The organism is Paenibacillus sp. PL91, assembly GCF_012935325.2.
Classification (GTDB): Bacteria; Bacillota; Bacilli; order Paenibacillales; family Paenibacillaceae; genus Pristimantibacillus.
Map to the genome: position 1 here is coordinate 1 of NZ_JABBYG020000019.1, position 57,671 is coordinate 57,671.

Below are 57,671 nucleotides of genomic sequence, written 5' to 3' on the forward strand. Positions count from 1 at the left end.
CCCGTTAGCGTAATGAAGCAGCCGATCATTGTGGTCGGCTGCTTCCGTGTTTTTATTGAACTATCGTGTCCCGTTAGCTTAATGACTTATGCCGTGTCCCGGTCCGAAACCTTGTTTAATCAAGCCAATGAATCTTTACATTTGTAATTTCAAATAACTCAAACCCAGGTCTCTCTTCTTCATAATTCCATTCTGGCAATGCATCGTGAACACCTTTAACAAAATCATATTCTTGACAGTCGCTCCCATTTGTAAATGTGATATTGTAGTGACGAACTTTCCCCGAAACAAATGCAATTTGATATGTTGTAAATGTATTGGTTATCCCTCCGCCTCCAATAATCTCTTCCTCTAACTCGTTAATAGAATTAAATTGTTTAATGAACATATCTTCATTGTGACCACAATAATCAAAAATTAAATATTCTCCTGTAATCATTTCTTGTCCCGTTAACGGAATTTCTCTTTCTCTAAAAATAAATACGGATTCATCAAGATTTAGAGGATTTCGCAACTCACTATTATCAATACCAACTATATCTATTTTCTTATATATATCTGCGAGTTCTTGCTTCATATGTTTATCTGATTGTTTTTTCCCTTTTAGAAATGAGTGAATTACAATTTGCATCGCAATATCACTCAATTTATATTGATTCATTTATTCTATATCCTTCATGGGAGATTATAACTTTCATACCATTATCATCTCAGAAAACCGCTTAATTGTTTAGTGGAAAGATTTCCATATAACTACACTATACTGCCCGTTAGCGTAATGAAGCAGCCGATTATTGTGGTCGGCTGCTTCCGTGTTTTTATTGAACTATCGTTACCCGTTAGTTGAATGATATCGTAATGACTGTCTTGTATTTTATCTGACCTTAGCTCCTCAACTTCGGACAGTTCGTGCAGTATTCTTCAACACTGGAGACCTCATAGTAGAAGCAGCAGGTTTTGCGAACCCGCATAGGTGCATTATAATCAGATGTGAATGACGGTTTGCCATAAAAGCGGCCCAGCGGGTTTTGTTTTTCCCCGAACATAGCACCTGGAGCTTGATGAATCAGATACTGAAAGTCTGCTCGGCTGCGTAATTGCTCCTGCTGTTCACCCGTTACCCCGATTCTTTTCTCGTATAGTGAGAACACACGAACCGCAACATTTTCCCATAATATCGTTTTTGGCACGTTAGCCACTCTAGACATGACCGCTATTAATTCCCCTATATTCCCAGCAAAATGAGTTTGAATAACCGTATCGCGCCAAACATGCCGTTCGCTAGCTTCGGGCATTTCAATATCAATATCGGCTAGACTGACATGCTCCAGCCAGGAGTGACCCGGTGAAGATTCAAGGAAGCAATTTTCGGCAGATAAATCCAGTCCCTTGTTGTACACTGTCATGGCGTACAGCAGCGGAACAGTGGTTAAGAAGGCATACCTTTTAAAAACCTGCGAAGCCGTGATCATCCTCGATGGGGACTGTAGAAGCACTGTCAGCCTATCCAGATAATCAGAGCATATCTCCACGTCGAGCAAGTCCAAAGCTCTCACCGAATTAACAGGACGGGTTGCACCATTTTCAAATAAGCCAAATTGTCGGTTCAAGTAATCCCATTCATCCTGCGCGAGCCGTGACTGCTTGTTCATACCCAAAACCCCCTTGGACTCTCTGCTCAAAATGACTTAATTGAGCGCATCAGCGATCTGATCGACAATCAAATTGATCGCAATAGGTCCATAATAACCGATCCACTGCGCCGTGTTTTCCACATATACTTGGTTTGCCTTAACCGCGTTCAGATTTTTCCAGATCGAAGTGTTCTGAAATTCAGTCGTTAGCTCCAAATTCGTATCGTCCTGGAGTAGAAACATATGATCGGCAGCCAGTTCTGGGGTAACTTCAAGAGATATCATCATACTTGAATCCGTACTGTTGACTGCCATTTTGGGTGGAGTCAAGCCTAGATCGTCGTACAGAATCTGTGAAGTTCGATGTGAAGTCGTTTGGAGACGAATCATTTCATCTCTAGGCCGGATCAAGGCAACCGTTTGGCCCTTCATTTTATCTGTCAATGCCGTTTTTAGATCGCTTATTTTTTGTTTGTAACCATCAACCAGTTCTTGCGCCTCTTGCGGCTTATTCAAGATTCCCCCAAACTTCAACAGTACTGACTGCCAATCCTCATTGCGCTCTAGTAAAATCGTCGGTGCGATTTTGAGTAAATCTTCATAGATCTCATCATGGAATTCCGTAGCGATGATGAGATCCGGTTCTATTGCAATGATTCCTTCCAGATTTGGTTCTACATACGTTCCGAGCAACGGGATATTTCCCATCTTATCGCCTAAATATGGAGGAAGACCGTTGTCGGTTTCGGCTACTACGCTGCCAGCCGGCTGAAAGCCCAGTGCCAGCATTTGATCCGCGTACTGGACATCCAACACGACAATTTTCTTTGGTACGTTCTCAAACGTCATTTCACCCTTCAGATGCTGGATGGTGAAAGGTGCTGCGAGCACGGGCTCCACTACGGAGTTGCTGTTTACGGACTCATCATTATTGACTTGAGATTGATTCGTCGTTCCTACCCCAGCATTATCGCTGCCTTGATTTGAGCTGTCTGAGCATGCGCCCAGAAACATTACTAAACTAACTAACAAGCTAAAGATCCATAAAAATCTGATTTTCGGATACATATATGTAATCCCTCCACATTTCTTTTATTGAGAATGACACTCATCTTCACTTACAACACTATAACGACTCGCTCTGTTATCTTCAATGGATATTTGCGCCAATATCAATGGATTATGGCGACAAAAAAACACCGCTGCTCGAATCGGTGGATCCGGATACAACAGTGTTTGCATAAGAAATGGATCATCGAAGCGCTTGTCATTCCTTGCACTTTACGATAAAACGTTATTTCGCATCCAAGAAAACTTCCGCCACTTGATCAACCACCTGGTTCATCGCGATAGGGCCGTAATAAGCAATCCAAATGCTCGCTTTGGCGTGGTAAACATGATGCTGCTGCACGGCGCGCAGACTTTTCCATTTAGTCGTGGTCTGGATCTCATTCATCCAATCTTTAAATTTATGGTCGGTCAATACAAAATAATGGTCGGCATCCAGCTCCGGAAGCCTCTCCAAAGATATGATAGAGCTGGTCCTTTTGCGGTCAACCGCTAGCTTCGGAGGATACAGCCCCAGATCGCTGTATAAAATCGCCGCCGTACGATGAGCGCATGTATGCAGCCTAATGATATTGTCCTTCGGCCGGATCATCGTTACCGACTGCCCATGCAGCTTGGCTGCCAGTGCCGATTTCAGCCCACTGATTTTGTGTTTATACTGCTGTAAGACCTGTTCCGCCTCACGTTTCTTGCCCATAATCCGCCCGATGATTCGTAATGTTTCTCTCCAGTCACGGTTTCGCTCTAGCATGATGGTCGGCGCTATATGCGTGAGGCTTCTATAAATGTTCTTCTGGAACTCGGTGCATATGATCAGATCGGGCGCCAAAGCACGAAGTGCTTCGAGATCGGGTTCATCCAACGTTCCCAAGGGCTGGACCTCATGCAGCTTGCCGATCAGATACTCAGGAAAGCTACTAAGATCTCCGGTTACCATGACGCTGCCGGCTGGCTGCTCACCTAGAGCCAGCATATGGTCCATAAACTGGGGATCCAGCACAGCAATTTTCTCAGGCTGCCGCTGGAGCAGCAGCTCGCCTTTAAGATGAATGATCGTCCGCAGTGAGCGACGGAATGCAGCATCCAGTGGATCTGACGGTGCCACTTTTTCATTGCCGACTGTTTCCAGATTAGGCGCGTCCGGTTCATCACCTCTGGCTTGATGCATCGATTCTCGATACGTGCTTGGTGAAACGCCCGTGTACCGCTTAAATAATCGGCTGAAATAGTAGCTGTCCACATAACCGACTGCTTCGGCGATATCCTTGAGCCCTGCATTTGTACGACATAGTAATTCCTTGGCTTTGTCTATACGGATCTGCATCAAGTAGTCAATCGGCCCAAGAGCCAGCCGCTTGTTGAACATCCGCTGCATTGTCCGAGCGCTGCAATTCAATTGCGCTGCAAGTGTATCTGCTGTGATCGGTTCGGCATAGTGTTCATCCATATATCTAGCAGCCTGCAGCACTATATCCGGTGAAGCTTGCTCCAATCGATGGTGCTGCAGCTGTCCCATCAGCTCGCAAATGAACTGATAAAATAACGATTTCACCTGTAGCTTTGCCATCGCTTCCGGCTGGCCCCATTCCTGCTCCATACGGGACAAGGATACGAGCAGCGAAGCAGCATGACTGACTACAAAACCATATTGGATCTCAAACGGTTCCGTGCTAGTTAGCATTTGAAGCAGATCTTGGCTGCACGGCAGCGGTAGAGATGCCTTATATTGAATCATATAATATTCTAAATGGTCGGTGATGTCCGTGATCGTAAGAACGGTGCCTTCTCCGGCGTGACAAACATATCCATTCTCCACATCATGCTCATCCCCGTCCAGCAGGAGCCGAGCACGACCTTGTATCGTGTATAACAGTGTACTCGACGAAAGCTGGTGTGTGTGCAATTGCTCGCCAATCGGCCGCTTGACCCGCTGCACATCAATTATTTTCAGCGATACATGGTTCCAAAGTATAAGGTGATTCTCCACAATCATCGTATGTTGTCAACTCCTAAAAAGGGTCTGTGGACCGTTAGCTTAACAAACTATAGGAATTAGTGCTGGAATCTTAAACGTTTAATAGCTTTTTCTTAAATCTTTATTTCATTAAAAAGAAATGGTGCCCCTGCTAAATAATTTTTTATTATAGCTTGTGCATAGAGCTGTTCTTCTTTTAGCCCCTCGGTTTCCCTTGGATCAGGGGCATGGTGGCAATAATTCTCTATCATTACCATCACAGTAAAACTTTCTAATGCTGGAAGCCATTCACCTTCTAGTCTCCTCTTGCTTTCATAACCTTTAATTAATAACTCCCTTTGCCAAGGATAAAGCCCCAAAATGGTATGTGCTATATCATATAGGAAGTATCCAAATCCACATCTCCCAAAATCAATTGGATGAGGTTCTCCATTATGAAATACAATGTTCCCTTGGTGCAAATCACCATGAATTAATCCGTAGCTTTCATCATCTTTGCTAAGTTTGTTAATCCAGGAGAGTATCCTTTCAGCCGCTAATTGATACAACTGGAATTCGGTATCTGCCAGGAACCGATCATAATGTTGCGCTAAACGAGTCATAGCTTTCCTAAAACTCTCCTCACCCCAAAAAGGGCGTATGAAGTTAGGACTCAATTCGAAATTTTGTGATGCCTGATGGAGCTTTGCCAAGAGGATTCCCTCTCTAAAGATTTGATCTTCAGTAAGACCGCCACTCACTTGCACGCCCTCTACCCAACGCATCAATGAAGCGTAACCGAAGTACCCATTCTCCAAGTTAATTTTTATGGTTTTGGCTCCATCGCGGTCTAATATCCCCTTAGGAAGGGAAATATCCATCTTTTCATTCAAAGCATCAAGCCAAACGAGTTCAGAATCTATTTCTTCTCTACTCATTCCTACACAAAAAATTCGGAGTAAAAAAATCCCTTCATTGCTTGTTTCAATTATAAATGTAGATGTATCGGAGAATTGGTTGAAACGTATTTGTTCCCAATCCAAATCATAATTTTGAAGCGCCATTATAGCCGCTTGCTTTGACTGTGTAATAATCCGCTTAATTTCTTTTTCAGAATCTATCTTAAACACCTCAGTCATGACATCCTCCTAATCCCTAAATTCCCACGGTACAGGATCAATGTGTAATTGTTACTTTTAAGCAATATGACACCAGTCCTTGAGTTCCTTCAAGTAGACGATTACCAACCTCAGGTCAGTCTATTGAATTTTAGACTTTGCGATTATACAGAATATCTTAACACAGCAAATAACGGAAGATTAGGCGACTTTGATTATAACTAAATTTACAATACAATATTCATCTATCTTTCCTTTACTTCAATGAAAAAAGCAGTCTGTAATCTGTAAATTGTCTAATGCCCATCTTATCCTCCTGTTTACAAAGTCAACGGCCTGTTTTGCCAGTTTTGTGTGTCCATCTACGGCTGAAAAATAATTTTCAACCCATTTTTTAAAATGTAAAATTCACCAGTTGGGTCGTACACAGGAACAGTCTCTAGAGCCGCTATTGATTTTATTGCACTAATCTGCCCGTTAGCGCGGAAAAGGCAGCCATATCGAATCGGCTGCCTTTCGTTCTGGTATTGAGTTATCGTGGTCTTTTAACGCAGTGCTACATATATCTATCTATGATACGGTTCTCCGCGCAGTATGTGAAAAAAGGGTTAAGGTTTTGTTAGTGTTTCGGCTGCTATCGCTGATTTGGTGACTATAAATAGCCATCCTTAATATATTTTTTCAAGAAGGCATTGCAGAACTTTCCTTGGGGGTCGCATTGAAGGAGCAATTGCTGAAAGTAGGGCAACTTCTCGTATAATGATTGTAAATGGATAGGCGGCATGGCAAACAACTTCCCCCAATGTGGACGGGCACGGAAAGGTGCAATCTGTTCCTCAATTAGTGGTAATATTTTTCGAACTGCAATCCAATCCGCTTTCCACGTAAAGTGAATAGCCACCGAGTCCTGCTTGTAACAAGGGCTCATCCACAGATTGTCTTCCGCAATCGTGCGAATCTCGGACACATAAAGGTGTGGCGATATGTAGTCCCGTATTCGGTCAATCGCACAAAGTGCTTGATAGGCATAGTGGCGCGGCACGAAATATTCACTTTGTAGTTCCTCACCGGCGCTTGGCGTGAAATCCATGCGGAAGTGCGGCAGCCGTTCATGCCATGGCCCGGGAATGCCAAACTGCTCGCTGCAATTCTCCGCTGAGTGTCCTGGCACTGGATGACGATGCACACTTGCGTGCATGGCGCCATAAAATTCGGATTCCTCCCCAGCAAGGTAATAATCTGATATTTTCCGCTTTAACCAGACTTGATTGAAAGCGTCTGTCTTCCAATCCGTGAAAAGACTAACACTGTAAGCACTAGAGAAAATATCGTCAAAATGATCATTAAGCTGCGCTAAAGGCAAATTATCGAATACATACTGACTCATCTGAAATGCGGGAATCACATCTAGAGTAATTTGTGTGATAACCCCCAGTCCCCCAAGCCCTACGACCGCTCCGACGAGGAGACCATCTTGTTGATCACGGGAGAAAACGACCCTCTCCCCATCCGCTTTGACAACTTCCATGGAATGAACCGCTGTAGCAAGATTACCGTTCCGGTCACCAGAACCATGTGTTGCCGTTGAGCACGCACCTGCAATGGTAATGTGCGGCAACGACGCCAAATTGTGCAAAGCATAGCCGCATCCGTACAAATAATCGCACAGATCCCCGTACCTAATACCGGCCTCAACCGTAACCTTATTGCGTTTATGGTCTAATTCAATTACTCGGTTAAGCTTGTGAAGAGAGAGGAGGCTCTCGGTACAATCAGCGATTCCATTGAACGAATGACGGGTGCCAAGCGCCTTTATTCGACTGCTACGAGCTACCAATTCTTGTATTTGTTCCACATTTTCCGGAACATGGAGTTCCGAAGCGCTATACTTATAGTTGCCTGCCCAGTTTCGATTATTTTCCAAACACATACACTCCCGCTAAATCGAATGAAAGATCTGTGCAAATTGATTGATATGTAATAAAAAACATTCCACATGATATAGGAGTTTCCTGCCCGTTAGTTTAATAAAAATGAGCATGCCAACACAATGCCTTCTCAACATAAAGTGTTATTCAACTATCGTAACCCGTTAGTTCAATAGAACATAGAAATCTATCACATTAACAGGAACTTAAATAACAGAGTATAATGTCTTAAAATCAGTATCCCATCTCTTTAGTAAATCATTGTTGCCAGCTATTAAAGTCGTATGTAATCTGCTTGGAAAATACTGCAACCACATAAATCCATTTGCTACAATATTAAAATCGTCATGATCAGCCAGCTTAAAAGATATGGGTTCCTTCACTTTATTAAAAACAACAAGTGTTACATGACCAGTGAAATCCACTTCTTCGATATACATTTGTCTGTATGTTTTCTGTAGTATTCCTCTCCAATGAGAAAGATCACCATATTTTCTCTTCACTATTAACTCCCTCTTACGTTCATCTCTTTTGAAATTGAAATATATTCGTCAAAAATTTACATTCCCCTTTTTTCTATAATGCGACGTTGACCTGTTGAGCTAACCTGCCCGTTACTTCAATGAAAACAAAAGAGGAGCTGCTTAAAGCAGCAGCTCTCCTTAAATTGTTAGATCCCTTCTCCACGATAAGCACCAGCAAAGAGGATATTTGTAAGTTTGTAGGTATTCCCATCTTGGTAAAAATAGAAATCAATCGAAAAATGACCATAGTATCCTTTATCGGAGACGACCCGATAGTTAAGCAAAATCCCATGTTCCTTACTGTATCCTGAAGCTTCGTCTGGGAATGCCCCGCCCTTCAACAGTTCCAAACCTTCTGCTGTCAGACCGTCCAGCGTCTTCTTATCGTATTTGCTGCGATACGTATCTACTTTTTCGCTGGCTTGTGCGTAGGCAAGATCAGGGCTATCGAGTTCGGTCAAAGAATAATAATACTTGTAGATGAACGCTTTCAAATCTTTCTTCTCCCCGCTGCGAATCGCATTCAAATACGCGGTTATTCCTTCCTTTGCAACAGGTTTAAAGTCTTCAAACATCGAAGCCGCTCCGTATTTAGAAGGAAATGTATTCCGCACACCTTCCGATTCATGCGGCGAAGATGCGCTGCCTGCACTGGGATTTGCAGTGGAAACCTTGATGGCTTGCTCACCCTGCTCCCATGTAACCTTCGCGCCCAATGCCTCCGCTAGTGGCTTGACCGGCACATAAGAGCGACCCTCGTAAATGATCGGGAACATTTGCTCCGACCCGTCCTGAAGGTCGACTGTGCTGCCGTTGACATGTATCGTGATTTTACTGTTCTGATAAGCTTTGATCTCTTTGATGTAGTCGTCCGCAAAAGCACCGCATGCAAACGCGAAAAGGAAAATTATTAACATGCACGTCATTGTTACTGCTTTTTTGCGTTTCATCATATCACTCCTTTATAAATTGATCTTCATAAATATGGTAATCTACAATCCGCAATGAAACAATAAAATTGAGGAATAATGATTTTGATTTCCATGTGATGAATCCTTCGAAAATGAAGCATATGAGCTTATACGACCAAAGGGAGCCAATCATTGTCCACCGATATGTTCTTGCTCCCTTTGACTTTTATATTTATGAAAAAAACAGGATAATCAAACTGTAAAACCCCAAATAATAATACGATAATCCCTATGAATAACAGCGGATTCAATTCAAGCTATTCCCCTATAGTGTATTCTGCCCGTTAGCTCAACGAGGCTGCCGATTTATGCCGGCAGTCTCGTCTCCTGTTTATTGCTTAATGAAGCACCGTCAGTATAATACTTTATATTGGACTGACCCCAATAAAAGAAACAGTGGCAGCCATGGACGAGAAAATAAAGTCCTAGACTACCCCTGTTTTATTGAACTATCGTTCCCCGTCAGTATAGCCTTTTCATTCCTTCAGTTTCTCTTCACTGTCGTCGATATATGGCAAAAGCTTATCTGTATCAAATAAAGCATTGCATACTTTACACTTTCTTATAAGTACTCGATTTATATAAGATTTGAAATGAAGATCCATCACATGCATGACACCTACCAGGACGTTCAACGGTATTCCTCTCCACTTCAATTTAATCCTCCAAGTAATTCAATTGCTTTGGAGATATTCCTTTAATTTTGTGTGTATTTTTATTTATCATTACTGCCCGTTAGCTTAAAAAATGAGCAGGCCTCCGCAGCGCCTGCTCTCATCCGTGTGTTGTTCAACTATCGTTCTCCATTAGTTTAACCCTTTGTAGAAGAGTCTCCTCAAGCTACCCACATTTGTAGGTTTATTCAGAAGTGGGATTTTTATTTTTGCATCACCCAAGAGATTATAAATATAAGTGCATCTAAGACAATAACAGTGTAAAAGAAATATGAAACCATCGTAAATGCTTGGGCTTGCTTTTTATATCCGCTCTTTTGCTTGGAACACCCATTATTTTCTGATAATGCTCGGTAGCATCATTAAAAGATGGCACTTCAGAAGAAGCTTTATCTCCCTGATTATTCTTCTTTTCATAACCTTTCTCTTTCAATACTCCACCTCCATTAACTTATTTGTAAAATAGTGCTCCTTTTTCTAATATTGACAAGTAAATTATTCAAACCACTGCTTTGGTCCGATGATATGGAATAAATGATCACGATCAGTATTTAAAGCATCCTTTATACGTGAAATTGTAAAATCACTAATTGGCTTAGGTAAATCGTCCACATTGAAAAACTTACATTCTGTTACTTCCTCCGCATCTGGTTGTGGTTGCTGATCGTAGACCACCTTACAAGCGAAAACAAAGTGATGCATATCGTTAGTGGGTTCATAATACACGCCTGTCAAACGACCTACAGTAGCTTCAAGCCCCGTCTCTTCAAGCACTTCTCTCTTTGCGGTATTCTCCGCAGACTCATTTTGCTCAGATAGCCCACCAGGTAGTTCCCAATTGTATTTTCCATAGTTATGTTTTACTAGAAGAATTCGCCCTTCTGAATCCATAATGACCGCAGCTGCTCCTACTGGCTTTTTTGACATTCCATGCCCCCTAGTAATTTAACTTGTAAAAATGTTCCACCTAAATAAACGATAAATCTCCTAAATTTGTTTCGGAATTTATTAAAGTATTCTGCCAGTTAGCTTAACGAGGCTGCCGTTTCAACCCGCAGCCTCGATGTTTATTGAGCTATAGTTACCCGTTAGCTTAATAAAATGATTAAGCCACTGAAATTCCTGCTCAACAATGTATGTTATTCACTATTGCTATCCATTCATATTCAATCTTAGGTTAGAACTCTTTGAAAATATCTCCGTTTTTTAATTGTTGTCAGATGTAAATACAGGTTAGTAAACTTCCGTTATTCGTAATAATCAAGCCCCGCTTTTGAAGCAACCCAGTGCACGAATTGCATCACTTCAGAGATGATACTGGGATCGGGAAGCGTAGTGTCGGTACGCCAAGCCCGCGAGTGATCGACTAAGGAACGCCATCGTTCGGGTAATATTTCAAGCGCCCACTTGACTGAACATTGTTTACTACACACTTCACCAAACTTCAAGGTGTATATTGCCCGACACATCGTCTCCACCACATATGCTTTATGGCTAAGAGGTAAGTACCAATTGGGGTCGTCCAGTTGGTTCGCCCAGTCTGCCCAATCACGTAATCGATTGGATACAGCTACACGGATTTCGTCCACTGAGATCGGTTCGATAAGATTTTTGGGGTCGGGTCCGATTAATGTGATACCGTGCTCGTACACAGTCCACCGTTCTAATATCCAGTTGGAATGGTGTTCCTTCCAACGTAAAGAATCATCTCCTCTCTCTATGGTCGGATAACGTTCTCCTACCTGGAAGCGTTTCAGAGCATTATAGTCCAAGTACGCCCCTTCAAGTTGATCCGCATATACGTTAGTGATTTTAGCCAGTCTGCTATGTAGCTCGTTTAGGACAGTAAACATTCTTTCTGAAACAGGAAGTTTGGTTACCGCCAAAAAGTCGATATCACTTGTCAAAGGGTCGAAATCACCTAAAGCAAGTGAGCCTCGCAGGTAAACGCCAATAAGTTCATCACCGATTGCTTCTTGAATGCCAAGCTGTAAATTTCGCAGCATCTCAGTCACAGAATTTGGAAGACTGATTGCCCTTTCAGGGGAATTCGATAAGGACATGTAATCCACTCCCGAATTAAATTATTGTGTCCCGTTAGTTGAATAAAGTTTTTTCCAGGCACGTTTGTCTAGTTAAAGACTATACTTTTTACTAGCTTTTTCAGTAACATCATTTGTCCGATATGATACGCATTATGGATACACAAATTTGAAATGACACTCCACCACTGAGCATTGAAGTAGGATGGAATTATTCTTTCAAGTTTCGAAACTTCACAATTAGTGATAATGTCACGCCATTCTGTAAAACCATTACTTAATCGCTGAATGGTTTCATGCCAACTTTCTTCATTCGTCTTCATGTGATTCAATTCAAAAGTTTCATCATTGTTCATATTACTTTTGTCATTCATGTCATCGTTAATAATAGAATAGCCTATAGCTCGTCACTAGCTTGTAAGGGGAGGCATTTCCAGAAAAACTAAGCGATATTACAAAACCTATTTGTGGGGTGGTAATGATGTCTAGTGTGAAGGAAGTTCTACTCGATCAATTGGCAGCTTGTCATGATGATGAAAGTTGGCTTCGTTGGATGTTTGACATAGGATAGTGTATCAATACCAGTCTACATGTTATCTCATTTTCTGAAAATGTAGAATATCTCTTAAATTCAAACTATCCTCCCGTCAGCATAATAGACAAAGAGGAGCTGCGAATGCACACTCCTCTACTATCGTGTCCCGTTAGTGCAAAGATTTTTAAAAAACGAGCCCTCATACAACTAAACACGCCTTTGAAGCTTGACATTACATTCTGACGTTGTCGCAGTGACGTACTCCATATAATTCACAGAGCCGTTAAAGTTCAAATAAGCTTCATAACGCATGCGGATTGCGGGTAAAGTAATCAAATCCAGAACATTTTCCTTTGGAACCCACCTACACTCGCTCGTTTCATCAGAAGTAGCTAACTCTCCACCCACAGCTTTGCACACGAAATCAAACATGACCTTCGTAGGAACATCAGTCACACCGTCATACCACTTATGGATCGCTGTATTCGAAACAACACTAATTAAATGGCTAACAGTGGCGTCTATTCCACTTTCCTCTTTGATTTCACGAATCACGCCATCAATCAGGTTTTCTCCAACTTCAGTTATCCCACCAGGATACACCCAACCATCGTCATGGGCTTTTACTAATAGGATATTTCCATTTCCATCTTCTACAATTCCGCCTGCCGATACAATATGTGTCGGAAACGCCATTTCACGACCTCCTAATACGGTAAAATTATATATTTATTCCACATGGTTCCTGTACTTTCCTGCTTTCGTGAATTTATATGCTTGAAGGTACTCACAAAACGATTGAACTATCCTACCCGTTAGTTGAGCGAAGGGCTGCCGTGCGGCAGCCCTTTAGAATAGAACTTTCGTGTCCCGTTAGCTTAAATGTTCACTTGCGATCCGGCGGACTTAGGCTCGCAGGTGTGCCCGCTGAATCGACTCCCCCGAAATGCCTCAGGCGGACCGAGGGTCAGTGTCCCGATGCGTTAATACGGTGTAATCAGATGTCGGAATCTTATTGAATAACTTTCAAGATACTTGTCTTAATAAATTATTCAATTTTTCAGAAAAACTTTCCCAGCCTCCTGAATATCCGATATTCATTCCCCATCCAACTTGTCTTAAGTCTTTTGATAATTTTTCAAGCAACTTTCTTTCATCTGTACTTAGAATTTTATTAGGGAAACCCGAGTATTCAGGGAACTTTGTCAAATAATTATATAAGTTCCACAAATCTTCTTCTTGTTCTCTTGATAATTTTCCAATATCTTTGCCTAATGTTATTAGAGAATTTATATCTTCTTGAACGTCCTCAATTTTCTCTATAACAAGATTTTCTTCTTTCCATTTATGTTCGGTTTGATAAGTAATTGAACTTTCTAGTTCTACTAAATCTCCTTGAATTTTGAATGTTTGTCTTGAAATGGTATCATCGATTCTATTGTTTGTCACAATCAAATTAATTATTAAAAAAACGTTTAATAAACAAGAAAATGCAATGATAATTTTGATGTTTTTCATTTTTTGTTCTCCTATTTTTTATTCTTTATTTCTGATAAAGACTATTCGACGATCTTCGCAAAGATTCCATCCTTGGAGTATTCGCGATCTGATTAAACTATCCTGCCCGTAGAACTTGATCCCGAGCGCTATAATGTTCACCCTACTTGTCATGACTATGATTGAGGCTGGTTGGGACGCGAGATCCCGTATAACAAGCGATGCTATGGAGCGACAAGAAGAATCATTAGGGGCTGCTGGTAAATCTACATGATGGGAGAGATTGAATTAGTCCAGTTATCGGTCTAGATATTTCTAAAGAAGAACGCCATGGACAAGCCTTTTTATGCGCAACTGCTTCATACTATTATTGTAACTAACCTACCCGTTAGCTTAATAATAAATGGAGCAGCTGCCGCGGCAAACTGCTCCATTTTCCATTCAACTATCGTGTCCCGTTAGTTGAACGACCACCCACGTCTATTGTCATATGGTGCCATTAATTAATGGTTTCTTAAAATATGTTGCAGACTCATCGTAACCTATAGACTTGTAAAAATCGCTAGCCCTTCTAGTTGCAAGGGCTACTAGCCTCGATCCACGCTCAAGAGCTTGCCTTTCAATTAAATTCATTAGTTTTTGACCAATTTTCATTCTTCTGTACTTTTCTGCAACAAATAATTCTTCGACCCAACTTATTACACCGTTTGCGTAAAATGTTGAGTGGTGGAATGCTAATACATATGCCCTTCGTTGTTTGGGACAGGAGCTCAGCGCGGCGAACCAACAACGTTAGCCCCTATGACCAAATGATTTTGTCATTTTTCCTTCGAAAAATGCAGCAAAGCCAAGCGAGATCCCCCAGCCAAGGAACAGTGCATACCATACATATCCCCATGCAGCCATTGGGCTTGCATCCTGTTCTACGAATGAGGGAGCGGATACGACACGTCCAATTGCAAATTGAAACTTCAGAACAAAGAAGCTAAAGCCCCATATGGATAATCCAATACATCCGATCCATGCGGGAATGATCTTCAACCTCCTCGGTAGCCTTTCTCCCCACTTATACACGAACGACAAGCTGAATAGGGCAGCAAGCACGGCCAACACTCCCATAAACCAATAACCGATTACTCGTGATAATAATTCATTTGGTACCTTTGCAAAATCTCCCGGGAAACCGAATGGAACCCCCAAGCCCCACCAAAAGTGCGGAAGTGCATATAACAGCCCGCATATGCACGCAATATAGCCTGCGCGATTTCTTTTCTTAACGTTCATTCTCATCACCTCAATAGCTATCCTAACATCCTTAGGTTGGCTTTTAGGTGACCTCAAGTTTAAACTTTGTTTAATTTTATATACTGATGTATACGGTCGTTCCGATGTTCTCGGAGTCGATCTTCCACTGCAAATTCATATCTTTAATCATTAATGACACAATGGAAAGACCGATTTCCGCCCCTTTCGCATCTGAGCGGTACGCGATGCCGGGGCCATGGTCTCGGATCGCTACAACCATTTCACCATTATGCTCACAGCAGAAGATGCCGATATATCGCCCCGCCTTGGCATGTCGGATAACATTCTGAAACAAATTATCGACTATGATGCGGAACCAGAACGGGTCAATGCGCCACATTACGGGTTGCTCCGGCATTTCAATTTCGATTTCCAGACCTTCCTCTTCAAAGACCGGATACCAGTCGGCGGCCGCATTGCGAAGCTCTTCCGCTATGTCGATGTCCTTTATTTCCATCGGATATTTACCTGCGGATAATAAAGTGTACGACAGAAGATTGTCCATCAGCTTGCCGATATCGTCCAGTTTTCTATTAATGATGCGTAACGAACCGTGAGACGGATCAGAAGGCATTTTGAGGAGGGTATGCACATGCTGCCTTATTACCGTTAGCGGCGTTCGCAGATCATGAGACAAATTGGCAATCAGCTGCTTGCGCAATTCCTCCTCCAGTCTTTCGCTCTCCCTCATCGTCTTCAGTTGACTGCTCATCGTGTTGAAGGATTGTTCCAACCTTCCGATTTCGTCATTCTTACCGGAGATAATACCACTAGGGATGCCGCTTTCCCCTTCCACGGTCATTGCTGCTTCCAACCGGACCAGCCTTATACGGATGCGATAGAAGAATAGGAATGAGAGAAGCAATAACAGCGCATATACCACTATCATCAAGGAAATCAATGCTGCATTTCGATAGGGTGGAATATCGGCTATGGTAGTTAGTGAACGTGGAAAACGAAGGTCATAAATCCATTTCGCACGTCGCCGCCAAGCAGAGCCGTGTACGTCAGTTGATTCTTCTGCCCCAACTGTGTCGAGAAAGCGATCACGTCGGAATATGTCCATCGCTCAGGTATGTCGACTGGACGTTCGCCAATCGACCAGGTCAATTGATCGCTGTCTACCCAGAATGCCTCCGTTCCGGGGTATCGATCAACGAAAATTTGTAATCTCGCTTTCACGCGTTCGGCGGACACATCCTTTAATAATCCAGCTTCAAGTTGCCATTCACGTTCAATTTCCACGTCATCAAGCAAGCTTTTGCTATTTGAAATATAATTCGGTAAATAAAATAAAGCAGGTATAAGAGGAAAAACAAGCAATACAAGCAAAATCAGAAGCAGGTATCGAACAAGTAAAGATCTCCCCTTCTTCACAGCTTGACCCGATAGCCAACGCCACGTATCGTTTCAATAAGGATCGGATTTCCTGGATCGATCTCAAGTTTCTCTCGTAGGTGGCGAATATGTACCATCAGTGTTTTGTCGCCTTCCAGATAAGGTTCCCCATCTCCTTCCGGTTAATATCAATAAATGTTTGGTGGGCCTCGGTTTCAATATTACTATAATTTAATAAGATATTGGGTTCAGCCCATGATTAAAGTAAACTTCTTACAGAATTCCCCCTCCAGAACGTATGTGATTTTACTTCCTCGAATCAGATGGTGTAATGATTCTCTACCAATTGTCATCTCTTTGAGGCGACTTTCCGCGCCCATCAAGTGGTTAAGGTGAAATATTTCGTCTCTTTTATGATACGGTTCACCGTAACGGGGCGATCAGCGAAAAAGCCGCCTTGATAGGCTGTCAGATCTTCACTACCTTCCTACCGTTACTAAAATAAAAATCGCCGTCCGATTCCCGAAAGAATCTTGAACGGCGACAATTTTAGAGTCATCACTTAAGTGGCAGTTCTTTCGGGTAAAAGCCGATATCACTTTGCAAAGCTAGTCGGCCAATTCCGCCAGCAGCTTGCCAAGCCGGTCAAGGTTCTGTTCATTAGCTTCTATGCAGATCGGCTTGGCTTGTTCAAACTCCTCTTTCTCCTTGAAAAGTTGACGGAAGGTGACCCTAGTGCGGCCATCGAAGCCATCGAAGGTAGCCGTTACCCGAAATTCGTGAACGTTTAGATGATCAATCACGACCCGCTCCGTCGGCACAATCTCAACAAAGACATTATGGTTAGGATAATCCACGCCATCCGGTCCGTGCATGGTGAACTTCCACGTACCTCCCGGCCTCATATCGCACTCGTGAAACGTATTTGTAAAGCCGTCCGGCCCCCACCATCGGGCTAACAAATCGGGAGTTGTCCAGGCCCGAAACACGAGCTCCCGCGGGACATCGTACTCACGCGTAGCAATAAGTTCATTTTCACCTATAGTCATGCTCCTACCTCCCCTTCTACTACCTTGCCCAGTGCATCCAACATGACGTTTGTACCGTGTTCCCGCACTTCCGGCGTGTCGTGTCCGTCAAAGAACGCACCTTGCTCCGTGAAAATCAGCTTCGTGCCGCCCTTCACCTTAATAAGCTCAACCGTTGTGATCGAGACAGAGATGCGTATGTCGCCCGAATCCAGGGTGTACGTATAGACAATGCGCTGCTCTGGAACAAGCTCCTGATAGCTGGCGTCGAAGGTAAAGATCGGCCCTTCCGGCGGCCCGCCGCTGCTGTACTCGCGCCCGCCAACCTGGAAATCGAAAATGTCTGGCTTCGAAAACCACTTGGCTTTGGCAATCGGATCGGCCCATGCGTTATAAACCCGCTCCGGCGGAGCGGCATAAATCCGTTCTACGACGAAGGTTCCATGCTTGACAAATCGTTCGTTCATTGATTTTCCTCCTTATGTTTCGGAATTCCGTTCTCCTCGGCAAGAAAGTCTCCCAGCAGGTCCAAATGTCGCTCCCAACTCGTTTGCCGCTCAATGACCGGTTTCTCAAATCCTATCTTCATCGCTTGCAGAAGGCTCGTGAAATCTTCAACCGTTAATTCTGCCTTTCCCTGCATAAGCTTGGATACATGTCTTAGCTGCTCCAATAGTTTCTGTTGCAGTTTAATCTGTTCTTTGATTTGGTTTATCTGCAGGCCAACGATCTCAAGCGGACTGATCTGCCCGCCATTTAAGGCCGATTTAATCTCCTCGAGAGATAATCCCAGCTCCTTAAGCGATAATATCTGGTGTAATCGCGACAAGTCCAATTCATTGTACAGCCTGTGGCCGGAATCCGTTTGTCCCGATGGAGAAAACAACCCGATTTGATCATAAAACCGCAAGGTTCGTACGGTAAGCCCCGTTAGCTTGGCAATATCCCCGACCTTCCAATGTCTCTTCATGAACCATCTCCACTCTTTGGCGCTAGCTAAGTACCGGTAACTCTATTGTAAAACATCACGTTACGTAAGGTGCAAGTGAAATCTTTCCGCTCTACCGAATTTTTTTGTGCCACTGATATTGAACACAAGCTATTCTGTCTAAAGGCAAAGACTCAATCCGCAAACGTTTTTGAAAATTTCGCCCTACTTATGATAAGGTTCTCCGCAATTGATCTTAAACTATCTTGCCCGTTCTAGAGTAAAGGGCTGGTCTCCAGCCCCTCCTCATCAAACTGTACGTGATGTTTTCTCTCAAACGGCCTTCCTATGCTCGTCATTCATGGGCATGCAGTTTACAAGTGCATCTTCAATCCATGTAATTTTGTCAAATGCCTTACCTCTTGAAAGGATCCCATCTATCTCACTCGTTGCCTTTTCTTCGCATGTCTTATAGTTCGCTGCATTGGAGAACGGCACGATGACTTGATCGAACACCAGCCCTTTGGCCATATACGAAGACGTAACCACGATTCCCTCGTGAAACCTTTCACTGCTGAAGTCGAACAGATGGATAAGTTCGACGGATGTAAACACCCCAATATCTCAACGAAATATTATTAACCTAAATTTCTCTAGAGGTTTTACAAGTCCTGCTTGTACATCGTGCTCTTTCAACAAAACTGCCCGTTAACTTAATGACATACATTATCTAATGTTGAAAGAAAATAAAGTATTAGACTAACGGGGTGAATGAAAAGTATCATTTTCCTTTTATAAGGATAACTTTTACCCCGAAAAATCCCTCATTATTGTTTTCATTATGGGCTTTAGCCGTTTCATGACAAACATGGTTCTTCATAGACTAATTCCGTACCTAATTCCTAAGGAAAGGGAGTAAAAAATGAAAATCCCAGTTACCGGATTTGTATTGGGATCTTCCGAAGATGGCGATAACCGTCATTCTCATAAGCTATATATTACGTCTTGGAATGGCAACCCTGTCCATGTTCATTCTATTACCGGTGAAACTTCCATCGATGACGGACATTCTCATCAATATGTGAGTTGGACCGCTCCTGCTCCTACCGGAGTGCCTCATGTACATGGATACCAAACTGTTACTTCCCAGAATCACGGCCATACCCACCTTATTCAGGGAACGACTGGCCCAGCCATCGCTCTTCCTGGTGGAGGACACTACCATTTGTTTGAAGGGTATACCACTATTAACGGTACTCATCCCCATTCGCATGCCTATCGCGGGAGAACAGGCAATGAAGTTAGTAGTATGTAAAAAAATCCAATGAATATAAAGGACATTCTACAATAATTAATAGAATGTCCTTCTTTTTGCCCTTTTGTTATTTCCTTGTAGGCTCCTTTGGAACATATCGATAGTGAAAAGGAGCCTTTCGGCTTCGCGAAATACGTGATCTGCTAATAATGGCATGGCTGCCGCTGTTTCTTTTATTGGGGTCAGTTTAAAACTTAATGGTTTGATCACTATTCAGTTTCACTGTTGCAATTCAAAAGCGGCCCTCTCGGTTCCAGTAGTAGCGGCAATTGATGTGTGACTTACAAGGAGTAATTAGTCGAAAGTTATTACGTTAACCTGCCCGTTAGCTCAACGAGGCTGCCGTTTCGTGCCGGCAGCCTCGTCCTGGTGATTGTTAATCTAACGTTCCCCGTTAGCGTAATGATTGCAGTAGGCTGTGATCTGAGATATCGCTCACTCAATCGCCATTTTTTCGAGGTCTATTCTATTTATTGTAACCCCATATGAACTGTTCTCTTCAAACACCGTTCCATTGATAATGGAACCATGCCAATCGACTGATTCCACAGCGCTGTCCCGAATTTATGCGTTAGTTAGGTCTGCATCCCGAAAAGAACATGTTTTGAGGTTAGTTTTAATAAACCGTGCATTTTTCAAATTACACTTTGAAAAATCAATACCAGTTAGAAAACATTCATCAAAGGAAACACCTTGCAAATCCCAGTTGGAAAGATCTCCCGAGTCCGAGTCTACTACATCAATTGAATGAAACATTTTGTTGCCTTTCCTCAGCTCGGTCATAAGTTCTTCCATTGTAAGATCACGTTCTATATACATTATTGTCGCTCCAGTTTGTGCACTAACGTTACCCGTTAGCTTAATGAAGTACCGTCAGTCTAATACTATATTTTCCTAGTTTATCAATACATAAATGTAAAATACAGATGAAATAAAGGGTTCCACATATTAGTCATGAATAATATGTGAAACCCTTTATGTTTAACTATCATGCCCGTTAGCCGAATGTGGTATAGTTTGGCAACCATTCCATATACGCATCAGCACGTAATTGTAGCTCATTATACAGCATCCCGGCATGGTAACCGTCGCAAACGGCATGGTGGAATTGTCCTGATAATGGCAATAATATTTTTTCGTCAAGCTGAAAATATTTCCCCATTGTAAAGATGGGGAGTAAATAGGTTCCCTCATTATAGACGTTCAGGTTAAAGCCAGTGAAGCTAACCCAAGGAATGCTAGAAATGGGGAAAGTGTTGGGTGGTTCGTTTGTTTTAGCAGCAAATCGTTTAACACTTCCGTACTTTTTTATATCATCAAGATAACGAATGTAGAAATCATTAAAATCTTCACCGTACAAAGTCCATATGCTTGAAAAAGTCTTATCATCATCATGGAAAATTGTAAAGCTAGGAGATAAACTATCCCAATAACCCAATGTCCCATCAGAATTAAAACAAGTGCGAAATTCATTGTGGCAGTTTACCACTGTAGATATCATGTGGATTAGTGCTGGATACAGCTTTATCCCCTGACTCTTAAGTTCTTTCAGCAGCCGGGAAATATCAATATTTGCAGTCATGCTATAGGTGCATCTGACATTGTTTAAATAATGCTCAAAATAGGATTTTCTACTCCAGTTATCAATGACAATCGGGTTGAAATTCATTTATTATAACCTCCTAAAATGATTACTTTTTTTCGTTTTAGGAGGTTTAATCCACTGCTTTAACCATATCCGCATCACAATCCCAACACATAATTTTTCTACTGCACTATCGAGTCCCGAGGGAGTTAATTGAAGGTATTCAAGTTATTGAATAGGTTGAAATGAAACATTCCAAATGCCATCATCATCTTTAATCATCTTAAAACCATACTTACTTTCTGTGTCTTCGCTTGAGAGATACTCAATATACCCTTCAAAATCACTAGTTTGTACGAATTTTCCATTTTCAATCTTATTAAAAGTTTTGAGGATCTGTTCTTTTATTCCTCTATCTGAATTAGGAATTTTTTCATCTTCTTCTTTTGTCCATTGAATGTGTCCTTTTTTATCCGTATATAATGCGTAAACAACATCATTATTATAGTCCAAACTTGCTTGAACATATAACTTAGCAATACTTATTGGTTCTAACTCTTTTAAATATTGTTCATTTAAGTCTTTCTGAAAGTTATTATAGACCTCTTGTTCTTTGAAAGATAGTTTAAAATCAAGTGATAAGGTTGGCGTTAATGTTGGACTTGATGCGAGTATATCTGACTTGTTTTCCTTGCTAAAACAACCTGTAAGTACTATAAGTATTTCAACTAATAATAATCCAAATTTCATTTACATTACTAAATGCTCCCTTCAACCCCGCTAACTTCTTGATTTATTCTTCTAATATCGACGTATTAATTCACTCAATTGTTTCCAATATCTTTAAAAGTTCCTCGACATAACTGCCCGATAGCTCAACGAGGCTGCCGTTGATAAGTTCGGGCGAATCGATGTCCTAGTTAACAATGCCGGATACGGGCATCTCGGTGTGTTTGAGGATACCTCGCTCAAAGAGATCCGTTCCCAATACGAGACAAACGTATTCGGCACGATGGCGCTAACGCAAGCAATTATTCCCTATATGAGGAAACAGCATAGCGGACGCATCATCAACATTTCGTCCGTCTCAGGTTACAAAGGTGTCTTCGGCGCAGCAACCTATGCTTCTAGCAAGTTCACCGTTGAGGGATTCAGTCAAGCGATTGCCGAGGAACTCGCTCCCTTCGGTGTATTTGTCACAGCGGTTTCCCCAGGTTTCTTTCGAACGGATTTCCTTGATGTAACTTCTGTCAAATACTCCAAGACCGAAAACAGTGATTACGAAAAGCCGCTGGCGGAGTTCCGTGAGTTCCACGACAACCGAAATCACACCCAAGCAGGCGATCGGTAAAACTCGGCGGCGTAATCGTTCTTCTATTGACGCAAATCGATAACCCGCCGGTTTCGTTCATTGCTGGCTCAGACGGGGTTGAATGGGTGACGAGTGTAATTAAGAATTTGCAGGTCCAACTCGACGAATGGCGTGAGCTTTCGGTCAGCACGGACGGGGATAGGTAATAATAGAGAAGCCACGGGAACATTCCCGTGGCTCTTCTTATATGTTCCCCGACTCAAAGAGTGCTTAGGCGCAGGCTTGGGTTCACACTAACCTGCCCGTTAGCTTAATAAACACCACTGCCCCACACCGTCGGGAATGGGAACAAGTTCTTGACACCGGCCAGTGACAATAACGTGTTCCCATAACTAAAAAAAGCCGCGATTACGCGACTTTTATTGGGACAATGTTCATGACTCCCGACACGTTGGAAAATGTCTTCGCTACTTCTAAACTTATCTGTTGTCGACATGTTCATTCCTTCATAAAAAGCCAGGCTATGCGCTCTGGCTTGGTTTTTTGCGTATGCTCGTTAGCTCGAAAGCCTCTTTAGGAATCCCCAGTTCTAGGGCCTTCTTTTTCTTAATCATCATTGCCTGCTGTAAGCTGGTGGCTTTAAATTCAATTGTGGTGCCAAATGGATCCTCGAAAGCATAGTAGCTCTTCTTTTCCGACATAAACTAAGCGCCTCTCCATCTTTTTCTCAAATGATTTTGCCCGGCCATGTTCTTGGCGCAGTACACTAAAATCATTATGTCCACGCATCCTGTTTATAAACAAAAATTAGGAATTATGTTTTTTTCAATGGATAGCATTCAGGTATTATCCTTGGATTCTCGGCATATCCGCTTGGCACAATACAAGCCGGCTAAGCTTGGTCAAATTCCTCGAGCTAACTTTATTTGTTGGTTTTGTTCTTTTTTTTCATTTACAAGTGGTTTTGTAAATGACACGAATACAAGTCCGATCGCCAATATTGCTGCCCACGCAGTAAAGGATGGCCATCCTTCTGGAAGAAATCCAAGAAACATATACTCAAGCGGTTTGTCAAAAAGCACCTTTATAAGCAAGACCGATAAGACTCAAAATTATTCCCAAAACCTGCAACCCATCAATTTGAAACTCTCTTCATTTTCATCACTCTCCGTATTTCACAAAAAGTGAAGGCACTTCACTATGCAGCGAAATGCGAATCACAAAGCGTAGTATACCATAGTTTTTCTGACTCGATTAATTAACATAATCTGCCGTTAGCTTAACAAAGAAATGGAGCAGCCTGCCGTAGCAAACTGCTCCTTGATTGTTCTACTATCGTGTCCCGTTAGTTTAATGAAAATGAGTAATACGGATGTCGCTTCAGCCTGCTTCCTTATAGTAAGAACCCTATATCGCCGATCCATATCATTATTTAAAGAGATATTTATAATATGCTGGGAATTCTCGTATTATTGAGTAAATATCTCTAAACTCAAAGATTTTGGCATGAGCTGAATACACTTCTTTAATATCCATCTTTCTAAACGCTAATTTTGTCCTAGATACATGAAAATATTGAGTAATAACCATAACGGAGTCTATTACTAATTCATCCCTAATCTTGCTGGTATTTTGGGCGGTCATATATGAGTTGTACCCATTATTATCCTCTATAATTTTATCTTCCGGTATCCCTTTATCTATTAAGTAAGATTTCATAACCTTTGCCTCATCGAAACCTTCCTTACCAATACCACCACTTACAATAATAAAAGTAAAATAGCCCCCATCATAAAGTTCTACGGACGTATCTAATCTTGCTTTTAACCGCTCAGAAGGCTGTCCATTAATTTCTACTTTATTTCCTAATACTACCGCTACGTCAACAGGCTTCAATTCATCATTCAACCCATCTATTATCACGAAAGTAGTGTGAATGATAAACCAGATGAAAAGACTTGCTACTAATATTAAAAATCGTTTAATGAAAACAAAGTTCAATCTCTCACCTGCATTCTCTCATTTTTTATCCATAATCCTTCCTGAATATTATCACAATTGGGAGCATGAAACATTACACGCAGACGTCCTATTACTCTCTTTTAAATTGGAATCAATTCGTTAAATCCATCCGATATCCTTTAATTCCTATGGCGTTGAGTGGTTGAGCTAACCAGCCCGTTAGCGAAATGAAGAAGCCGGCATACAGGTCATGACTGAGTTGTTCAGTGTGGTGATGAAGTTCCCCCTAATTTATAAACTGCCCATGACACAAAAGCGCAGGTGCCTCAGCGTACAAACTTGCTGCCAATGGCAAACGTTCAGAAAGAAGCATGTTATCTCCCCTACAAGTCAATTTTGAATGATTAGAATATGGGATTAGCTTATTTTCTTAAATATAGCTTCGAGTATCATTGTTCCTGCCAAACTTATAAACGGCTATTAAAGATAAGGCCACGGAAAAAGCAATCAAAATGATCAGGTTCAAAGATAATTCCCCCACGGATACCCCTTGCTGTAGGTTGCTAAATGTATCCAGAACCCAATACTGGGGAAGAAAGTGCGCGAGCTGCTGCATGGTTGTCGGCATTAATGCAAGCGGGAACATACATCCAGACAGCAAGCTGCTAGGAATAAGGATCATATTCTGGATGCCGCTGGCTACTGAAGAGCTGCTTGAGAATGCCACGATTACAAGCGATAGGCCTATTGCCACCAGAGCAAATAACACAAGAATTATGAACATGCTCCAATAAGGAATACCCGGATCGACACGAAAAATATTTATCATAATCAACAGTGTCACTGCAATCTGCAGCATCATCATAGTCAAATTAACGATGATATTAGATGAGACATAGGTTCTAGGATTGATCGGTGAGGATAAAAGGCGATAATAGGTTCTATTCTCTCTTTCCTTAATAAGAATTCCAGATAAATTCGAAGCGGACACCAGCATGAGGACGAGTAAGTAACCTATTGATTGATTGGTTTTGTTGTAATTTACGGATTGATCCTCTACTTTCTCAGCTGATAATCTGAAGTCTGTTTTTTGAAATCGCTTATAAAGGGTATCAAACTTAGCCTTATCTCCTTTAACCACCTTGCCGATCGAAGCCATATTGTTAATATGTTGATCCAAGGATGCTTTCACATGTCCGGTAACCTGCGCCCCCTTAATGGATACGATCTTAACATTTGCGGGCTTGCCGACAATCAAGCTCTGTGCGAAACCTGCGGGAAGGATAATTGCTGCATCCAGCTCGCCAGCAGCAATCAGCTCTTTTATCTCATTCTCCTCAATCTCAATTACAAGCATGGAATCCTGTCTGCCCACCGAATCTATTACACCCATTGTAATCGTCTGACCTCCATCATGATTAACAATGCCCATTCTCAATTCGGTTTCTCCCGAGCCCCCTTGGACTAGGGTCGCGAGCAGGATTCCCATAACAGGAAAGACAAAGTATACAAATAGATTCAAATAATTCTTAAAGGTAGAAATAAATGTTTTCCGGATCAGCCATAACGTGTCTCTCATTCTTACAATCCCTCCTTTCTGCGCATCATCGTTAATGCGATACCAAGCAAGACGACCGCGAAGCCGATATTTAACAGCATGGCGTTAACCGCTGCTGACAGACTGTCTGCGTAGATCATTTCAAGAAGTGCAGCATTGGACCATTGCAGTGGAGAAAGAGGCGCGAGGGTTGCCATGATTCCTGTAGCCTCCTCGACCGGGAAGTATGAACCACCGAGAAATGCAGCCAATTGGATAATAATCATAACAACAGTTCCTGATGCATTACCCTTGATGATATAACTGAACCCGAGTCCCATGCTCACAGCGAAAATGATTTCAGTAAAGAGCATTAGAAACACTAGACCTAAATTTTCTCCCCAATAGGCATTAAACATGTATTTACTGATGAGCACTACGACAATTGTGAGTATTAAATTCAGCACGACAAGCCCTGCTAATTTACCCGCGAAAATATCTATTTTCGTCACAGGCGAAGCAAGCAATCGGACAGCTGTGTTCCTTTTGCGTTCACCATCTATTAATTGTGCGGCTGTCAAGGCGCTATATAAAATAATCATTGTCGTAATCACTATAGCGAAATAGTCCATAGCGCCAGGTTTTCTTGTCGCATTCAACGACTCCTCCACCACATAGCTTTCACCGTCGCTTCCGGTCATGATCGCATCCGCTTGCTCCGAGTCTGTACCTGCTACTTCAGCCGCCAACCGGTAACGATCTGCAAAAGCTGTAAGCACACTCTTAGCAATAACGCTTTCAATCAAGCTCTGACTACTGCTGTAATACTTCAGCCCACTATCCAAAATCTCGACGTAACCCGCATAGCGGTTGTTCTTCACTTCAATTTTTCCATCCGTCTTCTCGTCTGCTTTCTCGAGTTTAATGCCAGCTTGACGCATCTGCCCCGTGAAGTCGTCCCAATATTTAGAGAACTCACTCGAAGTGCTATTATTCTTATAAAGTACATTGATGTCTTCAACCGTTAAACTGCCGTTAAAAGCATTCGTAAGCGCCGTTCCCAAAATAAGCATGGTTAATAGCGGCGAAACCACCAAGAACAAAAGCATCTTGGGATCGCGGATAACCTTTAACTCTTTGAGCATTATTCTGAATACATTCAATTCCCCTTCGCCTCCTTATCCCTTCTTTCTAATCAGTCCCGCAGGCTTCTGCCTGTCAATGTCAGAAACACCGTCTCCAAACTAGGCTCATTCTCTTCCACAGAACGTATTTCAATATCGTCCGCCATCAACTGCTGGATGATCCGGTTCAAATTATTGACCTCGGAATCAGAGGTAATCTTAACGATTCGATCCTCCACTTCAACCCGGTTTACGCCAGCAATTCCCTCCAGCTTGTTCCTATCCAGATATTCCGCCGAGCGGACCTCGATACCTATATTTTTCTGATTCGTAATGATGGCTTTTAATTGTCCTTTCGTTCCTTCCGCGATAATCTTTCCGTGGTCGATAATAGCGATTCTTGTACAGATCTCTTCGACCTCCTCCATGTAATGGCTGGTGTAGATGATCGTACTGCCCAATTCATTCAGTTTCTTGACGGAACCAAGAATATAGTTGCGAGATTGCGGATCAATCCCCACCGTTGGCTCATCCATGATGAGCAGTTTTGGCCGATGGGCGATTGCACAGGCAATGTTCAATCTTCGCTTCATGCCGCCTGAGAAATTTTTGGGATGGCTTTTATGCTTGTCACCAAGTCCAACGAATGCTAGTGCTTCAATCACCCGCTCCTTTAACTCGGCCCCTCTTAGTCCGTATAATCCGGCGAAAAAATGAACGTTCTCGTAAGCTGTCATATCCTCATAAATAGCCATTTCCTGCGGCACAATCCCGATGTTCATCTTCGCGAATTTGCCATGCTTAGCGATACTCTTGCCAAAAACTTCGATTTCACCCTTGGTAACCCTGAGCAGAGAGGCAATCATGTTAATGACCGTACTCTTACCTGCTCCATTCGCACCCAGAAATCCGAATATCTCGCCTTCCTTCACCGACATCGTGATATTGTCCACGGCAATAAAATCCCCAAATTTCTTCGTAAGCTGCTTAATTTCGAGTACGTTCATTCGTAACACTCCCGTTTCCTCTTTAGGATAATGTAATTGTAATAAAAAAGGATGCCCCCGTGACAGTGCACAAGTTCATCCTTAACCCCTGAGAATCTTCCTATCTAATCCTTGTAAATCTCATCTTATCCGTGAGGAATTAAAGTAGTGACACTGAAGCCTCTTGAGCCATCGACGATAATCGCACCATTTACGCTTGCTGCCCGTTCTTCCATGCCGATTATTCCCAAGCCTTTTATCACCTTCTGCTCTCCCTTGCCGTTGTCCGATACTTCGACCTTGATCAAGGTTCTCAGTACCTCGATATGAATGGAGATGAAAGTAGCGTTTGAATATTTCATGGCATTGGTCAACGCTTCCTTGGTGTTCTCCTGAATGACCTTCCACTGGATCGGAGTAATGATGTCGACATTACCTTTATGAGTGAGAGAGGTCCTGACCGTATGAATCGCTGAAAATTCATCAACGAATAATTTCATCCGATTCACTCCGAGCTGCTCTATCGGCGGCTTCATATTCTTGAGCACAAGGCGAATACTCTCGATCCCTTCCTTGGAGATATGAATTGCATTCTGCAGCATCTCCGCCGACTTGTTCGGATCGGAGGTGAACAAACGCTTCGAGGCTTCCATCTGGATCAATGCACCCGTCATCGAATGTCCGATCTTATCATGAATTTCCTGAGACAGCCGGTTACGCTCCTCCAGCTTAATCGTATAATCGGACTGTCTGATATATTCTTTATTCTCATTCAGACTCTTAGTCAACTGCTGGATATGTTCGTTTCTATTTTCTATGTCCTCTTTGAGGTCTGCAATTTTGCTTATGTAGGTGTTAAGCAAGAAGTAATAGAGGAAACTTAGTATCGCCACGAGACCATATGTAACCAAGACGGCTTGAGATTCTTGAGACAGCAACAAGAGCGGAACCAGCATGAGAAATAGAATAATTCCGCGTTTACGCAGGTATATAGTGAATAGTTCGTATATGTTCAGAGGGAACAGGAGTAAAAATAAGGGTTGGATGTAGGACGAGGACGCTATGGTAACCAGCATGGACAGCAGAAGCACGAGCGTCGTAATACTAACCTTTTTAGCGATATGAATGGAAATATTCAAACAAAGGTAGATGAGGATGGACAGCATATACCATGGTGAAATCGAACCTACAGCTACATAAGATTGAATGATCACATAGCTTAAGATAATCGATTTTATCCCCATCGTCCAGAGTTCTAAAGGGGTTCCCCTCTCCGTCATTTAATCCACTTCCCCGGTCAGAAAATAAATCGCGATTTGTGTACGATGCGTAAGACCCTTCTTGCTTAGGATAGAAGTAATGTGGTTGGCAATGGTGCCTTCTGAGATGAACAGCTTCTTCGAGATTTCACGATTAGAAAGCCCTTTCGCGATGAGGGACATAATGTCGTGCTCTCTATCAGTGAATAAGCTTCTGTCGATCTTACTCCCTCTATCTTCTTTCTTATCTTTATCCTTGTCCGGTAGCAAACTAGATTTCAGCTTATCCAGCACAGCATCCTGCAGCACATTATGTCCGTTGTATACAGTTATGATGGCATCCCGAATCCGCTCCGGATCGTTATTCTTGAGCAGATATCCCTTTGCCCCACTGCGAATCGCATCGAGAATAAACGCCTCGTCATCGAAGGTGGTCAGGATAAGCGCTTTCGTTCCTGTCTGTTCGGAGATCAGCTTGGTCGCTTCCACACCATTCATATTGGGCATCTGCACATCGAGCAGTGCCACTTCTACTTCATTCTCTAGGCAGAAATCTACGGCTTCTTGACCATCCTGAACCGTCGCCAATACCTCGAACTCATCGAAGGTGGTCAGTATGATCTTCATGCCTTCCCGGATAAAGGGATTGTCATCGGCAATAATGATCCTTATTTTCAACACTGCTCACTCTCCGTTCACCGCTTTAGCAATATCCATCATGTCATATTCATTTATTAGTATAGCATCTTCTTTTCGTTCATTAATAAATAAATTTTGACAAGCTAATAGCTGGAACAGTTCAAAAAGGCTGCCGTTACCGGCAGCCTCGTCCTTGAAATATTGCTCAATTGGCGTGGTACTTATTAATTCATCTGGATTCTTGGTGTAACATTGATTAAATGTTAATAATAGCATCTCTTCAATAGCATCATCTGTATAAGGAAATTTTAGTTCATTTACAATGTTAATATCCACTGCTCCGCCAATTTTTTTTGAGGATCCTGTTGGAACCATAAACAAGTCATCGTGTTTGCTTACCTAGATACCGACATTATTAAACCTGTGTTTTTTAAAAAGCCTCACAAATTTTATCAAATTCATTATCCTTTCACTATTGCATCTTACAGCTACTATTTCACGATTTTCAGTTTAATCCCTTCTGATATCTCCACGCTATTCTGCCAGTTAGCAACGAGTCTGCCGATCATCCGCGACAGCCTCGTGTTGGATAGTATTGCGCTATCGTTACCCGTTAGTTTAGCGAGATAAGCTAATACTCTATGCAAATTTTGCACATTAGCGGTTCCGGTCACCGGATAAATAAAGCTCCCTTGCGGTTTGCAGGAACAGCTTCACCCCGTGAGGAGCCTCCTTCAGAGACGGAACCGCTAAGTGAATCTCTCTGAACGGCTGCGGTTCAATTGTCCGGACGCGGACATTAGGCGGCAGCACCGACAACGACAACGAAGTTGTCGATACGATCGCGACGCCCAGCCCTTCTTGAATCATGCTCAACGCCGTGGTTATGTTGTGGCCGTCATATTTGACGCGCAAGGCGATTCCGAATTGCTGAAACAGCTCATAAATCGGCGTTACAAACCCGCCTTTACATACAATCATAGGTTCATTGTCCAGATTTGTGATATGGATTGTCGGGCGGCTTTGCAATGGATGATCGTCTCGAAGAAGCAGACACAACTCGTCTTTGAAGAACGGAATCCCTTCCAATTCACCGTTCGGCGGAATAATCCAGCCGACATCGATTATTCTAGAAGACAGCCATTCTTTAATCTCGTCAATGGTTCCTTCGTACAGTTCGAACGCCAGCCCCGGATGCTTCTCCCCGATCACCCGCAATATTTTCGGCAAGAAGTGTGCGGACACAATCGGGAACGACCCAACGCGGACGGTGCCGACTTCAAACCCTTTCTCGGCCGTTACCTCCTGCTCCACCTTATTGTAGCCGTGCAAAATCTCTCTGAATATGACAATCAGGCGCTTCCCAATATCGGTTAGAATGATCCCGTTCTTTCGATCCCGAATCATGAGGATGACCCCCAATTCCGATTCAAGTGTGGAGATGGCTCGGCTTACGGCAGGCTGCGTCATATTCATTTGCTCCCCGGCTTTGGTGAAGTTTCCGGTCTCGGCGATTTTTACGAATAACATCAGTTGCGAATGTGTCATAACAATTTTGATATCTCCTCTATAATAAACATTCATTTTATTTATCTTATGAGGCATTGTATCATGGTAAATACCAATCCACAACAGGAGCTGAAGATACATGCTGGAACTTTCGCGAACACGTACTATTGTTTATTTAACGTTTCTAGTTACAATGTGGGGGGTGAACTGGCCGCTTTCCAAATATGCGCTTGAATTCGCGCCACCGTTGCTTTTCGCCGGCTTGAGGATCTTTATCGGAGGTCTCATATTGCTTCCTTTCGCTTTACCCCGCTACAAAAAGCTTGATCTGAAGCATACTTGGCACATCTACCTGATCTCCGCGTTGCTGAATATTATTCTCTTTTTCGTCTTTCAAACATTCGGACTGAAGGTTATGCCGGCCGGACTGTTTTCGACGATCGTGTTCTTGCAGCCTGTTCTGCTCGGCGTCGGCGCATGGTTATGGCTGGGCGAATCCATGACCGGTTTGAAAATGGCCGGTTTGTTTCTCGGCTTTCTGGGAGTCGCTGTCGTCAGCGTAAGCGGAGGCTCCGGGAATATTTCGTCCGCCGGAATCCTGCTCGGTTTAGCCAGCACAATCACTTGGACGTTCGGTACAATCTATATAAAAAAAACCGCGACAAGGGTCGATGCCGTCTGGGTGATCACTATTCAGATGATCTTTGGTGGAATCGTATTGTTGGTTACGGGCTCTGCCGTTGAAAGCTGGACGGATATCGTTTGGAATCTGTCATTCCTTTCGACTCTGTCGATAATTTCGATCTTCTGTACGGCCTTGGCCTGGCTCGTTTTCTTTCTGCTTGTCGGATCGGGCGAAGCTGGAAAAGTCGGTTCGTTTAATTTTCTAGTCCCTCTCATTGCGATCGTGACCAGTGTCCTTTTCTTGGGTGAAACGATCACTTCCAAACTGGTGGCGGGACTCGTTCTAATTATCGCAGGCATTGCACTGGTGAACCTCAAACTGAAATTTCTGCAAAAGGGGAACAAATGACACATGGGAAATTAGAAGGAGGGAAAAGAACGCGTATGACGGCCCATGCAATCAGGGCTTATTCCTGACCTTGATCGGGGGGTAGTGATGAGTATTTGGAACGGCTAAGACTGCTACTAGATTGAGTTTTATTTTATCGGCAGCTATTGCACTAACCTGCACGTTAGCTTAATAAAATGAGCAGGCCACCGTAGCGCCTGCTCATCCATGTGTGTTATTCAACTATCGTGTCCCGTTAGCTGATTACTACAGCGGAATCGGTGTCCCCTGATGAAATATCATCCGCCATTTTGTATCTTCAAATTTCCAAATAGAGCTTCGCAAAGAATGCTGCATTTTTTCTTCGTTGAATATTCGATAAGTCGTTAAAACTATTTCTCCTGACAATTGATGTATTTCAAAATCACTTAGTTTCATTTTTACAACACCAATTCCATTTGCACCAAGTCCATCTTTTTTGCTCCAAACTGTTCCCGAACTTCCAAATTCGATGAAATTATCAGCTAGTAAATTTGATAGCTCTTTTACCGAAGTGCGGATTTCTGGCTTTAATAACATTTCTTCAAGTTTCAACAATTCCTTCTTAAGAAAATCTATATTAATCTTTTATCCCACCTTCCGATTCTCGTTACCCGTTAGTTCAATAGGATATATCAACGTTAAATATTGAATAACCCTCTGCCAATCAAGTTTGCAGTAACCGGCTTCTTTCCGATATCTCGTGACCATATAGACAATTGACCGATATGGTGGATCTCGTGGGCGATCACGTGCCGCATCACTTCGCCGTATTTATGGGCTTCCCGTTCCCCTTCATCCGTGATATCGATCATAATGCTGTCTTCCAGACTATCATTCCAACCATAGACAAATGGAGCGAGTTCCAAGTGGCAACGAGCGGAAAAATCCTTTATTTGCTGCAAGCTGGCCACTTCCTCGAACGGAGGGATCTCAATCGCTTTTTCTTGTATTCCACCGCATATCCAGCCATACTCGACTGCCACAATGTGATACAGTGTGGGAAGGATGCATCCTTTGCCGCCGGTGCGTAATTTCAACAATTCTTCCTCGCTCACCGTATCGCACCAGTCAAACCAATCTTTGCGAACTTGCCAGTTATACTCGAATAATTTCAACATGCCGCAGCCTCCTGTAATAATAAACTTTATTGCTCCTAACATGATTCGCAATATAATCCTGCTATCCTGCACGTTAACTCAATAAAATGAGCAGGCCTCCGCAGTGTCTGCTCATCCATTAGTATTTTTCAACTATCGTTATCCGTAAGCTTAAGAACAAAGTCAACGATAATTAACCCCCATATACTATAAATACTGCCCGTTAGCCATCCATACATCTCTTATGCTGCACCACGGAGTACGATAGTTAATCCGTTCTTTCATGGTAGTGAAGAAGAAGGCAGCCACTTCACTGGCTGCCTTCTCTTCGAGCTTTTTGATCTATAGCACCCGTTAGTTCAATCATTTTCTTCACTTTTGGTTAGATTGAGATGTAAAAACATCGCTCAATCTCTGCTAATCCATAATCATGTCAACAACTTGTTTCGCGATCGCAGCATAGGATTCGACCTGGTCCGGACTTCGATCAATCGCCCACCTGAGATTATCGAACGCTCTTAATAGCAGCAAATGTCTCATATCAGCAAGATCTTCTACACTTATGCCGTATCCGTCTAGAAATGCTTTGAATTCTCCTATATTCGGATCTCCGTCTAGGATTTGGCACTGCATCACACTAATAATATCTCCATGCACCGTTCTTACTTCTGCATTTCCCCAATCCAATAATATTACTTGTCCTGTCTGATTGACAATCGTATTCTTCAATGAGATATCTCCATGGTTTAAACCGAAGCGGAACGTTCCTTTCTTCAAATTCTCAAACAGTTTTCGTACTCTCTGCGATTTCATCTGAGTGATTACTCCAAGCTCAATCAACCGATCAGACTCCGTCAAACTATTGATATTATACTGCACATACCCTAGCCAACTGCCGTCAGATCCTGCATGTGAAGGTGAATGAAACTCGCCATGAACTGGATCAATCAGATTTTCCCCATATCCCTTAACTTGGATCGAATTTATAAGCTTGGCATATTTGCCAAGCTGCCTCCAAACATCGGACTTGAGAACCGTGCTGTCTAACCCGTTGTCTCCATCAACAAAAGCTTGAATCATATAGGCGGTTTCATCAACTATATCAATGGTCAACACCTCAGGTCCGGGAATGCCAAGTGCGGCAGCTTGTTCAATACACCATTTTTCTTTTATATAGCTTGGATATGTACCAGTATTGTTCATGCAAACAACAACCTTACGACTCTCTGTTTCGACTACGCAAACCTGATTTACGAAGCCTTTTCCTATGATCTGGTACGAAGATTTTACTTGTTCCAGAAGAAAATCGCCTGCAATTCGTTCTGCTTGTATAACTACAGAGTCTCCCATAGCTTCTTTCATTCCCCTCAAGTCTTGTGCTTCAACGAGCTCTACGTTTTAATATAACTCTGACCGTTCTCTTAATGGTGGATCGCGCTTTGTCCTAAACTACCGCTGTTTTATTGAACTAACGTTTCCCGTTAGCTTAACGACATTGTAAGCTCATACTATATTTCCTTTTTGTTAGATCAGCAGAAATGACGCCGCATTAGCACATTTCAAGTACATGTCCAATTGAAAACAAAAACCCGCAATTTATGCGGGTAAGAACAGCTGGAATATGCAGAGCTATTTTTTCTCGAAAATGATTACGGTTTTGGGATTCACCATAAATTCTACGGTCGATTCCAGCAGCTCAGACACAAAACGTACTGGTACAAACGTACTGCCTTTCTTTAACAGCAAAGGCGTATCAAAAGAAACCGTTTGTCCATTCACGATTGCTTTCTTCTCATTTACGATCCAGCGGATTGTCGTGTTGTTTTTTTGGATCGTTACCTCTTTTTTGCTTTGGTTCCACGATACTTTAGAACCAAGCCGTTCAGACACAAATCGAATCGGGACATAAGTGCGGCTCGACGATATAAATGGGGCTGTGCTGAGCTTAAAAGCACTTTCCCCTACGTAAGCGTTCGTACTGCCGATTACTAATCGTTGGGCTTTTAGTTGAGTACGGAGATATCCTTCCCCATTAAGCTTATTGAGAAGCTGGTACGTCTTGGTCGTACTCCTCAAATCCAAATAGTTGTGGTCTAATTGCAGCGTGAATATCAACGCTCCTGTGTCATAATATTTATCGAACCTAAGGTTGCGAATTGGATCCAAATTCCATACACGGTTGTTATATAGGTCTAAGTAAGAAAGGTTCTTAAGGAATTTCAAAGGCCCAAGATCGTAAACCAAATTCGATTTGAGATCCAAAACATCAAGGTTCGTCAGCTTTTTTAAAGGATCTAGATCCTTGATCTGATTGGCTCCCGCATAAAGAGATCTCATTTGGGTCATCCCTTCAAGCGCGCGGAGATCCGAAATCCGATTGCCCCCGATGTAAAGATGTTCCATGTTGGATAGTGGTTTAAGCGGACTCAAATCCGTGATCCGGTTGCCTGAAAGAAACAACTTCGCTAGCTTGGTCAATGCTTTGAGCGACCCAATATCCTCAATCTCATTTTGGGACAAATCAAGCTACGTAATATTCGAAGCATATTCTAAGCCCTGCACACTTTTAATCCCTCGGCCTGAAAGATTAACAACCGTTAATGATTCCATATCTTTCTGCATAATGGATTCATTTTCATTCTTTTGTAATAGTTGTTTAATAGCTTGCTCCAATTGCTCGTCCTGAAAGCTTACTTCCAAGGAAGCCTGCTCCATAGATGCCTGTCCAGGCAAGCTGAGACAAACAACGAGGACCAGCAATAGCCCTGATAAAACTTTACTTATAACCTTACTCATTACCTTTCCTATCCTCTCTTCTATTGGTGTCTATACATGGTGTGACGCTCCTAATCGATAAAGGTTGCGGTCCATTTTTTTCCATCAAGATGCATGGACGTTTTATTAAACTAACCTGCCCGTTAGCTTAACTTTCAACAAATATCGGGCGCGCACAACTATCTTGTGTCCCACTAACATCGGAACCATGCGGCAATGAGTTCTTGTCCAAAATCGGCAATGGATATATGTTCTTGTCCTCGACAAAGCTCGATTTTTCTATTAATTTAATGATCAATTTTTTTTTTTCGAATTGGGGACGAATTTAAGAAGTTCATCGTATCCGTTAGCGAACTGCAAATTTATTGAGGTGCAATTATACGTTTACAATAAGCATTAATATAAAAAAGGCTGTTCTTCTTCTGACATCCTCCCCATTCCGCTAAAAATACGAGCTTACATCCTTAATACGTTAATCAGTCACTTCCTGACGTCGGAATGGATTCTCGACTGTTCTTATGTCAGCCTTTCACCGCGCCCATTGTCGCGCCTTCCATCAAGAGCTTCTGGAACAGAATATAGATGATAATGCACGGTATCATAGAAATTGTTACTCCCGCGAACAGCGTCACCCAATCGGCGGTAAACTCCATTTGCTTGTTCGCAGAATACATTTGTACCGCGATCGGATACTTCTTAGGATCGCTTAAGTAGATGAAGGGTCCCAAGAAGTTATTATAGAATCCAAGAAACTTAAATACGGCAACCGTAACAATACCCGGCGTTGATAGAGGAACGACAACCCGCCAAAATCTTTGGAACAGCGTGGCGCCATCCATCGTTGCGCTCTCTTCCAATTCCTTCGGCAGAGAGCTCATAAAACCGCCCAGAAGCATGAGATAAAATACGCTTTCCCCTAGGCTGGACAATAGAATTAAGCCTGTCAGGCTATTCGTTAATTCCAGTTCCCTCATAACCACGTACTGAGGAACGAGAGCATTTACACCAGGAAGAAATAAGGAAAGCATAATCAAGCCCCAAATTACTTTTCTCCCCTTAAACTCCATACGCGTCAGCGCGTAAGAATTGAGCGTCGTGAAGAACATACCGAGTACCAAGCTTCCTCCCACATAATAAAGGGTATTCAGTAGCGACTGGCCAAAGCCGTATTGGTTCCAAGCCTTCGTATAGTTCTTCCACTGCAACTCCGTTGGCAGCGCCCAGATATCCTGAAAAAATTCCGGATTGCTCTTAAGAGACTCATAGAAGACCCAAGCAAGCGGAAAGAGAATCGTCAGCGCCCATAAGAATAACAGGATGCGCCAGATGACATCCATAAATGTATGCTTTTCTTTCAACCCTATCCCTCCGAACCCTTTGAATGAAAATTAAAACTCTACGTCTTTTTTCGGCAGGAACTTGTCCGTCAGCACTTTAGCGGTTACTAATATAACAAATAGAATCATACCAATCGCGGAAGCATAGCCGTAGTTCCGATACTCCTCTCCAAAGGCCAGATTAAACATATACAAACCGATGACATCGGTGGACCCGTACGGCCCGCCATTTGTGAGGATGAGAATATTTTCGAAGCTCTTCAAGGTTCCAACGACTAAAAAAAGCACTGCAACCTTAACAATTGGCATAATAAGCGGCATCGTAATTTTAAATAATCGAATCATATGGCCTGCACCTTCAAGAATGGCTGCCTCGTATAATGATTTTGGTATAGCCAGCATCGCATTAGCGAAGATGATCACATACAAGGCGACCCCTCCCCATACCCAAGGCGGGATTACTGCTAAAATCGCAGTCCGTTCGTCACCAAGCCAATAAAAGTTTTTCATGTCGAAACCAAACAGCTCAATGATCCCATTCAATAAGCCATACGAGCCGTCATAAATAAACGCCCATAAGAGCGCGATGACAACCGTAGAGAGCACGTTCGGAAAGAAAAACAACACTTTCAAAAATTTATTTTCACGATAGTTTTTATTCGAAATTAAATAACCAAGCAGCAGTGAAATCAACACAACAAACGTTGGGATAGCCAGCATAAATATAATGTTGTGTCCGAGCGCACGCCATACATATTTGTCATTGAAAGCCGTAATAAAGTTATCGAACCCTACAAACTTTGGTTCTGTAAACCCGTCCCAATCCAGAAAAGCATAATAAAGAGATAATATATTTGGAAAAAGCGTGAACAATAAGTACCCTCCGAAGGGGGGGACGATGGCAACGAACAGAAAAATCCATTTTTGCGTGTTCTTTTTATCAAGACCCAGTCTTTGCAGCCAAGTGCGCTGTGTCTTTACTACAGTCGTATCAGACATGGGAGGACAGCTCCTATTCTACAAACTTAAGCGGCTGGTGCCGCAATTATTTTTAAAAAAAGCAAGCGGAGAAGAAGCCCTCCCCGCTCGCTCGCAGCAAAACTGTTTATTTCTGCGCTTCTAGAGCCTTCGTCAGCAGCTTTTCTGCTTCTTCCAAAATGGGCATCGGATCTTGCTGACCCAAGACGAACTTGATTGTATTTTCATCCATTAGTTTCGTCGCTTGTGCAAAGTTTGGATCGGAAATACTAACAGACCTGCTTGCTTTATAAGCTCGTGCATCGTTTTCTGTGATGTATTTCAGAACAGCTTGTGTCGAGCTGGACAGGTTAACCGTTCTAGCGGCATCTTCTGTCAAGTCACTGCGCATAGGCAAAGCGCCCGCTTTCTCAGCGATATATTGCTGATTATCCAACGTCATCAGCTCAACGATAAATTCCTTTGCCCATTTCTTGTTCAGCTCAGGCTTGTTTGCCCAAATGTAATTGAAATTTGTCGTTCCGCTTCTTACCCAAAGCTTTTGATCTGTGCTCTCTCTGAAAGGAACAATCATAAAGCCCCAGTCAAAGTCTGCCGGTGTCGCTTCCTTCATTTCATTCTCAACGTGGCTTCCTGTTGATACCATTGCTGCTTCTTTTTGAATAACCTGCATCTGAGATTGCGTATGAGACAAAGCTGGCAAGCCTTCAGCAAAATACCCTAGTTGTCCCAGTTCATAAATGCGATTCCAGTGCTCAATAACCTCTGTGCTCTTATTCTGCGGGAGCGTAAAGGTTTTGTAGTTCTCAATATACTGGTCGGCGTGACCGTTCATGTCGGCAAGCTCAAATAATTTCGCTGCACCGAAAGCCCAATCGACATAGTTCGGATGCATGCCTGGGAAGGTAATCGGAGCAATTCCATCCGCCTTAATATCCGCAAGCAGCTGCTTGAACTCATCCCATGTTTTCGGATTTTGGTTCCAGCCATGCTCATCAAACAGCTTTTTATTGAAGAACAAGCCGCCGAAACTGCTGGACGCTGCGAATTCATATCTTTTACCGTTGATCAAAGTGGTCGATTCGTACATGCCCGGCAGCGTGAGGTCTTTAACGGTTTTATCCGGTGCGTCCGGAAGCTTCATATCCCAAATGTCATCCATTGGCTCAAGCTTACCCGCTTGCGCGAGGGATACAATTCCGCCTGCTGGCGTTGTGTTGAAGAGGTCGAACATCTCCTTGTCATCGTTTGCGGAGATTTTAGTCGAGAGGATTGTTTTCATATCAGCTGAAGCTGTAATATCAAACGATACATTGGGATACTTCGCTGTAAAATTTTCAACTGCATGATCGAACCATTCGCGTCCGTATCCGCCAACGAAGAAGCCGACCTTCAAGGTAATCTTCTCATCCTTAGGAAGCCCATTTTCATATACAACGCCTTCTGCAGGCGCGTTGCTTGCTGCTGGTGCATTTGCAGTGTTGTTTGCATTATTGCCTCCATTACCGCACGCTGAAATAACGGCCATTGCTATAACCAGACCAACGGATGCAAGCTTCTTAAACGTTTTGTTCATAAATCTTAGAACCCTCCAATTAATAAATAAATTTGATTTATTCAACTTCTAAAGTTATTTTATCGGTCTTGTGTTATCTAACTGTCATGAAATTATTAGGGTTATGTAAATTATTCCTGTTAAAAAACCAAATCAAAAAAAGCCTCAAGATTACCCGCAATGAGCGGATAATCAAGGCTTTCTCTTCATTACTTACAGGTTAAGAAGCGGTCTGATAATTGGCGCAAGTGACTGCGCTATGCGAAGAAACCCTAGGTCGGTCGGATGTGTTCCATCAACGGTAATTTCGCTGATGGAGTCCTCCCCGAGCAGCTCGATGCCATCTGCAAAATGGATATGACTATCCCCTTCTGCCCGCCTCTGTTGAACGTTCTCAAACTGCACCAGCCTTCGGCGGTTAAACAGCTCCTGCCTCTCCTCATAGAAACGGTCGCCGTCATTGCGGATTTTGGAGACAATTAATATAGGAACCTCAGGGTGCCGCTCTCTTAGTATGCTGATGAACACAGGCAACGTCCTTTCTATGTTCTCAGCTGCTCCAGTATTGCCTTCATAATCCAGCACATAGAGCCCAGGGTCTTCAATATCCGCCATGATCTGAGCCAGCTCCGGCTCTCCTTTGCCGGAACCGGAAAAGCCGAGATTCACGAACGGCACCGGTAACGTGCGACTGAGGATGTTGGAATAAGCCATGCCTGGTCTCGAAGCGCATCCGCCTTGTGTAACGGAGGTGCCATAGATGACAACAGGTCTATTGCTGGAATAGGAAGGAGGAGCACTGACAGCAGCATCCTCATCTATACCTATCAAGACCTCCTCCACGCCTTGATATAATGGAAAGTTCAAGGTTACAGCGAAATCTCTTTTGGTATCCCACCGAAACAGCTGTGCCTCATATGCTGTATCTTTATGGTTAAATTTGGTTGTGGAGATGTACTTTTGGTTTCCAGGATCCCCTAAGTAGCAGTCAAAACCACACTGCCCGGTTGCGGGCATATGGTACATATTCGCAGGACCAGCTAGACGCACCTTAATAACTAACCGTGAAGTATTCGTTCGAAAACGAATCTGGCCTCCAGCAGTACAATAGGCAAGAGTATCGACTGCGGACGGCAATGGCACCCCCGGATTGAGAGGGAGACGACGATAAACACCATCCTGGGCTAGCCATGGGAAGCCTACAATTTGAAAAGGAGACTTAAGCGGAGAAAGCCACTTCAGCGGTTCTCCTTCAATCGTCTCTGGGTCTGCGTTTCCACCTAGCAGGTTTATGTCGATTTCTTTCGATTGATCGGACATCTGTATCCACTCCTCTATATTTTTACGTCCAACCCATACCGTTTTTTACTCCATATCAAAAACATATTTCCGTATCGCTAGAGCAACCCCATCCTCACTATTGGAGGCGGTTATTGCACCCGCTATCGCTTTGACGTGCTCCTCGCCATTGGCCATAGCTACGCCAAGCCCTGCTGCTTGCAGCAGTTTGACGTCGTTGTCGCTGTCTCCCATTGCGATCACATCAGACATGGAGATGCCCAGTATTTCACAAACCTCGCGTACTCCGCTTTCCTTGGTTACCCCTTTAACGGAAATTTCAAGGTTTATCGGGGCTGACCGGGTGATCTCAAGCGTTCCCCAGCTCTCTAGCACTTCCCTTATCTGTGCAAGCATCTTCGCATCATGGCTGCCGATGCCGAACTTCATCCAATCCCGCTCTAACATCTCCGGCGTCCAAGCATCCTCGTTCGTCAAGCTTTCCACACTGTAGCCCCAAAACCATTGCCCTCGCTGTACGGCAATCTCGTGCAGTCGCCGAACAGTGTCCCGAGGCAGAAAGGTACGCTTCCGCAGCTTCCCGGGGCCTTCCCAAATTTCCGCTCCATTAAGAAGCACCATTGGAGAATCCAAGCCAAGCTCGCCCCAAAATGATTTTGCATTCTGCAAGCCTCTGCCGGTTGAGAACATCACCTTAACGCCGTGATCGACCGCGTAGCGGAGCCATCTTTTGGACTCATCAGAAATTCGTTTATCCTCCGTCAGCAGCGTTCCGTCCAGATCAAGGGCAATTAACTTATAGCCCGCCTTTACGGTATCCATTACACTCATCCTTTCACCGCTCCCATCGTCGCGCCTTCCATTAGAAGCTTTTGGAACATGATGTAAATGATAATGGAAGGGACCATTGCAATCGTAACGCCAGCGAACAGCGTCACCCAGTCAGCAGTATACTCCATTTGCTTATTCGCTGAATACATTTGCACGGCAATCGGATATTTCTTAGGATCGCTTAAATAAATGAAAGGGCCTAAGAAGTTATTATAGAAGCCAAGGAACTTAAATACGGCTACCGTAACAATTCCCGGTGTCGATAAAGGGACGATTACTCGCCAAAACTTTTGGAACAAGGTAGCGCCGTCCATCGTCGCGCTCTCCTCCAGCTCCATCGGCAGAGAACTCATAAAGCCGCCCAGCAGCATGAGATAAAATACACTTTCCCCCAGGCTGGACAACAAAATTAACCCGGTTAAACTATTCGTCAAGTCCAGTTCCCGCATAATGACGTACTGAGGCACGAGCGCATTGACGCCTGGCAAGAAAAGGGACAGCATAATCAGACTCCAAATGATTTTTCTACCTTTGAAATTCATTCGCGTAAGCGCGTAAGCGTTGATCGTCGTGAAGAACAGGCCCACCACGAGGCTTCCGCCCACATAATAAAGGGTATTTAACAGCGATTGTCCAAAGCCGTATTGATTCCAAGCCTTCGTATAATTTTGCCATTTCAACTCCGAAGGCAGCGCCCATATATCTTGGTAAAACTCAGGGTTACTCTTCAGTGATTCATAGATAACCCAAATTAGCGGAAATATGATCGTCAGCGACCATGCATAAAGCAGAATGCGCCAGACGACATCCATTAATGTCCGTTTTTCCTTCAAGCTTATCCCTCCGAACCTTTAAATGGAAACTAAAACTCGTAGCCCCTGTTCGGCACGAATTTGTCGATCAGCAGTTTAGCTGTTACTAATATAACGAATAGAATCATACCGACTGCAGAAGCGTAGCCGTAGTTCCTATACTCTTCTCCGAAAGCTAAATTAAACATGTAAAGACCGATAACGTCCGTCGACCCGAATGGTCCCCCGTTCGTCATAATGAGAATGATCTCGAAGCCTTTCATCGTTCCAACGACCAGGAACAAAGCGCTGACGCGGATTATCGGGGTAACCAGCGGCATCGTAATCTTGAACATGCGGGTCATATGCCCGGCTCCTTCAAGAATAGCGGCTTCATACAATGACTTTGGAATCGCAAGCATCGCATTAGCAAAAATAATGACATACAAGCCAACACCGCCCCATACCCATGCTGGAATAATAGACGCAAGCGCAGTGCTCTCATTGCCGAGCCAATAAAAATTGCCGATGTTGATTCCAATGAATTTAAGCAAGCCATTTAATAATCCGTAGGAGCCATCATAGATAAACGCCCATAAGAGAGCGACTACAACCGTGGACAACACGTTCGGGAAGAAAAACAATACCTTCAGGAAGCCGTTCTCGTAATAGTTTTTATTTGTAATGAGATAGGCCAGCAGCAGCGAAATGAGAATAACAAAAAAGGGCACGGTTATCATGAAGATAAGATTGTGGCCCAGAGCACGCCATACATATTTATCCTGGAATGCGGTGATGAAATTCGCCAGCCCGACAAACTTCGCATTTGTAAATCCATCCCAATCAAGCAGCGCATAATAAATGGATAAAATATTAGGAAATAACGTAAACAGCAAATACCCGCCAAAAGGAGGAACGATCGCAATGAACAGAAATATCCACTTTTGCGTACTTGCTTTATCTAGACCCAGCCTCTGCATGGGGGTCTGCGGTGATTTCACTGCAGTTGAATTAGACACGGGAGGTCAACTCCTATCATACCAGCGTTTGTAATGAGAGCGGAAAGGTACCCTCTCCGCTCGACAGTCTCTTAATTTTTCTTCTCAGCCTCTAACGCTTTCTTCAGCAGCTCTTCCGCCTGCTCCAAAATTGGTTTCGGATCCTGCTTTCCAAGTGCAAATTTGACTATATTCTCATCCATTAATTTCTCTGCTTGAGCCAGATTTGGATCTGAAATGCTGATGGAACGGCTTGCTTTATACGTTTGGGCATCATTTTCCGCAATGTATTTCAGAACGGATTGAGCCGAGCTGGAGAGGCTAGCCATCTTAGCGGGATCTTCAGCTAAATCCTTACGCATAGGCAGCGCGCCTGATTTTTCGGCTGCAAACTGTTGATTTTCAAGCGTTAAAACCCAAACGATTAACTCTTTTGCCCATTTCTTATTCAATTCCGGCTTGCCCGCCCAGATATAATTGAAGTTGGTCGTTCCGCTTCTAATCCATAGTTTCTGGTCAGTGTTATCCCTGAACGGAACAGCCATGTAGCTCCAATTAAAATCGGCCGGCGTCGCTTCCTTCATTTCATTTTCTACGTGGGTTCCTGTCGATACCATCGCCGCTTGCCCCTGAATAACCTGCATTTGCGATTGCGTATGATTCAAAGCCGGCAGTCCTTCTGCAAAATATCCTTGTTGACCCAGCTCATAAAGTCTGGTCCAGGTTTCAACCGTTTCAGGATTTGTATATTCCGGGAGGCCATAGGTTTTATAATTTTCTATAAATTCATCAACATGTCCATTGATATCTGCCAGTTCAAAGTTTTTGGCTGTTCCGAATGCCCAGTTATGATAGCTTGGATGAATGCCCGGGAACGTAATCGGAGTGATGCCGTCAGCCTTAATGTCCGCTAGCAGCGCTTTAAATTCATTCCATGTGCGAGGATTTTGGTTCCAGCCTTTCTCCTCAAACAGCTTCTTGTTAAAGAACAATCCGCCGAAGCTGCTGGCCGTAGCAAACTCATAACGCTTCCCGCCAATCAAAGTCGTTGATTCATACATCCCCGGCATCATGAGGTCCTTCACCGTTTTATCTGGTACATCCGGCAACTTGTAATCCCAGATATCATCCAACGGCTCAAGCTTCCCTGCTTCGGCGAGCGATACGATACCGCCTGATGGGGTCGTATTGAATAGATCAAACATATCTTTATCGTTGGCTGCAGAGATTTTGGTGGAGAGGATTGTTTTCATGTCAGCTGATGCGTTAATATCGACCGTTACATTTGGATACTTCTCTGTGAAAGACTTTACCGCATAATCAAACCAATCACGTCCATAACCGCCCACAAAGAAACCGACCTTCAGCGTTACTTTCTCGTCCTTTGGCAATCCATTTTCATATACTGCAGCTTCCAGTGCCGGCGTGCTGCTGGCAGGCGCCACCGTATTATTGTTGTTCTTACTGTTATTGCTGTTGTTGCCGCTGCAGGCTGCGAGTAACGTAAAGGTCACCATTGTTGTTAAGCCGATGGTAAGAAGCTTCATCCAAGTCGTCTTCATGTGATAACCGCCCTTTCTTTGGCACTCCATTTTATTTGTTGCAATAACTGTTTTCCCGAATAGCCAATATGCGGCCCTCTCAACCGCTAAGCCCCACCTCCTATAATCATCTACCTTGCCTACATTTTGTATCCGCTTTCAAACAGTGCTTTAGAAGGAGCAGCCTCTTCGGCTGCACTTCCATCAACCAGCGGCATTTTGCTCTTTTCTGTTATTGACCTCGCTATTTGTCTTCAAGGCTTTCTCAATCCAAGGCAGTGTCAAACGGAATGCGCGAATCTCGAGGAAGGTTAACCGAACCTGCAGCGTCAGGATACTGCGTATATCCCTTTTGGCATAGAAAATAGCCGGAATGCCAAGCTTCTTCATAATGTACTTCATTCGCCGAATATGAAATGAATTGGAGACTAGTAAGCATGTGCTGAGTCCATGTTGCCTGAGGAGCTGTCTGCAGTTGACTACATTTTGCACCGTGTTGCGTGATTTCATTTCTAAGATCAGCCTCTCTTCCGCAATGCCCTGCTTAACCAGGTAGTCCCGCATAAGCTCTGCCTCTGACCGGTCCGAGCCTACAGCTCCGCCGGAAAGCATCATATAGAAATAATCATATTGACGGAAGAGCTTTATTGCCGTATCGAGCCGTTCCTTCAGCAGCGGATGAATACTGCCGTCATCGGAACGATAACCGAGTACAATAAGAGCGTCGGCGCGTCCCCGTCTCAGGCTTGCTGTATGCATCCAACAAACAAACACCAGTGGAATGCAGAGTACAAACAGGATGATTACAATTCCAGCTATCCACATTTACTATTCACGTTCCTCATAAAGTAGGTTATAATAGGTGTAATATTAATAAATCAAATGACTTTATTAATATTCTACACAAACTGTATATACTGTCAATCAAAATTTAATAAAGTGAGGGTTCCATTCGTGCACTCCTTAAAAAACACGAGCCACAAGCTGCTGAAGTCCATCAACCAGCAAAAGGTACTTTATTTGATATTTTCTGAAGGATCCATTTCGCGCGTTGAGCTGGCACATAAGACAGGCTTGAGCCAACAAACCGTAACCAATATCGTCAATCGCCTGCTGGAGGATGGCCTCGTCTTCGAAGGCGAGCATATGCCCTTAGAAGCCGGCAGCGGCAGAAAGCGGGTCGCGCTCTCCGTCAACAGCTCCAGCTATTATGCAATAGGCATTGAAATCGCCGGCAAATATATCCGGGGCTGCGTCTATAACTTCCGCAATGAACGGCTGTCATCGACCATGCGTTCCGTGGATAAGTACAAAAGTATAGACAACCTGCTTCAGCTGCTGCATGAAGTCATTGATGAGCTGCTGGAGCAGGCTCCGGAGCTTGCCAAGACGAAAGGAATCGGGATCAGCGTACAAGGACTGGCCGATTCGAAGCAGGGCATCCTGCTGCGCGTGCCAGGCCTCGGCTTCTTACAGCTTCCGCTTAAGTCACTGCTCGAGGAGAAGTACGAGCTGCCTGTCTATCTTGAGAATGATGCCAATTTATTAGCGGTTAATGAAAATATGAATGGCTGCCTTAGCGGTTCCACAGACAATATTACATTGAAATTCGATTACGGAATCGGCGGGGCGATCTTTTCGGATACGCGCCTCATTTCCGGATCGTCTTTCGTTGCTGGTGAATTCGGTCATTATAAAGCTTTCACGGGGCCGGAAGCTTATCCATGTCATTGCGGAGGAACAGGCTGCCTGACGACGTTGTTATCCATAAGCGGACTCCAATTTAACACAGGGAAAACGCTTGAAGCTTTCCAACAAGCCGTCCGAGCAGGTGACGAGTCCATGATTCTTTTGCACGATACAATGATCAAAACGATGGCTCTAGCCATCAGCAATTTGGTGACCTTTCTAAACCCTGAACGCGTACTGCTGACAGGTAGAGTATTAGAATCTTGGGGCAGTGATTTCGTTTCGAAGCTGAAGGAGACGCTAATGGAAAGCGTTCCTATGACAAGCCGCGGCGTCGAACTTCTGTACATGGAGCAGATGCCGGATGAAACCCTTCTTGCAGCAGGCCTAGTACTAAAGCATGTGTTCGAAATTCCACTGGATGCGTTATCGTTATAAACGAGCGGTCGCAATACTGGCAAAAATCCTCCATACCATCTTTGGCATGGAGGATTTTTTTGTCTTATCGATTAACTTTGCTGGCCGTTCCACAGCTGTATTAGCCTTTGTGTCTTCTCCTCTAAAAGCTGCTTGGCATCCTCTGTCACAGATGAGGCTAATGCTTCATTCCGCAGATGCATGAGAAAGTCCTCCAGCTTCTTGGCTGCTTGGTCACGTTGACCTTTCTCCTTATGATGCTCAGCCTGCTTTAAAGAATTGCTCAATTGATCCGTAAACGGACTTAACACCCCGCCTGAAGCGATCAATTGGTCAAGCGTTGCCTGAAGCGAAGCAAGGGTGATCAGTGTGCGGACAACCAGCTCTTCGCTCGGCGCTGACACCCCCCCTGATTCATGCACCGCAATGACTTTAAAACGATACTCCGTATCCGGCTCAAGGCCTCCAGCCGCATAAACGGATTCCGTAACCGTCGCAGCTTCAGCACCATTAACGGAAATACGATAAGCCACCGCTCCGCCGTCGCTCGGGAAAACTGGATTCCAGCTTACCATTGCTCCTGCCGCATCAATGTCAGCTGCCTGCAGCCCTGTCGGAGCAGGAACGACAAGACGCGTGCGGAAGCTCGACAGCTCTGACGCTTTAAGGCCGCCGAACGCATCCTCTGCAACCGCATACCAATAATAGGTCTGGCTTCCGGCAAGCCCGCTCCATGTCATTTGCACGGTATCCCCGCTTGCAGCTTGAACGGTGCTTCCGATTGCCTCATCCGAATAGATCCGCACCTCCAGCATATCGGTAGCGACTCGTTTTACTTGAGGCTCAAGGTCCATCTTAAGCGTCCATTCGTCCTTTTGAGGCTCATAATAATTATAATCATCAAGTACAGGCGAATACGTGTTGACGTACACCTGACCCGTTTCCGTATCGAAGTGGAACAGCTTCAAATAGCCGGAGCCGCCGGTAACGCCGTCTTCAATTCCTTGGTAATCATTAAGGATTTGGTGCACATAGCGATCAGCCGTTCCGTCGTTATTGTCGTCAAGCGCATCGGTTTTTACGGAACTGCCGGTATAGTGGCCGCTAATGACCATGACAACGTTCGGATTAGGTATAACTACGCCGTTATAAATCATTTCTCCTGTTGCGGAACGAGTCGCATTCGCCTTCATGTATTCGTGGAACACTAGTATCGCTTTTCGTTCCGGATGTTGCTGCAGCACCTCGTTCATCCAGTTCATATCTTCCTCATTAACGCCCCAGCCCATGTAGACGAAAATATAGTCATTGCCGCTCGCTGAGATCAAGTCGTAATGACCGCGATTGTCCTTATAGGATTCACCATAGAAAGGCTTTCCCTCGAAGCGTGCCTTGCCAAAATACTGCGAAAACGCCGAGTAATCCGGTACCGAGTTTGCTCCTCCATCAAATACATCATGGTTCCCGGCTACTACTCCGTATGGGATGTCAGCATCCTCAAGCACCTTCATGAACTTATCCGCCCGGTCCCACTGATCCATGTTAGCTGAGAAATTAACGATATCACCAACGTGCGCCACGTAGCGAATATTCATCGCTTCCTTATTGTCTCGAATCCAATCGACCTGAGCTTGGAAGTATTCAGGTATAATTTCCGCATAAAGCTGCGTATCAGGCATGGCTACAAACGTATAGTCGTAATCATCCCGTCCCGGAATCAGGTCCTGAATAAGCGCTTGAACCCGGCCGTTGCTAACATATTCAGCGGCTTGTACGGAAGCAGCCAATGTGAAGTCCTCCTCTGAAAGGGCAACCATCGATGCGAGCGGCTTCCATTCACCCGACCGATAATTCCAGGCGTACAGGCTTACTTTTCGGCCTTCAAGAGAGTGTCCTTCCCAATAGAGCTCGATAAGATCACCCGCTCCAACATCGGGACCAACTTCCACCTCGAACCTTTGATAAGGGAATTGCTGGGTTGCATCTATTGTTACGTACTCATTGTCAGAAGCGGCTAGTTTAGCTTTCTCGCTTTCTGACAGCAGCTCGTCGCCCGGAGAAACGAGCGTAAGCGGCGGCTCTCTGTCTACAGCATTGGCATAGGCTGTTACGGCTTCACTTCCTGCGCTAATCCGCTTCCCTTGGTAGAAGGTGACCTGCATGGAATCACCTGCAGGGTCCTGGACCTTCGCCTGCAGCACGGCATCCGTATCGACATCTGTCGTTCCATTTGCAGGTGCTTGAGGTACCGGTTTATGAGGATGCTCCTCTGACGTAACGAAATGGACTGTTTTCTCCATAGTCTGTCCCGCTGCATCTGTCGCTTTCATATACAGCACATGCTCCCCTGCATCCAGTACAGCTGAAGATGCCGAATAGGGTACTTGAATAGCAGCCCCATCCAGAGTCACCACGAACGAGGAGATGGCTGATACAGCATCATTCGCCTCCGCAGTTATCATGAAACTGCCCTTGTATGGCTGGCCCTCTGTCATATTGCTCGTAATGACCGGACCATTATTGTCTACGCGTACATTAGCGACAGCACTCTTTCCATCCGCTGACGCCAGCGTCACTTGCCTCGGTCCATCCGCAGCTTCTGTCGTATCCCAACGATAGGAGACCGCATTCCACTTATCTTCCGGTATAGCAAACTCGAAATAAACAATCGGCAGAAAGCGCCCGTTATCCCCCATATCAAAATTAAGCGTTGGACTCGCATACTTAGGATCCCTCAGCTCTGTGCCGTCAGCAAGCACAAGCCGGACGTTTCGGATATCAAAGTCATCCAGGCCGCCCTCCGGCGCATGCTCGTAGTAGGCTTTGTTCACCGAGCCCGCCCGGATAGCGATGCGATTCGGCGATGTCGAACGGAACAGCTCCGGCCTGACTGGAACAGCAATCGTTGTGTAGTTCGTCGTGCCAAGCGGAATCAGGCTTAACTCCTCACGGCCAACTGTCACATAATTCCTTCCGTTGTCAATTCCATTAGCTTCAAAGACGAAGTACGAAGGCTTGTCCATCGCCTTCTCGATACCTGACGTCTCCACCCACCCGCTCTCTGGAATGTCGTAGTTGAAATTGACGATTGGCAAGAATCTGCCGCCATCCCCCATATCAAAATTAGTCGCAGGCGCGTATTGCGGATCCCGCAGCACTGTACCGTCAGCTAAAATAAGCCGTACGTTGCGGATATTATAGTCATCTAGATCCAGCGTCTCTGGAGCTTCCTCGTAATATGGCCGATTAGTCGAGCCAGCCTGAACGGTTATGGTGTTCACTTGTCCATACTTAAATAGATCCGGACTGAGCGGTATTTGAACCGTTACATAGCCGGTCGTGTTGTGCGGGATGATTTGCACAATATCCCCATCAACCGTAATCGCATTTTGCCCGGCGTTAATACCACTGGCTTCAAACGTAAAATAAGGCATGCCAGCTAAGCCCATTTTCGTTCCGGCGCCTTCGATGGATAACGTCAGGTCATTCGGCGAAATGCCGTTGCCCGAAGCAACAACAACCTTCTCTCCGGATATGACGTTACCGTCTTTTAGATTCAACGCCGGTACGTTTTGCTCTCCTAGAAGCGATAGCTGCGCATAGCTTGTCTCCGTCACATTCGTACCGTCGGATACCCTGAAGAAATAGTCTATCTTCGTGCTGCCGTACCATTCCGTAAAGTCCAGGGAATGCCGGAACAAACCGTCCTTGCCCCTGGCAATATGGGAAGACTTGTAGACCTGATCCCGGGCCTTTTTATAATGAAGCACTACCGATGTAAGCAATCGGTCATCCTTTGCTTCCGCAACGAATTCGATCGGATGGTTTAAGTCGGGAGCGGCTGTGCTCGTCATATTCCGGACGGTCGGCGCAACGAAGTCCGTTTGAATCGAAACAGGCTGTGCCGGTGCTTGTCCAGGCTCGAGACTGCCCGGTGTTCCCCGCACTACCTTAGAACTCAGCAGTTTCATCTCAAGACTCCCATTGTCTGGAATAGTATAGATAATGCCCATATCCGGCTTCGTATCCACGACACCTTTGTTGTAGCTGGCTGTCACAATATCCTGCCCCGTGCTGGTTGCTATCGCAATCGTGCGCTGACGCAAGTCATTCATCCCGCTGGGGATTCGGATAATGTTTACATTCTCGACAAGATTTGTACCGTAGTTCGCATTGAATTCGCCGACTGTCCGGTTTGGCGTATCTGCTGTCGTCATCCCCCAAAGCACTAATGTTTGCTGCGGAGGTATAATAACTGATGCGTAAGGCCTCCAGTGCAGATCATCGTCAGGGGCTCCCGGGTACCGGTAAACAATCATATAATCTCCAAAGTTGATCGGCTGATCGGTATTGTTGTACACCTCTACATATTCGTAGGCGTCCTCATCGCCAACATTCGTGGAATCAGGATCAAGCTCTGTTATGAGCAATGTTGGAGGCGTATCAAAGCTTTGTACCCCAGACGTATCAGCTGCAGCATAACCTATTGGAAGCAAAGAAACCCCTAGCATGACTGCCGTTAACAAAAAAGATAAACGATACTTCCATCTTTTTGCTGCCATTAATCCCTTCATCTCCTCTACTATTCATTTCGCTTCGATTCTGGATGCAAAATTGCGTTAATACCAAAACTCGATAAGTTATATTTGCCTGTTTATCACCACCTTTCAGAAGTCCGGCCAATAGGAAAGAAAGAGCAAAATGCCATATTACCTCTTATTTATTAATCCATTTGATGTATTAATTAATTTTTCGCTCTTTTTATTTAAAATCCTTTTTTATTAAGCCATTGTTACAAAAACTTATAAGAACAAATCACCTGATGGTGAAAGTAAAACATAAAAAAGATCCCCATCTTTCGACGGGGATCTCTTATAGAGTTGATTTGTTCCAGGGGCGCTTTCTGCCCCTTTCACTTTTTACCCGTTCTGCACACCTGCATCCGCTTCAAGCCTCTCTTCGGGCATACGAGGAAAAAACTCCTGGCTCAATGTCCAGCTGTTTTGCTAGATAGTCAATTAAGAAGTCGGGGGTCTCCTTAATATCAGCTTCTGTATTAATCTCATACTAACGTCGTCCGTATTTCACGCCGTTATTCTTATCCGCTTCAATGCCTTCGGCCTGCCTTTGCTTACTCTTTTTGCGTTCTTGCTCGGCCACATAAGATAGCAAGCTTAAAAATTGGTCCTCCATTAACCTTGGTTGACGGCATGAGGCTTTTACACTGGTAAGCGTATTATGACTTCCAAAGGCCACTTTCTGGTTGTGGGCGATTCCGTTTATGACCAGAACGCTGAGCGGTGTTTTCACAATATCGACATACCCATACCCCGTATGTGTATGTTATAGTTTGTTTGTAAGAATAGAATCCCACTCCAAAGGAGAGATCATCTTGAAAATCGTAATCATGCTTTTCGATGGAATCACAGCATTAGATGCAATTGGTCCATACGATGTATTTGCTGCTACACTGAAATGTGAAGTGAAGTTTGTCGCTAAGAAAAAAGGGTTAATCAAACTGGACTCAAATATGGGTTATTTGCATGCCGATTACAGTTTTTCTGAAGTAACTTCAGCTGATATTCTCGTTGTTCCAGGTTGCAGTCCGCCAAATTATAAAACTCCAATGAATGACGAAGAAACGTTAAATTGGATTCGCCAAATACATGAAACTACGAAATGGACCACGTCGGTTTGTAACGGCTCTCTGATTTTGAGCGCCGCAGGCTTGTTAAATGGAATCGTAGCCACCAGTCATTGGGGATCCTTCGACCTGCTTCAATCTCTTGGAACAATTCCAACAGATGAAAGAGTGGTTCGTCAGGGCAAAATCGTTACAGCAGCCGGTGTCTCCTCTGGTATCGATATGGCACTTCAATTAATAGCATGGGAATTGGGAGAAGATATGAGTAAAGGAGTCCAGCTGATTTTGGAATACGATCCTCAGCCTCCGTTTGACACGGGTTCCCCAAAGAAAGCGCCTGCTTTATTGGTAGAACAAATAAGAGGGATGCTACAAGAGTTTGCAAAACGGGAACCCAATTTATAAATCACAAATAATTCAGCATATTCTCAATAGCGTTATTGGCGTAGGTTGAGGTAGTTGTAAGTTATCTGAACAAGACCTCATTCCGGTATTAACGTGGCTTAAACGTTCAATATTGTTAGTACTTGGTAGCGGAAATATCCAAAGAAGAAGAAGGAGCGAAGTGCTCCTTCTTTTTTATAAATCAGGATCATTTGAATCAAAGAGAAACCGCTCAGCTGCCGCAGCAAACTGCTCCTTATATGTTGAACTATCGTTACCCAACCCATCGCCTTAAGACCTTAATTTTTTAATGTTTCAATTTTCCTTTGGCTATCACTCTATTTGTCGTTAATTCATATTTCATACCAGGTTTGATTAAATGATTTGGTGCTTCTTCTTTCTCATGGAAAAGTGTATACAAGTCTGCAGTTGTATCTCATTGAATATTTGGAGAATTGTGAAATTCAAGGACTGCACTCCATAAGCCATTTATTAACTCCCTATCTTCTTCAAAGATAATGGGTGTTGAGAAGTAACCAACTGGAACAATACTCTGGCCGCCTTCATCAGCAGTCAGAAAATACCTCTTTACCGTTCCTACTGTCTTCATGATTTTATCAACTCTTTCAGAGAATTTCGGTTAGCTTCTTATTATGAACTACTCAAATTCATTAAGTTAAATATGAATGAGCACCATCGCAGCTCCTGCTCATTCATGTGTATTATTCAACTATCGTTCCTCGTTAGCTTAACGCTTTGGAAAGGGATAATATTTTTGGTTTTGACAAGAACATTAATCTATAAAACCAAAAAACCGCGATTAACGCGGCTTTTCATGAGATAATGTTCTTCATCCGACATCTCCGGACAAGAACAATTTACTTGCCTTAACTTCCTTCCCATTTCGGGTTGTAACAAAATCGATGATAGAGCAATTATTACATTTGATCTTCTGTGTTAGGTATTTTAGCCAGATAATCAGTTAATGCTTTGATCTTCCACTCCTCTAAGATAGTATCATTCATTAAATCGGTAGCAGCTGTAAAATCCTCAAGTTGGAATGCTTTCAACTCATCGAATGTATAAATGAAATCATCCCTCTCCTGAGAAGCATGGCATGATATGCAACTTGCTACATCCCTTTTGGTATTTAATGATTGGTCTGCATTGTAAGCCTGGAATCGCCAATCTCCATTTTGCTCTTCGGTTGGTTGATCACCCCAGTCTAAGCGTTTTTCCATGACAAAAATATCCGATAAAATTTCATCTCGATAGATTTCAAGAGTTAATACAGTTCCTTGTGGAATTGGCTCTCCGCTTTGAACCGCTTTAATGGTTTCCGGACTTGCGTATAGCTTTTCATGTGCATTCCCACGATCAACTGTCGTATAAATGATTTGATCGGTATAATTATCTGGTAGATTAACAATTGCAGTACCATTTTCAACAGTTTGTTCTGGTTCTTCTGGTTGTGTTGGTTGTGTTGGTTGTGTTGGTTGTTTTGTTTGCTCCGATTGTTCGCTAGTCATGTTATCAAAGTGATTGTTGCTTCCTTCTCCGCATCCAGACAAGATAACTGTAGCTAAGAAAGTCAATAATACATATACTTTTTTCATTGGTACTTCCTCCTTTAATAATATATCTGTCACTGTACATTTTGTTTTTGCTTTTGTATAAACTTCACAGCATAATGTGTTCCACAGATATAAATTCCCATAATCGCAAGGTAATCCATAATAAAGGTAATGGAGGATTCATCGAAACCCAAGAATCCGAATGGATCATATACAACGAGTTTTGTACCTAGATTTCTTTCGAACGAAGTCTGAACTCCAAAAACAACAATAAATACCGCCGATATGCGTAATAAGAAAGTCCGGACTGTGCTTGAACCCGTTATTCCGGTCATTCTTCGCATGGCATTAATTATCGTCCCCCACGACATTCCAATATGAACAGCCATGATAATAAAACCCCAATATGAAGTCATGACATGGATTTGCATGAAGATCATGTCATTTTTGATCGGAATTAAAGTAAGAACTTCACGGGAAATTGGTATAGAACTGATTAACACTGCAGCCATTGAAACAAGGAATAACAAATTAACCATGATGCTGAGTATACGTCGAAGATCGAACTTCCCCTTTAAAAGGGCCTTATACCACCTACGGTTCAAAATGTTATGGATAATAAATAAAACCAACAGGATGACACCAACAACTTCGTGGGCTAGAATCCCAGTCATTTGGTAACCCATAGCCACTAACATAAGAACAGTCATCGTCACGTCAATGAACAGTCTGATTATCATCTTAGGATTCAATCTAGTTCCCTCTTTCCCCATTCATCATTCAATTTTTCATCCAATTGCTTTTCCTCCGCCGTATTTGGCTCCTCGATTTTTCAGTAGAACTGAGCAGGAATATGCACGAGAGAAGTATTCTTTTAATTATGTCCGATGTCATGGTAGAAACGTTATATCAATCGTCTCGAATGATTGCCTAATCCTCTCGCAGTTACTTACGAATAAAGAATAAATGCGATATACTTTGAACAAAATAAACTATCGTTTGAGGGGGAGTATATGACTGAAGGTACTGAGAATAAACGTAGCGAGCTCGCAAGCCTGATTGAGCGTCACACCATTAATGACGGAGTCAGCCAAACAACAATTCCATCATTATTTTTTATTCGATACTCCCATTCATCGGAGAAGGGTTACAGAGTTTACAATCCTTCATATTGCTTTATAGCACAAGGATTAAAAGAAGTTTGGCTAGCCAAAGAGCGCTTTGAGTATGGTCCATCGGATTTTCTTGTTTCATCGATGAATCTGCCAGTAATTGGACAAATTATAAAAGCATCTAATGCTGTACCTTATCTAAGTTTAAAACTTGAATTCACACAGAATCAGATTTTAGAAGTATTAAATGAATCAGAATTTCAAATGACTGCGTCGGAGAACGCAAGAAGAGCTCTGTTCGTAGGAGAGATTGAGCTTTCATTGTTAGATGCAACTCTCCGTTTAGCTCGATTATTAGACAACCCCAATGAAATACCCTATTTGGCTCCGATCTATCTAAAAGAGGTGCTGTATAGACTTCTCCAAAGTCAGTATGGTTCTACTATTGCCCAAATCGCTTTGGAAGGAAGCAGCTCGTTTCGTATTCAGGAAAGCATTGAAGAAATTATTAAAAATTTTGATAAGCCTCTACGAATTGAAGAGCTTGCAGATGCGGCTAAAATGGGTATATCAACATTCCATCGTGTGTTCAAAGATGTTACTGCAATGAGTCCGATTCAATTTCAAAAACAATTTCGATTGCAAGAAGCTCGACGATTATTATTATCAGAATCCGCGGATGCCGCTGATGTAGCATTCCGCATTGGTTATGAGAGTGCTTCACAATTTAGTCGTGAATATGCCCGAATGTTTGGTTCTCCTCCAAAAACAGACATCAAACATTTAAGAGACAAATATGAGGACAAAACGCCGTCAACTGAAC

At 43.5% G+C, this 57,671-nt stretch carries 56 protein-coding genes and 3 pseudogenes (1 of these 59 running past the window's edge); 6 read left to right on the top strand and 53 right to left on the bottom strand.

Going from position 1 to position 57,671, the window contains the following annotated elements; all coding sequences use genetic code 11:
• Positions 1-115: 115 nt before the first annotated feature.
• The 22 genes and pseudogenes from HI950_RS28690 to HI950_RS28795 all read right to left on the bottom strand — a co-directional run bounded on the left by HI950_RS28690 (position 116) and on the right by HI950_RS28795 (position 19,159).
• Positions 116-661, bottom strand: coding sequence for a hypothetical protein (locus HI950_RS28690; RefSeq protein WP_169088959.1), 546 nt, complete (start codon positions 659-661; stop codon positions 116-118).
• Between the two features lie 223 nt (positions 662-884).
• Positions 885-1,652, bottom strand: coding sequence for a ferric iron reductase (locus tag HI950_RS28695; protein WP_169088961.1), 768 nt, complete (start codon positions 1,650-1,652; stop codon positions 885-887).
• Between the two features lie 36 nt (positions 1,653-1,688).
• The gene (locus HI950_RS28700; protein ID WP_169088963.1) at positions 1,689-2,702 is read right to left on the bottom strand and encodes an ABC transporter substrate-binding protein; all 1,014 of its coding nucleotides are present in this window, start codon (positions 2,700-2,702) and stop codon (positions 1,689-1,691) included.
• A gap of 226 nt (positions 2,703-2,928) precedes the next feature.
• The gene (locus HI950_RS28705; protein ID WP_169088965.1) at positions 2,929-4,695 is read right to left on the bottom strand and encodes an AraC family transcriptional regulator; all 1,767 of its coding nucleotides are present in this window, start codon (positions 4,693-4,695) and stop codon (positions 2,929-2,931) included.
• A gap of 95 nt (positions 4,696-4,790) precedes the next feature.
• Positions 4,791-5,795, bottom strand: coding sequence for a phosphotransferase enzyme family protein (locus HI950_RS28710; RefSeq protein WP_169088967.1), 1,005 nt, complete (start codon positions 5,793-5,795; stop codon positions 4,791-4,793).
• Positions 5,796-6,426: 631 nt separating this feature from the next.
• On the bottom strand, positions 6,427-7,698 hold the full coding sequence (locus HI950_RS28715) for an FAD-binding protein (RefSeq protein WP_169088970.1): 1,272 nt from the start codon (positions 7,696-7,698) through the stop codon (positions 6,427-6,429).
• Positions 7,699-7,908: 210 nt separating this feature from the next.
• Complete coding sequence (locus tag HI950_RS28720; protein ID WP_169088972.1) at positions 7,909-8,205, bottom strand: hypothetical protein; 297 nt, start codon at positions 8,203-8,205, stop codon at positions 7,909-7,911.
• A 167-nt stretch (positions 8,206-8,372) separates the two neighbouring features.
• Complete coding sequence (locus HI950_RS28725; RefSeq protein ID WP_169088974.1) at positions 8,373-9,179, bottom strand: stalk domain-containing protein; 807 nt, start codon at positions 9,177-9,179, stop codon at positions 8,373-8,375.
• Between the two features lie 936 nt (positions 9,180-10,115).
• On the bottom strand, positions 10,116-10,304 hold the full coding sequence (locus HI950_RS28730; RefSeq protein ID WP_223285567.1) for a hypothetical protein: 189 nt from the start codon (positions 10,302-10,304) through the stop codon (positions 10,116-10,118).
• A gap of 62 nt (positions 10,305-10,366) precedes the next feature.
• On the bottom strand, positions 10,367-10,798 hold the full coding sequence (locus HI950_RS28735; protein ID WP_169088976.1) for an NUDIX hydrolase: 432 nt from the start codon (positions 10,796-10,798) through the stop codon (positions 10,367-10,369).
• A gap of 320 nt (positions 10,799-11,118) precedes the next feature.
• Positions 11,119-11,934 (bottom strand): aminoglycoside adenylyltransferase domain-containing protein, encoded by an 816-nt coding sequence (locus HI950_RS28740; RefSeq protein ID WP_169088978.1) that lies wholly within the window; start codon positions 11,932-11,934, stop codon positions 11,119-11,121.
• A gap of 721 nt (positions 11,935-12,655) precedes the next feature.
• A complete protein-coding gene (locus HI950_RS28745) occupies positions 12,656-13,144 on the bottom strand; it encodes an NUDIX hydrolase (RefSeq protein ID WP_169088980.1) in 489 nt (162 codons plus the stop codon).
• A gap of 330 nt (positions 13,145-13,474) precedes the next feature.
• Positions 13,475-13,966: a hypothetical protein gene (locus HI950_RS28750; RefSeq protein ID WP_169088982.1), complete on the bottom strand. Its 492-nt coding sequence runs from the start codon at positions 13,964-13,966 to the stop codon at positions 13,475-13,477.
• A gap of 465 nt (positions 13,967-14,431) precedes the next feature.
• Positions 14,432-14,719, bottom strand: a complete 288-nt coding sequence (locus HI950_RS37140; protein ID WP_169089177.1) for a GNAT family N-acetyltransferase — start codon at positions 14,717-14,719, stop codon at positions 14,432-14,434.
• 18 nt (positions 14,720-14,737) lie between these two features.
• A complete protein-coding gene (locus HI950_RS28760) occupies positions 14,738-15,229 on the bottom strand; it encodes a DUF3995 domain-containing protein (protein ID WP_169088984.1) in 492 nt (163 codons plus the stop codon).
• 76 nt (positions 15,230-15,305) lie between these two features.
• Entirely contained in the window at positions 15,306-16,139 is an 834-nt protein-coding gene (locus HI950_RS28765) for a HAMP domain-containing sensor histidine kinase (protein ID WP_223285576.1), read from the bottom strand.
• Between the two features lie 50 nt (positions 16,140-16,189).
• Complete coding sequence (locus HI950_RS28770; RefSeq protein ID WP_169088988.1) at positions 16,190-16,432, bottom strand: hypothetical protein; 243 nt, start codon at positions 16,430-16,432, stop codon at positions 16,190-16,192.
• A 191-nt stretch (positions 16,433-16,623) separates the two neighbouring features.
• A pseudogene (locus HI950_RS28775) lies at positions 16,624-16,758 on the bottom strand (winged helix-turn-helix domain-containing protein); the annotation flags it as partial.
• Positions 16,759-17,196: 438 nt separating this feature from the next.
• On the bottom strand, positions 17,197-17,637 hold the full coding sequence (locus tag HI950_RS28780; RefSeq protein WP_169088990.1) for an SRPBCC family protein: 441 nt from the start codon (positions 17,635-17,637) through the stop codon (positions 17,197-17,199).
• A complete protein-coding gene (locus HI950_RS28785) occupies positions 17,634-18,083 on the bottom strand; it encodes an SRPBCC family protein (protein WP_169088992.1) in 450 nt (149 codons plus the stop codon). Before HI950_RS28785 ends, HI950_RS28780 begins: the two co-directional genes overlap by 4 nt.
• The gene (locus tag HI950_RS28790) at positions 18,080-18,586 is read right to left on the bottom strand and encodes a MerR family transcriptional regulator (RefSeq protein WP_169088994.1); all 507 of its coding nucleotides are present in this window, start codon (positions 18,584-18,586) and stop codon (positions 18,080-18,082) included. The genes HI950_RS28785 and HI950_RS28790 overlap by 4 nt, the downstream gene beginning before the upstream one ends.
• A gap of 291 nt (positions 18,587-18,877) precedes the next feature.
• Positions 18,878-19,159: a hypothetical protein gene (locus HI950_RS28795; protein WP_169088957.1), complete on the bottom strand. Its 282-nt coding sequence runs from the start codon at positions 19,157-19,159 to the stop codon at positions 18,878-18,880.
• Between the two features lie 307 nt (positions 19,160-19,466).
• On the opposite strand from HI950_RS28795, the gene HI950_RS28800 reads away from it, so the two are divergent.
• On the top strand, positions 19,467-19,859 hold the full coding sequence (locus tag HI950_RS28800) for a YmaF family protein (RefSeq protein WP_169088996.1): 393 nt from the start codon (positions 19,467-19,469) through the stop codon (positions 19,857-19,859).
• Between the two features lie 564 nt (positions 19,860-20,423).
• Here the strand turns inward: HI950_RS28800 and HI950_RS28805 are convergent.
• The 3 genes from HI950_RS28805 to HI950_RS28815 form a co-directional block, all read right to left on the bottom strand.
• Entirely contained in the window at positions 20,424-20,678 is a 255-nt protein-coding gene (locus HI950_RS28805; RefSeq protein ID WP_169088998.1) for a pentapeptide repeat-containing protein, read from the bottom strand.
• A gap of 178 nt (positions 20,679-20,856) precedes the next feature.
• Positions 20,857-21,528, bottom strand: a complete 672-nt coding sequence (catA, locus tag HI950_RS28810; protein WP_169089000.1) for a type A chloramphenicol O-acetyltransferase — start codon at positions 21,526-21,528, stop codon at positions 20,857-20,859.
• 144 nt (positions 21,529-21,672) lie between these two features.
• Positions 21,673-22,194 (bottom strand): RNA polymerase subunit sigma, encoded by a 522-nt coding sequence (locus HI950_RS28815; protein WP_191297112.1) that lies wholly within the window; start codon positions 22,192-22,194, stop codon positions 21,673-21,675.
• Between the two features lie 142 nt (positions 22,195-22,336).
• On the opposite strand from HI950_RS28815, the pseudogene HI950_RS28820 reads away from it, so the two are divergent.
• Positions 22,337-22,795: pseudogene (locus tag HI950_RS28820) on the top strand (SDR family NAD(P)-dependent oxidoreductase); the annotation flags it as partial.
• A 482-nt stretch (positions 22,796-23,277) separates the two neighbouring features.
• Here HI950_RS28820 and HI950_RS28825 read toward each other — a convergent pair.
• The 9 genes from HI950_RS28825 to HI950_RS28865 all read right to left on the bottom strand — a co-directional run bounded on the left by HI950_RS28825 (position 23,278) and on the right by HI950_RS28865 (position 31,811).
• The gene (locus HI950_RS28825; RefSeq protein WP_169089002.1) at positions 23,278-23,457 is read right to left on the bottom strand and encodes a hypothetical protein; all 180 of its coding nucleotides are present in this window, start codon (positions 23,455-23,457) and stop codon (positions 23,278-23,280) included.
• A 727-nt stretch (positions 23,458-24,184) separates the two neighbouring features.
• On the bottom strand, positions 24,185-24,664 hold the full coding sequence (locus tag HI950_RS28830; protein WP_223285568.1) for a YdcF family protein: 480 nt from the start codon (positions 24,662-24,664) through the stop codon (positions 24,185-24,187).
• Between the two features lie 484 nt (positions 24,665-25,148).
• Positions 25,149-26,297 (bottom strand): ABC transporter permease, encoded by a 1,149-nt coding sequence (locus HI950_RS28835; RefSeq protein ID WP_169089006.1) that lies wholly within the window; start codon positions 26,295-26,297, stop codon positions 25,149-25,151.
• A gap of 2 nt (positions 26,298-26,299) precedes the next feature.
• Positions 26,300-27,418 (bottom strand): ABC transporter permease, encoded by a 1,119-nt coding sequence (locus HI950_RS28840; RefSeq protein WP_169089008.1) that lies wholly within the window; start codon positions 27,416-27,418, stop codon positions 26,300-26,302.
• Between the two features lie 32 nt (positions 27,419-27,450).
• Entirely contained in the window at positions 27,451-28,386 is a 936-nt protein-coding gene (locus HI950_RS28845) for an ABC transporter ATP-binding protein (RefSeq protein ID WP_169089010.1), read from the bottom strand.
• Positions 28,387-28,511: 125 nt separating this feature from the next.
• Positions 28,512-29,645 (bottom strand): sensor histidine kinase, encoded by a 1,134-nt coding sequence (locus HI950_RS28850; protein ID WP_169089012.1) that lies wholly within the window; start codon positions 29,643-29,645, stop codon positions 28,512-28,514.
• The gene (locus HI950_RS28855; protein WP_169089183.1) at positions 29,646-30,302 is read right to left on the bottom strand and encodes a response regulator transcription factor; all 657 of its coding nucleotides are present in this window, start codon (positions 30,300-30,302) and stop codon (positions 29,646-29,648) included.
• 6 nt (positions 30,303-30,308) lie between these two features.
• A complete protein-coding gene (locus HI950_RS28860) occupies positions 30,309-30,638 on the bottom strand; it encodes a hypothetical protein (RefSeq protein WP_169089014.1) in 330 nt (109 codons plus the stop codon).
• 282 nt (positions 30,639-30,920) lie between these two features.
• On the bottom strand, positions 30,921-31,811 hold the full coding sequence (locus tag HI950_RS28865; RefSeq protein WP_169089016.1) for a LysR family transcriptional regulator: 891 nt from the start codon (positions 31,809-31,811) through the stop codon (positions 30,921-30,923).
• Positions 31,812-31,911: 100 nt separating this feature from the next.
• Here HI950_RS28865 and HI950_RS28870 point away from each other — a divergent pair, with 100 nt between their 5' ends.
• A complete protein-coding gene (locus HI950_RS28870; protein WP_169089018.1) occupies positions 31,912-32,805 on the top strand; it encodes a DMT family transporter in 894 nt (297 codons plus the stop codon).
• 246 nt (positions 32,806-33,051) lie between these two features.
• On the opposite strand, the gene HI950_RS28875 is transcribed toward HI950_RS28870, so the two are convergent.
• From HI950_RS28875 to HI950_RS28935, 14 genes are all read right to left on the bottom strand, one after another.
• The gene (locus tag HI950_RS28875) at positions 33,052-33,378 is read right to left on the bottom strand and encodes a nuclear transport factor 2 family protein (protein WP_411268155.1); all 327 of its coding nucleotides are present in this window, start codon (positions 33,376-33,378) and stop codon (positions 33,052-33,054) included.
• 86 nt (positions 33,379-33,464) lie between these two features.
• On the bottom strand, positions 33,465-33,944 hold the full coding sequence (locus HI950_RS28880; RefSeq protein WP_169089020.1) for a DinB family protein: 480 nt from the start codon (positions 33,942-33,944) through the stop codon (positions 33,465-33,467).
• Between the two features lie 396 nt (positions 33,945-34,340).
• A complete protein-coding gene (locus tag HI950_RS28885) occupies positions 34,341-35,285 on the bottom strand; it encodes an aminoglycoside phosphotransferase family protein (RefSeq protein ID WP_223285569.1) in 945 nt (314 codons plus the stop codon).
• A 267-nt stretch (positions 35,286-35,552) separates the two neighbouring features.
• A complete protein-coding gene (locus HI950_RS28890; RefSeq protein ID WP_317618466.1) occupies positions 35,553-36,443 on the bottom strand; it encodes a stalk domain-containing protein in 891 nt (296 codons plus the stop codon).
• Between the two features lie 6 nt (positions 36,444-36,449).
• Positions 36,450-36,719: a hypothetical protein gene (locus HI950_RS36130; protein WP_223285571.1), complete on the bottom strand. Its 270-nt coding sequence runs from the start codon at positions 36,717-36,719 to the stop codon at positions 36,450-36,452.
• A 500-nt stretch (positions 36,720-37,219) separates the two neighbouring features.
• Complete coding sequence (locus tag HI950_RS28895) at positions 37,220-38,056, bottom strand: carbohydrate ABC transporter permease (protein WP_169089025.1); 837 nt, start codon at positions 38,054-38,056, stop codon at positions 37,220-37,222.
• 30 nt (positions 38,057-38,086) lie between these two features.
• Positions 38,087-39,034: a carbohydrate ABC transporter permease gene (locus HI950_RS28900; protein ID WP_169089027.1), complete on the bottom strand. Its 948-nt coding sequence runs from the start codon at positions 39,032-39,034 to the stop codon at positions 38,087-38,089.
• Positions 39,035-39,140: 106 nt separating this feature from the next.
• The gene (locus HI950_RS28905; RefSeq protein WP_169089029.1) at positions 39,141-40,589 is read right to left on the bottom strand and encodes an ABC transporter substrate-binding protein; all 1,449 of its coding nucleotides are present in this window, start codon (positions 40,587-40,589) and stop codon (positions 39,141-39,143) included.
• A 192-nt stretch (positions 40,590-40,781) separates the two neighbouring features.
• Complete coding sequence (locus tag HI950_RS28910) at positions 40,782-41,888, bottom strand: SGNH/GDSL hydrolase family protein (protein WP_169089031.1); 1,107 nt, start codon at positions 41,886-41,888, stop codon at positions 40,782-40,784.
• A gap of 45 nt (positions 41,889-41,933) precedes the next feature.
• The gene (locus tag HI950_RS28915; RefSeq protein ID WP_169089032.1) at positions 41,934-42,698 is read right to left on the bottom strand and encodes a Cof-type HAD-IIB family hydrolase; all 765 of its coding nucleotides are present in this window, start codon (positions 42,696-42,698) and stop codon (positions 41,934-41,936) included.
• On the bottom strand, positions 42,695-43,531 hold the full coding sequence (locus HI950_RS28920) for a carbohydrate ABC transporter permease (RefSeq protein WP_169089033.1): 837 nt from the start codon (positions 43,529-43,531) through the stop codon (positions 42,695-42,697). Before HI950_RS28920 ends, HI950_RS28915 begins: the two co-directional genes overlap by 4 nt.
• A 29-nt stretch (positions 43,532-43,560) precedes the next feature.
• Positions 43,561-44,508, bottom strand: a complete 948-nt coding sequence (locus HI950_RS28925; RefSeq protein ID WP_169089035.1) for a carbohydrate ABC transporter permease — start codon at positions 44,506-44,508, stop codon at positions 43,561-43,563.
• 71 nt (positions 44,509-44,579) lie between these two features.
• A complete protein-coding gene (locus HI950_RS28930; protein WP_223285572.1) occupies positions 44,580-46,049 on the bottom strand; it encodes an ABC transporter substrate-binding protein in 1,470 nt (489 codons plus the stop codon).
• Between the two features lie 183 nt (positions 46,050-46,232).
• The gene (locus HI950_RS28935; RefSeq protein ID WP_223285573.1) at positions 46,233-46,787 is read right to left on the bottom strand and encodes a YdcF family protein; all 555 of its coding nucleotides are present in this window, start codon (positions 46,785-46,787) and stop codon (positions 46,233-46,235) included.
• A 195-nt stretch (positions 46,788-46,982) separates the two neighbouring features.
• On the opposite strand from HI950_RS28935, the gene HI950_RS28940 reads away from it, so the two are divergent.
• The gene (locus HI950_RS28940; protein ID WP_317618467.1) at positions 46,983-48,155 is read left to right on the top strand and encodes an ROK family transcriptional regulator; all 1,173 of its coding nucleotides are present in this window, start codon (positions 46,983-46,985) and stop codon (positions 48,153-48,155) included.
• 71 nt (positions 48,156-48,226) lie between these two features.
• On the opposite strand, the gene HI950_RS28945 is transcribed toward HI950_RS28940, so the two are convergent.
• A complete protein-coding gene (locus tag HI950_RS28945) occupies positions 48,227-52,696 on the bottom strand; it encodes an FIMAH domain-containing protein (protein WP_169089041.1) in 4,470 nt (1,489 codons plus the stop codon).
• Positions 52,697-53,207: 511 nt separating this feature from the next.
• Positions 53,208-53,333 (bottom strand): annotated as a pseudogene (locus HI950_RS28950) (recombinase family protein); the annotation flags it as partial.
• Between the two features lie 193 nt (positions 53,334-53,526).
• Here HI950_RS28950 and HI950_RS28955 point away from each other — a divergent pair.
• Positions 53,527-54,183: a DJ-1/PfpI family protein gene (locus HI950_RS28955; RefSeq protein ID WP_169089043.1), complete on the top strand. Its 657-nt coding sequence runs from the start codon at positions 53,527-53,529 to the stop codon at positions 54,181-54,183.
• 415 nt (positions 54,184-54,598) lie between these two features.
• Here the strand turns inward: HI950_RS28955 and HI950_RS28960 are convergent, their stop codons facing one another.
• The 3 genes from HI950_RS28960 to HI950_RS28970 all read right to left on the bottom strand — a co-directional run bounded on the left by HI950_RS28960 (position 54,599) and on the right by HI950_RS28970 (position 56,488).
• Positions 54,599-54,772, bottom strand: a complete 174-nt coding sequence (locus HI950_RS28960) for a hypothetical protein (RefSeq protein WP_169089045.1) — start codon at positions 54,770-54,772, stop codon at positions 54,599-54,601.
• Positions 54,773-55,100: 328 nt separating this feature from the next.
• The gene (locus HI950_RS28965) at positions 55,101-55,778 is read right to left on the bottom strand and encodes a cytochrome P460 family protein (RefSeq protein ID WP_169089047.1); all 678 of its coding nucleotides are present in this window, start codon (positions 55,776-55,778) and stop codon (positions 55,101-55,103) included.
• A 29-nt stretch (positions 55,779-55,807) separates the two neighbouring features.
• Positions 55,808-56,488, bottom strand: a complete 681-nt coding sequence (locus HI950_RS28970) for a DUF4405 domain-containing protein (protein ID WP_169089049.1) — start codon at positions 56,486-56,488, stop codon at positions 55,808-55,810.
• Between the two features lie 261 nt (positions 56,489-56,749).
• Between HI950_RS28970 and HI950_RS28975 the strand changes: the two genes are divergently transcribed.
• Positions 56,750-57,671 carry the 5' portion of an AraC family transcriptional regulator gene (locus HI950_RS28975; RefSeq protein ID WP_169089051.1) on the top strand. The gene runs 14 nt beyond the window's last position, so 922 of the gene's 936 nt are visible here — the first part of the coding sequence; it begins with the start codon at positions 56,750-56,752; the stop codon falls past the right edge of the window.

Bases quoted from the DNA above. Each gene is read 5' to 3' on its own strand.
- HI950_RS28690 (WP_169088959.1), bottom strand. From the start codon at position 661: ATGAATCAATATAAATTGAGTGATATTGCGATGCAAATTGTAATTCAC.
- HI950_RS28695 (WP_169088961.1), bottom strand. From the start codon at position 1,652: ATGAACAAGCAGTCACGGCTCGCGCAGGATGAATGGGATTACTTGAAC.
- HI950_RS28700 (WP_169088963.1), bottom strand. From the start codon at position 2,702: ATGTATCCGAAAATCAGATTTTTATGGATCTTTAGCTTGTTAGTTAGT.
- HI950_RS28705 (WP_169088965.1), bottom strand. From the start codon at position 4,695: ATGATTGTGGAGAATCACCTTATACTTTGGAACCATGTATCGCTGAAA.
- HI950_RS28710 (WP_169088967.1), bottom strand. From the start codon at position 5,795: ATGACTGAGGTGTTTAAGATAGATTCTGAAAAAGAAATTAAGCGGATT.
- HI950_RS28725 (WP_169088974.1), bottom strand. From the start codon at position 9,179: ATGATGAAACGCAAAAAAGCAGTAACAATGACGTGCATGTTAATAATT.
- HI950_RS28735 (WP_169088976.1), bottom strand. From the start codon at position 10,798: ATGTCAAAAAAGCCAGTAGGAGCAGCTGCGGTCATTATGGATTCAGAA.
- HI950_RS28740 (WP_169088978.1), bottom strand. From the start codon at position 11,934: ATGTCCTTATCGAATTCCCCTGAAAGGGCAATCAGTCTTCCAAATTCT.
- HI950_RS28745 (WP_169088980.1), bottom strand. From the start codon at position 13,144: ATGGCGTTTCCGACACATATTGTATCGGCAGGCGGAATTGTAGAAGAT.
- HI950_RS28750 (WP_169088982.1), bottom strand. From the start codon at position 13,966: ATGAAAAACATCAAAATTATCATTGCATTTTCTTGTTTATTAAACGTT.
- HI950_RS28760 (WP_169088984.1), bottom strand. From the start codon at position 15,229: ATGAACGTTAAGAAAAGAAATCGCGCAGGCTATATTGCGTGCATATGC.
- HI950_RS28765 (WP_223285576.1), bottom strand. From the start codon at position 16,139: ATGATAGTGGTATATGCGCTGTTATTGCTTCTCTCATTCCTATTCTTC.
- HI950_RS28780 (WP_169088990.1), bottom strand. From the start codon at position 17,637: ATGACTATAGGTGAAAATGAACTTATTGCTACGCGTGAGTACGATGTC.
- HI950_RS28785 (WP_169088992.1), bottom strand. From the start codon at position 18,083: ATGAACGAACGATTTGTCAAGCATGGAACCTTCGTCGTAGAACGGATT.
- HI950_RS28790 (WP_169088994.1), bottom strand. From the start codon at position 18,586: ATGAAGAGACATTGGAAGGTCGGGGATATTGCCAAGCTAACGGGGCTT.
- HI950_RS28800 (WP_169088996.1), top strand. From the start codon at position 19,467: ATGAAAATCCCAGTTACCGGATTTGTATTGGGATCTTCCGAAGATGGC.
- HI950_RS28805 (WP_169088998.1), bottom strand. From the start codon at position 20,678: ATGTATATAGAACGTGATCTTACAATGGAAGAACTTATGACCGAGCTG.
- catA (WP_169089000.1), bottom strand. From the start codon at position 21,528: ATGAATTTCAACCCGATTGTCATTGATAACTGGAGTAGAAAATCCTAT.
- HI950_RS28815 (WP_191297112.1), bottom strand. From the start codon at position 22,194: ATGAAATTTGGATTATTATTAGTTGAAATACTTATAGTACTTACAGGT.
- HI950_RS28825 (WP_169089002.1), bottom strand. From the start codon at position 23,457: ATGTCGGAAAAGAAGAGCTACTATGCTTTCGAGGATCCATTTGGCACC.
- HI950_RS28835 (WP_169089006.1), bottom strand. From the start codon at position 26,297: ATGAGAGACACGTTATGGCTGATCCGGAAAACATTTATTTCTACCTTT.
- HI950_RS28845 (WP_169089010.1), bottom strand. From the start codon at position 28,386: ATGAACGTACTCGAAATTAAGCAGCTTACGAAGAAATTTGGGGATTTT.
- HI950_RS28850 (WP_169089012.1), bottom strand. From the start codon at position 29,645: ATGACGGAGAGGGGAACCCCTTTAGAACTCTGGACGATGGGGATAAAA.
- HI950_RS28860 (WP_169089014.1), bottom strand. From the start codon at position 30,638: ATGGTTCCAACAGGATCCTCAAAAAAAATTGGCGGAGCAGTGGATATT.
- HI950_RS28865 (WP_169089016.1), bottom strand. From the start codon at position 31,811: ATGACACATTCGCAACTGATGTTATTCGTAAAAATCGCCGAGACCGGA.
- HI950_RS28870 (WP_169089018.1), top strand. From the start codon at position 31,912: ATGCTGGAACTTTCGCGAACACGTACTATTGTTTATTTAACGTTTCTA.
- HI950_RS28880 (WP_169089020.1), bottom strand. From the start codon at position 33,944: ATGTTGAAATTATTCGAGTATAACTGGCAAGTTCGCAAAGATTGGTTT.
- HI950_RS28885 (WP_223285569.1), bottom strand. From the start codon at position 35,285: ATGAAAGAAGCTATGGGAGACTCTGTAGTTATACAAGCAGAACGAATT.
- HI950_RS36130 (WP_223285571.1), bottom strand. From the start codon at position 36,719: ATGAGTAAGGTTATAAGTAAAGTTTTATCAGGGCTATTGCTGGTCCTC.
- HI950_RS28900 (WP_169089027.1), bottom strand. From the start codon at position 39,034: ATGTCTGATACGACTGTAGTAAAGACACAGCGCACTTGGCTGCAAAGA.
- HI950_RS28905 (WP_169089029.1), bottom strand. From the start codon at position 40,589: ATGAACAAAACGTTTAAGAAGCTTGCATCCGTTGGTCTGGTTATAGCA.
- HI950_RS28910 (WP_169089031.1), bottom strand. From the start codon at position 41,888: ATGTCCGATCAATCGAAAGAAATCGACATAAACCTGCTAGGTGGAAAC.
- HI950_RS28915 (WP_169089032.1), bottom strand. From the start codon at position 42,698: ATGAGTGTAATGGATACCGTAAAGGCGGGCTATAAGTTAATTGCCCTT.
- HI950_RS28930 (WP_223285572.1), bottom strand. From the start codon at position 46,049: ATGAAGACGACTTGGATGAAGCTTCTTACCATCGGCTTAACAACAATG.
- HI950_RS28935 (WP_223285573.1), bottom strand. From the start codon at position 46,787: ATGCATACAGCAAGCCTGAGACGGGGACGCGCCGACGCTCTTATTGTA.
- HI950_RS28945 (WP_169089041.1), bottom strand. From the start codon at position 52,696: ATGGCAGCAAAAAGATGGAAGTATCGTTTATCTTTTTTGTTAACGGCA.
- HI950_RS28960 (WP_169089045.1), bottom strand. From the start codon at position 54,772: ATGAAGACAGTAGGAACGGTAAAGAGGTATTTTCTGACTGCTGATGAA.
- HI950_RS28965 (WP_169089047.1), bottom strand. From the start codon at position 55,778: ATGAAAAAAGTATATGTATTATTGACTTTCTTAGCTACAGTTATCTTG.